46 protein-coding genes and 4 tRNA genes (1 of these 50 running past the window's edge) are annotated in these 57,671 nt (G+C 32.2%); 47 read left to right on the top strand and 3 right to left on the bottom strand.

Annotated features, from left to right (window positions below):
- From B0A78_RS05170 to B0A78_RS05110, 13 genes are all read left to right on the top strand, one after another.
- On the top strand, positions 1-414 hold the 3' portion of the coding sequence (locus tag B0A78_RS05170; protein ID WP_097609439.1) for a nitrous oxide reductase family maturation protein NosD. Its footprint begins 825 nt before the window's first position; the window shows 414 of its 1,239 coding nt (coding positions 826-1,239); its start codon lies beyond the left edge, outside the window; its stop codon occupies positions 412-414.
- Positions 411-1,127: an ABC transporter ATP-binding protein gene (locus B0A78_RS05165; protein WP_088466395.1), complete on the top strand. Its 717-nt coding sequence runs from the start codon at positions 411-413 to the stop codon at positions 1,125-1,127. The genes B0A78_RS05170 and B0A78_RS05165 overlap by 4 nt, the downstream gene beginning before the upstream one ends.
- Before the next feature lie 4 nt (positions 1,128-1,131).
- Positions 1,132-1,899: an ABC transporter permease subunit gene (locus tag B0A78_RS05160; RefSeq protein WP_014166193.1), complete on the top strand. Its 768-nt coding sequence runs from the start codon at positions 1,132-1,134 to the stop codon at positions 1,897-1,899.
- A 28-nt stretch (positions 1,900-1,927) separates the two neighbouring features.
- The gene (locus tag B0A78_RS05155) at positions 1,928-2,371 is read left to right on the top strand and encodes a CopD family protein (protein WP_014166192.1); all 444 of its coding nucleotides are present in this window, start codon (positions 1,928-1,930) and stop codon (positions 2,369-2,371) included.
- Between the two features lie 287 nt (positions 2,372-2,658).
- A complete protein-coding gene (locus B0A78_RS05150; protein ID WP_060382923.1) occupies positions 2,659-3,027 on the top strand; it encodes a hypothetical protein in 369 nt (122 codons plus the stop codon).
- 98 nt (positions 3,028-3,125) lie between these two features.
- Entirely contained in the window at positions 3,126-4,031 is a 906-nt protein-coding gene (locus tag B0A78_RS05145; protein WP_097609438.1) for a hypothetical protein, read from the top strand.
- A 6-nt stretch (positions 4,032-4,037) separates the two neighbouring features.
- The gene (locus B0A78_RS05140; RefSeq protein WP_014166189.1) at positions 4,038-6,026 is read left to right on the top strand and encodes a TonB-dependent receptor; all 1,989 of its coding nucleotides are present in this window, start codon (positions 4,038-4,040) and stop codon (positions 6,024-6,026) included.
- Between the two features lie 23 nt (positions 6,027-6,049).
- Positions 6,050-6,934 (top strand): MbnP family protein, encoded by an 885-nt coding sequence (locus tag B0A78_RS05135; protein WP_097609437.1) that lies wholly within the window; start codon positions 6,050-6,052, stop codon positions 6,932-6,934.
- A 261-nt stretch (positions 6,935-7,195) separates the two neighbouring features.
- Positions 7,196-8,230, top strand: coding sequence for a cytochrome-c peroxidase (locus tag B0A78_RS05130; protein ID WP_097609436.1), 1,035 nt, complete (start codon positions 7,196-7,198; stop codon positions 8,228-8,230).
- Positions 8,231-8,256: 26 nt separating this feature from the next.
- Positions 8,257-8,625, top strand: a complete 369-nt coding sequence (locus B0A78_RS05125; RefSeq protein WP_014166186.1) for a hypothetical protein — start codon at positions 8,257-8,259, stop codon at positions 8,623-8,625.
- Between the two features lie 553 nt (positions 8,626-9,178).
- Positions 9,179-11,320 (top strand): TonB-dependent receptor, encoded by a 2,142-nt coding sequence (locus B0A78_RS05120; RefSeq protein ID WP_077225858.1) that lies wholly within the window; start codon positions 9,179-9,181, stop codon positions 11,318-11,320.
- A gap of 86 nt (positions 11,321-11,406) precedes the next feature.
- Positions 11,407-12,975 carry a PepSY domain-containing protein gene (locus B0A78_RS05115; RefSeq protein ID WP_249030946.1) on the top strand — a complete coding sequence of 523 codons (1,569 nt, stop codon included), beginning with the start codon at positions 11,407-11,409 and terminating at the stop codon, positions 12,973-12,975.
- A gap of 58 nt (positions 12,976-13,033) precedes the next feature.
- Positions 13,034-14,389 carry a glycoside hydrolase family 19 protein gene (locus tag B0A78_RS05110; protein ID WP_014166183.1) on the top strand — a complete coding sequence of 452 codons (1,356 nt, stop codon included), beginning with the start codon at positions 13,034-13,036 and terminating at the stop codon, positions 14,387-14,389.
- Between the two features lie 174 nt (positions 14,390-14,563).
- Here B0A78_RS05110 and lysS read toward each other — a convergent pair whose 3' ends face one another.
- Complete coding sequence (gene lysS / locus B0A78_RS05105; protein WP_065213115.1) at positions 14,564-16,255, bottom strand: lysine--tRNA ligase; 1,692 nt, start codon at positions 16,253-16,255, stop codon at positions 14,564-14,566.
- A gap of 173 nt (positions 16,256-16,428) precedes the next feature.
- Here lysS and B0A78_RS05100 point away from each other — a divergent pair, with 173 nt between their 5' ends.
- From B0A78_RS05100 to lipB, 3 genes are all read left to right on the top strand, one after another.
- On the top strand, positions 16,429-16,626 hold the full coding sequence (locus tag B0A78_RS05100; protein ID WP_065213116.1) for a hypothetical protein: 198 nt from the start codon (positions 16,429-16,431) through the stop codon (positions 16,624-16,626).
- A 140-nt stretch (positions 16,627-16,766) separates the two neighbouring features.
- Complete coding sequence (locus B0A78_RS05095; protein WP_075348551.1) at positions 16,767-17,030, top strand: hypothetical protein; 264 nt, start codon at positions 16,767-16,769, stop codon at positions 17,028-17,030.
- Positions 17,031-17,053: 23 nt separating this feature from the next.
- Entirely contained in the window at positions 17,054-17,752 is a 699-nt protein-coding gene (lipB, locus tag B0A78_RS05090; RefSeq protein WP_014166181.1) for a lipoyl(octanoyl) transferase LipB, read from the top strand.
- Positions 17,753-17,826: 74 nt separating this feature from the next.
- On the opposite strand, the gene B0A78_RS05085 is transcribed toward lipB, so the two are convergent.
- Positions 17,827-18,486 (bottom strand): ribonuclease HII, encoded by a 660-nt coding sequence (locus B0A78_RS05085; protein WP_014166180.1) that lies wholly within the window; start codon positions 18,484-18,486, stop codon positions 17,827-17,829.
- A 198-nt stretch (positions 18,487-18,684) separates the two neighbouring features.
- Between B0A78_RS05085 and B0A78_RS05080 the strand changes: the two genes are divergently transcribed.
- The 27 genes from B0A78_RS05080 (at position 18,685) to B0A78_RS04950 (ending at position 48,021) form a co-directional block, all read left to right on the top strand.
- Positions 18,685-21,672: a SusC/RagA family TonB-linked outer membrane protein gene (locus tag B0A78_RS05080; protein ID WP_077225853.1), complete on the top strand. Its 2,988-nt coding sequence runs from the start codon at positions 18,685-18,687 to the stop codon at positions 21,670-21,672.
- Positions 21,673-21,682: 10 nt separating this feature from the next.
- Complete coding sequence (locus B0A78_RS05075; RefSeq protein ID WP_065213118.1) at positions 21,683-23,098, top strand: RagB/SusD family nutrient uptake outer membrane protein; 1,416 nt, start codon at positions 21,683-21,685, stop codon at positions 23,096-23,098.
- A 74-nt stretch (positions 23,099-23,172) separates the two neighbouring features.
- Positions 23,173-25,089 (top strand): putative porin, encoded by a 1,917-nt coding sequence (locus B0A78_RS05070; RefSeq protein WP_065213119.1) that lies wholly within the window; start codon positions 23,173-23,175, stop codon positions 25,087-25,089.
- Between the two features lie 150 nt (positions 25,090-25,239).
- On the top strand, positions 25,240-26,601 hold the full coding sequence (locus tag B0A78_RS05065; protein WP_065213120.1) for a pyridoxal-phosphate dependent enzyme: 1,362 nt from the start codon (positions 25,240-25,242) through the stop codon (positions 26,599-26,601).
- A gap of 209 nt (positions 26,602-26,810) precedes the next feature.
- Complete coding sequence (locus B0A78_RS05060; protein WP_065213121.1) at positions 26,811-28,085, top strand: DUF2851 family protein; 1,275 nt, start codon at positions 26,811-26,813, stop codon at positions 28,083-28,085.
- A 44-nt stretch (positions 28,086-28,129) separates the two neighbouring features.
- Positions 28,130-28,351 carry a hypothetical protein gene (locus tag B0A78_RS05055; RefSeq protein ID WP_014166174.1) on the top strand — a complete coding sequence of 74 codons (222 nt, stop codon included), beginning with the start codon at positions 28,130-28,132 and terminating at the stop codon, positions 28,349-28,351.
- A 2-nt stretch (positions 28,352-28,353) separates the two neighbouring features.
- Entirely contained in the window at positions 28,354-29,250 is an 897-nt protein-coding gene (locus B0A78_RS05050; protein ID WP_106425337.1) for a ComEA family DNA-binding protein, read from the top strand.
- A 25-nt stretch (positions 29,251-29,275) separates the two neighbouring features.
- Complete coding sequence (locus B0A78_RS05045; RefSeq protein WP_014166172.1) at positions 29,276-30,445, top strand: acyl-CoA dehydrogenase family protein; 1,170 nt, start codon at positions 29,276-29,278, stop codon at positions 30,443-30,445.
- A gap of 308 nt (positions 30,446-30,753) precedes the next feature.
- Positions 30,754-32,094 (top strand): flavin monoamine oxidase family protein, encoded by a 1,341-nt coding sequence (locus B0A78_RS05040; RefSeq protein ID WP_097609434.1) that lies wholly within the window; start codon positions 30,754-30,756, stop codon positions 32,092-32,094.
- Positions 32,095-32,407: 313 nt separating this feature from the next.
- Entirely contained in the window at positions 32,408-32,602 is a 195-nt protein-coding gene (gene rpsU / locus B0A78_RS05035; RefSeq protein WP_014166170.1) for a 30S ribosomal protein S21, read from the top strand.
- 89 nt (positions 32,603-32,691) lie between these two features.
- The gene (locus B0A78_RS05030; protein WP_014166169.1) at positions 32,692-33,585 is read left to right on the top strand and encodes a tyrosine-type recombinase/integrase; all 894 of its coding nucleotides are present in this window, start codon (positions 32,692-32,694) and stop codon (positions 33,583-33,585) included.
- A 37-nt stretch (positions 33,586-33,622) separates the two neighbouring features.
- Positions 33,623-33,925, top strand: coding sequence for a ribosome hibernation-promoting factor, HPF/YfiA family (gene hpf / locus B0A78_RS05025; protein WP_014166168.1), 303 nt, complete (start codon positions 33,623-33,625; stop codon positions 33,923-33,925).
- Positions 33,926-34,024: 99 nt separating this feature from the next.
- Positions 34,025-34,098 (top strand) — tRNA-Thr (locus tag B0A78_RS05020).
- A 68-nt stretch (positions 34,099-34,166) separates the two neighbouring features.
- A tRNA-Tyr gene (locus B0A78_RS05015) sits at positions 34,167-34,247 on the top strand.
- A gap of 78 nt (positions 34,248-34,325) precedes the next feature.
- Positions 34,326-34,397, top strand: a tRNA-Thr gene (locus tag B0A78_RS05010).
- A gap of 54 nt (positions 34,398-34,451) precedes the next feature.
- A complete protein-coding gene (gene tuf, locus B0A78_RS05005) occupies positions 34,452-35,639 on the top strand; it encodes an elongation factor Tu (protein ID WP_014166167.1) in 1,188 nt (395 codons plus the stop codon).
- A gap of 53 nt (positions 35,640-35,692) precedes the next feature.
- A tRNA-Trp gene (locus B0A78_RS05000) sits at positions 35,693-35,764 on the top strand.
- Positions 35,765-35,779: 15 nt separating this feature from the next.
- Positions 35,780-35,977 (top strand): preprotein translocase subunit SecE, encoded by a 198-nt coding sequence (gene secE, locus B0A78_RS04995; protein ID WP_041253503.1) that lies wholly within the window; start codon positions 35,780-35,782, stop codon positions 35,975-35,977.
- A gap of 9 nt (positions 35,978-35,986) precedes the next feature.
- Complete coding sequence (gene nusG / locus B0A78_RS04990; RefSeq protein WP_014166165.1) at positions 35,987-36,538, top strand: transcription termination/antitermination protein NusG; 552 nt, start codon at positions 35,987-35,989, stop codon at positions 36,536-36,538.
- A gap of 63 nt (positions 36,539-36,601) precedes the next feature.
- Positions 36,602-37,042, top strand: coding sequence for a 50S ribosomal protein L11 (gene rplK, locus B0A78_RS04985; protein WP_014166164.1), 441 nt, complete (start codon positions 36,602-36,604; stop codon positions 37,040-37,042).
- A 6-nt stretch (positions 37,043-37,048) separates the two neighbouring features.
- Positions 37,049-37,738, top strand: a complete 690-nt coding sequence (gene rplA, locus B0A78_RS04980; RefSeq protein ID WP_014166163.1) for a 50S ribosomal protein L1 — start codon at positions 37,049-37,051, stop codon at positions 37,736-37,738.
- Between the two features lie 25 nt (positions 37,739-37,763).
- Positions 37,764-38,267 (top strand): 50S ribosomal protein L10, encoded by a 504-nt coding sequence (rplJ, locus tag B0A78_RS04975; RefSeq protein WP_014166162.1) that lies wholly within the window; start codon positions 37,764-37,766, stop codon positions 38,265-38,267.
- Between the two features lie 57 nt (positions 38,268-38,324).
- Positions 38,325-38,690, top strand: a complete 366-nt coding sequence (gene rplL, locus B0A78_RS04970) for a 50S ribosomal protein L7/L12 (RefSeq protein ID WP_014166161.1) — start codon at positions 38,325-38,327, stop codon at positions 38,688-38,690.
- Between the two features lie 260 nt (positions 38,691-38,950).
- Positions 38,951-42,763 carry a DNA-directed RNA polymerase subunit beta gene (gene rpoB / locus B0A78_RS04965; RefSeq protein ID WP_014166160.1) on the top strand — a complete coding sequence of 1,271 codons (3,813 nt, stop codon included), beginning with the start codon at positions 38,951-38,953 and terminating at the stop codon, positions 42,761-42,763.
- A gap of 76 nt (positions 42,764-42,839) precedes the next feature.
- Positions 42,840-47,144 carry a DNA-directed RNA polymerase subunit beta' gene (rpoC, locus tag B0A78_RS04960; protein WP_041253501.1) on the top strand — a complete coding sequence of 1,435 codons (4,305 nt, stop codon included), beginning with the start codon at positions 42,840-42,842 and terminating at the stop codon, positions 47,142-47,144.
- 72 nt (positions 47,145-47,216) lie between these two features.
- The gene (locus tag B0A78_RS04955; RefSeq protein ID WP_097609433.1) at positions 47,217-47,483 is read left to right on the top strand and encodes a hypothetical protein; all 267 of its coding nucleotides are present in this window, start codon (positions 47,217-47,219) and stop codon (positions 47,481-47,483) included.
- Between the two features lie 223 nt (positions 47,484-47,706).
- Positions 47,707-48,021 carry a DUF3467 domain-containing protein gene (locus B0A78_RS04950; RefSeq protein ID WP_014166157.1) on the top strand — a complete coding sequence of 105 codons (315 nt, stop codon included), beginning with the start codon at positions 47,707-47,709 and terminating at the stop codon, positions 48,019-48,021.
- Positions 48,022-48,524: 503 nt separating this feature from the next.
- Here the strand turns inward: B0A78_RS04950 and B0A78_RS04945 are convergent.
- Positions 48,525-50,114 (bottom strand): peptide chain release factor 3, encoded by a 1,590-nt coding sequence (locus B0A78_RS04945; RefSeq protein WP_014166156.1) that lies wholly within the window; start codon positions 50,112-50,114, stop codon positions 48,525-48,527.
- Between the two features lie 123 nt (positions 50,115-50,237).
- Between B0A78_RS04945 and B0A78_RS04940 the strand changes: the two genes are divergently transcribed.
- From B0A78_RS04940 to B0A78_RS04925, 4 genes are all read left to right on the top strand, one after another.
- A complete protein-coding gene (locus tag B0A78_RS04940) occupies positions 50,238-51,932 on the top strand; it encodes a sensor histidine kinase (protein ID WP_077225848.1) in 1,695 nt (564 codons plus the stop codon).
- The gene (locus tag B0A78_RS04935; protein WP_014166154.1) at positions 51,932-52,543 is read left to right on the top strand and encodes a response regulator transcription factor; all 612 of its coding nucleotides are present in this window, start codon (positions 51,932-51,934) and stop codon (positions 52,541-52,543) included. Before B0A78_RS04940 ends, B0A78_RS04935 begins: the two co-directional genes overlap by 1 nt.
- 540 nt (positions 52,544-53,083) lie before the next feature.
- Entirely contained in the window at positions 53,084-54,913 is a 1,830-nt protein-coding gene (locus tag B0A78_RS04930) for a T9SS type A sorting domain-containing protein (RefSeq protein WP_075348550.1), read from the top strand.
- A 797-nt stretch (positions 54,914-55,710) separates the two neighbouring features.
- On the top strand, positions 55,711-57,671 hold a 1,961-nt coding region (locus B0A78_RS04925; protein WP_123907265.1), incomplete at its 3' end, for an SdrD B-like domain-containing protein.

Raw genomic sequence — 57,671 nt, 5'->3', positions numbered from 1 at the left:
TCGGGTATTTATATGGAAGGAACCTCCCGAATTTGGGTAGAAAAAAACCAATTCAAGAACAATGGATGGGGAATGAAAATTCAAGCCAGTTGTATGGATAACATTATAACGGATAATAATTTTATTAAAAACACCTTTGATGTAAGTACGAATGGGAGTTTAGTGATGAATACCTTTACTAAAAATTATTGGGACAAATACGAAGGATACGACATAAATAAAGATGGTTTAGGAGATGTACCTTATCATCCATTAAGTTTATTTGCTGTTTTAACAGAAAACATACCTTCAGCAATGCTATTGTATAGAAGTTTTATGATCGTGCTTTTAGATAAATCCGAAAAAGTTTTACCAACCATTACACCCGATAATTTTGTTGATAATCACCCCAAAACAAAACCTTTGCTTTTATGATTGTAATTGATAATTGTAATAAAAAATTCGAAAAATTAAACGTGCTAAAAAACGTGTCGATCACTTTAGAAAGCGGACAATGTGTTGCACTGATAGGCCCTAACGGTTGCGGAAAAACAACTTTAATCAAATCAATATTAGGAATGGTTATTCCTGATTCGGGAGCCATTTTTGTAAAGAACCAATCTATACAAAAAGATTTTTTGTACAGAAATAATATAGGTTATATGCCACAAATAGGACGATATCCAGAAGGACTAACCATTGGCGAAGTTATAGAAATGATAAAAGAACTAAGAAATTCAAAAGACAAATTAGATGAAGAGTTATTGCATTCTTTTGAAGTTCAAAAAATGTTTGATAAACCAATGGGCACATTATCAGGAGGAACTACACAAAAAGTAAGCGCTGTTTTAGCCTTTTTATTCAATCCTGATATTCTGATATTAGATGAGCCAACCGCAGGTCTAGATCCTTTAGCGGCTGAGATCCTAAAAACAAAAATTAATAAAGAAAAAGCAAAAGGAAAACTCATTATGATTACTTCTCACTTATTAAGTGAGTTAGACGACCTAATTACGCATATTATTTTTATGCAAGAAGGAGAAATACAATTCTATAAAACCATTAATGAACTAAAAAGTCAAACAGCTGAGGAAAAAATAAGCAAAGCCATTGCAAAAATTCTAAAACAAAAACTTTTTACAAATTAGAAAGATGAATTCGTTACTAAAAATAATTACAAAAGATATTTACAAGAATAAAATAATAGTAGCCTATACCATTATTTTATCTATTTTAAGTTGGAGTTCTTTTTTATTAGAAGACAATTCGTCAAAAGGAATACTAACCATCCTAAATGTAATTTTATTTACAGTACCTCTTGTTTCTATTTTATTTGCAACAATCTATTTATACAACAGCGCTGAATTTATAGAACTATTGTTAAGTCAACCTATTAAACGAAAAAAAATTTGGTCTAATTTATACCTAGGAGTATCCCTTTCATTAACCACTGCCTTTTTTATAGGAGCAGGAATTCCGTTGCTTATAAATTTTCCTGATAGTATAGGGATACTAATGTTAATTGTGGGGATCTTACTATCTATCATCTTTATTTCTCTAGCCTTTTTAGGTGTTGTTTTTATTCGAGATAAAGCCAAAGGAATTGGTGTTGCAATCATGATATGGTTATACTTTTCTATTTTGTTTGATGGAATAATTCTTTTTTTATTATTTCAATTTTCTGAGTATCCAATAGAAAATGCAATGGTTGGAATTACAATATTTAGCCCAATAGATTTAGCTCGTATTCAAATTTTATTGCACCTAGATGCTTCTGCCATGATGGGCTATACAGGAGCTATTTTTAAAGACTTTTTTGGAACGACATTAGGCGTAATGTTTTCCTTTTTATTCCTTTGTTTGTGGGCTTTTATACCTTTTGTAATTTCTTTAAGAAAATTCAAAAACAAAGATTTATAAGAACCCATTCAATCTAAAATAATACGATATGACACACCATCTTTTATTGATAATCCACTTATTAGCCGCTAGTGTTTGGGTAGGAGGACATCTTATCTTACTCATTAGATATCTGCCAAAAGCCTTAAAAAACAAAGACGTTGAAATTATTAAAAATTTTGAAAAAAAGTATGAACCTATAGGACTACCCGCTTTATTGATTTTGGTAGGAACAGGCGTATTAATGGCCTATCAATACAATGTTACACTAACAAGCTGGTTTTCTTTTGAATCGAATATTGAAAGAGTGATATCAATCAAATTATGTTTGCTCATGTTAACTTTAGTTCTAGCCATTCATGCGCGGCTATTCATTATTCCTAAGTTAACTTCTAAAAACATTATTTTAATGGCTGTTCACATTTTACTGATAACACTTATTGGTATAAGTATGTTAATTGTAGGAAGCTTTGTTAGGTTTGGAGGATTATAGGTTGTACTTGTGATAGTATAAAATTTTAAAAATAAATAGAATTGTATGAGTTTACAGATATAAAAAATAGAAGATAACGTAAAAAATATTATTTCAAAAACAAATTGTTAAATGATAAATATCATAAGGGTTTAATTAAGATTGGCTTACATTTGTTTTACCTTATAAAAAAAGAATTATCGCATTTAAGTTTTATTAAAAAACCGATTGTGTTTGATCATAAAAAAGAAAACCAAATTTGTTTTTTAGTAAAGCTTATCTAAATTGTATACATTTGTACTTTAATAATGAAAGGGTTATATACCATATTGGCTTTTTTAATACTGTTGCGTCCTGTAATGCCAGTTATTGATTATGTAGTAAATTACAACTACATAGCTGAGGTATTGTGTGTAAATAAAGATAAACCTACGTTAGAATGTAATGGAAAGTGTCACTTAATGAAAGAGTTGGCAAAAGTTTCTGAAACTGAAAAACCCACACCAGATAAAAAAAATAACCTTTCAGAACGATATGAAATACTATTTTGTCAAAGTATTTTCGAGTTTGAATTTATAAAACCTATTGATATACAAATTCACCCATTTAGTAATTATACAAATTGGTATCAACTTCTTACTAAATGTAGTATCCTCAAACCTCCTATTTTTAGATAATTATTTATCGTCCCAATTTTTTTAATCGCGTACAGATGCTATAACATTTTAGCACTGTTCACTTGCGTTTTGCATAAAAAATAATCATTTAAGAAAGTATGAAATTTCTAAAGTATTGGAGTATTGTATTAGTTTATACAATGACTTCTTGTACATTGGAAAAAACAGATTATGAAGCAGAAATAGCAACTGTGGTAACTGAATACGCTGCTTTTAGAGAAGTTACTTCTTTAAAAGTAGGTAATTATAATATTTGTATTGAAGCACTTAACGGAACTTTTTATAAAGGATATAACGAAATTCATGTAAAAGTTTTTGATTTCAATACAAATAAAACAGTAGTTCCTACTTCAGTATCTTTTTTACCAATTATAACATTGGCAAATGATACAAAATCATCTTGTCCTCATCAATATAATATGAAGTACAAACCAGCAGAAGAATATTTTGCAGGGTATTCTGTCTTTACTGATGAAAATAAAGAAGGAACTTGGCAAATAAATATTAAAATGACAATCAATAACCAAGTGATGAGCGGTACCCAAACGATTTCAGTTCTTCCTCAAAAGAATAAAAATCTAGGTATGACCACTTTTACGGGAAATGATGACGAAAAATATTATATAGCTTTGGTCGCCCCACAAAAACCTAAAGTAGCAGAAAATACATTAATTGCAGGAATTTATAAATACAATAAACCTACAATTTCGGAACCCAATGAATATTCTTTTACGGAAGTTAGGAATCATACGTTAAAGTTAGATCCAAGAATGCCAGAACCCTCTATGGGCAATCATTCGTCTCCTAATAATAAAGATTTGACACAAGAACAAGATGGTTTCTATCACGGTATAGTTAACTATACTATGACGGGCAATTGGACGCTCAATATGATATTATTAGACTCAAACGGAAAAGTAATAAAAGGAACCAATGTTCCAGAAGACTTTACTCCTGGAGTTCAAGGATTAAAGAGCTCTCTTTTTATTGATATTCTATTCTAAGACCTTATGAAAAAAATAGGATTACTAATATTTGTTAGTATTTGCTTTTTAACAAATGCACAAAGTATAGAGGTTAATAAGGATTCAGTAAAAGTGATAAAAGAAATTTATTTGAAAAAAATTCAGAAAAAAAAGAAGATCGAAACAGATCTAAAATTGGCTGTTTCAATAGACGAATTTCTAGCATCATCTCATACGATATCTTTTGTCAAAAGAGGCGCGTATGCTTGGGAACCATTATTAAACAATATGAGTAGCGAACGCTCCACAATTACTATTGATGGAATGCACATTTTTGGAGCCTGTACAGATAAAATGGATCCTGTTACCTCCTATCTAGAAGTAAATAATTTAGCTACTATTGATATCAAATCAGGACAACAAGGAGGATTACACGGAGCCACTATTGCAGGAAATATCAATTTAGTTAGAAAAAATAGCTCTTTTACTGAAAAAACAAAAATAGTAGGGAGTTTTCAAGGAGGATTTGAATCCAATAACCACCAGCTTTTTAATTTGGGAAATATAGCTTTTACAAACAACAAATTTGTGTTAGATGGAAGTATCGCTTATAGAGAAGCAGGTAATTATTTTGATGGTAAAAATAGAGAAATAAAACATTCTCAATACTCTAAATTCAACTCCTCATTAGGTTTAGCTTATAAAACAGGATTGCTTTCATCTTTAAAAGCGGATGTCGTTTTTGATATGGCAAAAAATGTAGGATTTCCTGCCTTGCCTATGGATTTATACCTTTCAAGAACCCTAATAACATCAGCCGCTTATAAACAGCTTTTTGATGACAAACGAATCAAAGTATGGGATACGAAAGTCTACTTCAATGCTATTGAACATTATATGGATGATACAACGCGCCCTGAAAATTTGGTTCACATGGATATGCCCGGATGGAGTACAACCTATGGATTGCTCTCTAAAGTAAGCATGAAAATGAATAAACTCTCCTCAGAATTTCAGTTCAATGCGTATACTAATTTATCCATTGCAGAAATGCGAATGTATCCACAGGATCGTAGTAACAGAACAATGTTTGCCTATAGTTGGCCTTGGGTAACTACACAATTTGCAAGTGTAGCTGTACAGAACTCATGGGATTTTTCAACAGAACGTCAGTTGTCTTTTGGCGTTTCTTTAGGAACTCATTACAATTTTTCTAAATACATAGAATTTAATAGAATTTTTTATCCAAATAGTTCTCAAGAAAAAAATCGAATTTTGCCTAGTCTTAATTTAAATTATCAATACAAGAAAAAAGAGTATCATTTTTCTGTAGGCACAGGATATGGCCATAGAGCACCTTCTATTTCAGAAGGATATGGCTATTATATTTACAATAGTTTTGATAGATACGACTATATAGGAAACCCAGATTTAAAAAATGAAATTTCCTATGAAGTAAATGCAAGTGCAGGCTATAAAAATGCTACTGTAGGATTAGAAGCTAAGGTTAACCATTTTTACATTGAAAATTATATTGTGGGCAAAATCCTAAACATAGGAAGTCCTATGAATTACCAATCTATAGGCGTGAAAGGGTACACTTCCTTAGATCATGCAAAACTTTATAATGTAGTAGTTAGCTCCTTTTATAACTTAGGAGAACATATTCGTTGGGAAGGCTCACTAACTTACGCCAGAGGTATAGATAGTAAAGGGATTAATCTCCCGTTCATTAGACCGTTAAGTTATCTAACCTCCCTGCAATACAAACATTGTAATTTTGGCGCAAGAACAGCTATAAATGGTGATTTAGATCAAATACATTACAGCTCTTTATACGGCGAAGATCAAACACCTAAATACCTATTATGGGGAGCCTCAGTAGATTATGCAATTCTCTTTAACGAATACAAAATAACGTTGCAAACAGGAGCAGAAAACATATTAAACGAAAATTATAGCACGTATGCTGATTGGGGAAATATTAATAGAATGGGACGAAATATTTTTATCTCATTAAAACTCAATTTTTAAAAAAATAAACACTTTAATTATTTATGAAAAATTTAAAAAAATATTATTTATTAGCTATATCATCATTCTTATTTTTATCTTGTAGTAAAGAAGAAGATCAAAAAATACTTGAGCCAAACACATTTACTAATGATGTAACATTGGTTTTTGAAAACACCTTCAAAAGTACCCCTATTGTACTTGGAGAACCTACTTCAACCGCTGTAACAACGAACGTTTCAGTAAACAACCAAAAACACCTCTTTAAAGAACTAAAGTATGTAGTTAGTAATATAAGACTGATAAAAGAAGATGGTACAGAAGTGCCTTACAACGTATCAAATCTTGATTTAGGAGCTATTGTAATAGACCAATCAAAGCCTGAAACACTAAGTTATACTTTGTCAAAAATCCCTTATGGTAGTTATAAACAAATTAAATTTGGCTTAGGAGTAAAAAGTGATTTGAATAAAGTAGATCAAACAAAATTTCCTAAATTTTTTGCTAACGCTGGAGAAAATAAAACACAAATGATGTGGGAATGGGGAGCAGGTTATCGTTTTGTGAAAATTGAAGGTTATTATAGCGATGAAAACAAACCTCTTTCAATTCATACAGGAAGTACTGAAAAAAAAGACCCTAACAAAAATTTTGTTCAAGGAGTAGATGCTTATAGAGATATTACCTTGAATCTTCCAGTACAAGCAATTGTGAATAAAATGAACCCTAAAATTATTATAAATGCTGATTTTGATAAGTTATTAAGCGGAACAGAAAAAATAACGCTGATAACGAATGATAAAAATGATAATAATGCAACCCCAAGTGTTCATTCAGCTGTACAAATGATGCGTTTTGTAAACAATATAGGAGGAAATGGTACAACAAATGTTACAGGTATGTTTTCTGTTAGTAAAGTTCAAAATTAAAGATTAATATGAGGGGATCCAAAAGAACACAAACGTTTTGTTTTACTTATAAAGAGAAATAAAATAACGTGAGTAATAGTTTTATACTATAATCAAAAACAAGAAACTATTGTTTTTTTGAGTCCCCTCTTTTTGTCATTTTGATATGACGGTTTGAGTATGCAAATAATATGTTCATTGAGTACCTATCATGAATCAATGTTGATCAAGTAAATACCAAAAATAGAAGCATACGATATTTACCGTTAAAAAAATAAAAAAATGAAATCATATATTTTACTTTTAATATTAGTATCTACCTTATACTCTTGTTCTAAGGACAAAGAAATAGACGTAGAACCAACATTTATTTCTGAATTTAATAATCCAGAAATTCTGATAGAAGCCCCTAAGTATTTTCCTCTATTGAATGGTTTTTTTCTTAAAAACAAACCCACAAAATACGGCGTACAGTTAGGCGAAAAATTGTTCAATGATAAAAGATTAAGTAGTAATAACTCTATTTCATGTGCAAGTTGCCACATTCAAGAAAATGCATTTACAGATAAAAAAACAAAAGCGATCGGAATTTTAGGACGAGTAGGATTACGTAATACACCTCCAATTCAAAATTTAGCCTTTATGAATTTTTATATGTGGGATGGAAACGAATTAGAATTAGAGCACCAACCTATCGTACCCATTATTACGAAAGAAGAAATGGGGTCTTCTATTCTAGAAATAATAACAAAAATACAAGGAGACAAAGAGTACCAAGAACTATTTAAAAAAACGTATGGAGAGGATAAAATAACACAAGAAAAAATATTTAAAAGCATTGCACAATATGAATACACTTTAGTCACTTCTAATAGTAAATATGACCAAGTCATGAAAAAAGACCAAGATTTTACTCCTAATGAAAAAAAAGGATATGAAACGTTTAAACAAAAATGTGCCAATTGCCATGCCACAGAATTATTTACAGATCAATCGTTTCGAAATATAGGGTTTCCTATAAATCCTGATAAAGATGAGGTTGGAAGAGCAAGAGTAACAGGAAAAAAAGAAGACATACAAGCCTTTCGAGTACCCTCTTTAAGAAACATACAATATACAGCTCCTTACGGAAGTTTTGGGCAGTTTGCCTCATTAAAAGAAGTGTTAGATTATTTTGATAAAGGTGTTTTAGATGCAGATAATTTAGATCCTATTCTTAAAAAGAAAAACAACAAAATTGCATTAACAGAAGAAGAAAAAACAAATCTTATTCACTTCATGAATACATTAAGTGATCCAACATTCGTTAAAAAATAATTTTAAAAATCAGTTACAAACCCTAAATGAAATTTACCCTTCTAATCTTAGTTTTATCATTTCTGCTACGTCCCGTAGAACCTATGGTTTCTTATATTATAAACTATGATTATATAAGCAACGTATTGTGTGAAAACAATGATAAACCTGAATTAAAATGCAATGGTAAATGTTATTTACAAAAACAAATGGCTAAAATAGCCGAAGAAGAAAAACCACTTCAAAAAGATACAAAACAAGTAAAAGTAGAACACGAAACCTTGTTTCTTTATCCCGTTTTAGAGAGTTTAATACCCATCAAAATTTTTAATTTCCAAAAAAATCATTTTGTATATACCAACCTATATAACTTTTTAAAAGAAAACCTCATTTTTCACCCACCTTCTTTATTTTAGAGGATTTTCAAAAAAAATATTTTTTAATAAAGCTTCATTTGTATTTCAGAATAGAAGAAGACATATTATTAGCTTTGTCCAATTTTCGTTCCTTTTCTTTAACCAAAGAAAATCTGAACAAAGTTAGACATACACCCTTTTTTTGAACCTTCCTCGTCAGTTAGCATAATAGGTATAATTATCTAAAAATAAAAACCAAGTAATATATTGTTAGAGAATACAAAAAAAACGACCTCTACAAAAGCTATTTATCAAATAAAGATAAAAACAAACAAGGTTATTTCTTTTTAGATAACAAACCTCATAATCTTATGTCTTAGTCTAAAAAAAACATAGTATTCATTTCATATTATGTATTCGACTTTATGATGCAAATAAAAAGAGTAAAGAAGATAAAAAAGACCCCAAAGTTTTTCCACAAATGAAGTTTTACTACATTCAGGACAAAAGAGGAAGAACCTTTTTAGATTCAAAATCATTTTATCTGGAATAAATTTCTAATACGTAATCTGGGGATAAAAAGAATAGTATGCTATAAAACAAAAATCTTCCAATGAAAATAAAAATAAAGATCATTACTCTTTTAGGAGTTATGAGTGTATGTGCACAAAATAAGAAAAATCAAGACACAACAAAAATCAACCAGATAGAAGAAATAGTTGTAACATCTAGTAGAATACACACTAAAAAAACAGAAACACCTGTTGCTATTTCTAAACTCACAGAAAAACAAATTACAGAAACAAAAGCAACAGCTGTGTATGAGTTAGTCAATAAAACAGCAGGCGTTTTAATGACTAATTTAGGAAATGAACAACATAGCATGTCTATCAGACAACCCATGACAACAAATGCTTATTTTTTATATCTAGAAGACGGTTTGCCTATTCGTCCCTTAGGTGTTTTTAACCACAATGCACTATTAGAAATCAATCAATTCAACATTGAAAGCATAGAAGTAGTCAAAGGTCCTGTTTCCTCATTATATGGGCCAGAAGCCGTAGGAGGAGCTGTTAATTTTATTTCAAAAAAACCGTCTGATAAACCACAATTAAAATTAGGATATCAAGGCGATCAATTTCATTTCAACCGCTTTCAAGCAATGGGTTCAGGAACTATAGGTAGGTTAGGATACCACATTGCCAGCTTATCATCCGTTCAAAAAAATGCTTGGATGACCTATTCAGACTATGATAAAAATAATATAAATGGGCGTTTTGATTATACTTTTAATCCCAATCATAAACTTATTGCTACGGTTTTTTATGGAGAATATTATACCCAAATGAGTGGAAGTGTAAATGAACAAGATTTTTATGAGAGAACCTATAAAAGCCAAACTAATTTTGCTTACCGAAAATCAAAAGCATTGCGGACAAAATTAATCTATGAACTAAACTGGAATCAGAATACTATGACTTCTCTAACAACTTTTATGCGAGAGAACCAATTAGGTCAAAATCCATCGTATGCTATTAGACTTTCAGAAGATAAAAAAACTGCTACAGGAGAAATTAATTCTAATAATTTTACCAGTTATGGTATTGTAGCACAACACAATCAAAAGTTTAATTGGCTTAATACAACCCTAGTAGTAGGAGGTTTGTTAGATCGTTCTCCTATTGATTATGAGTCGTATAGAACGGATTTACAACCGATACTAAAACCAGGAACAACAATTGTTTCGCAATACGATTTTATTGCAGAACGACCAGATATTAGATTAAAAGTATACAACGGAACCATCTACAATTACGCAGTTTTTACACAAATAAAAACCGTGCCTATAAAAAATCTCGTTCTTACATTAGGAGGACGATATGATAAAATGAATTTAGAGTATTATAATGATATTAGTAAAAAAAATGGGACAAAAGATTATAATCAATCCACTTTTAAAGCAGGAATTAATTATAATCCATTAAAAACAGCAGGTTTCTATGCTAATTACTCACAAGGTTTTTCGCCTCCTAGTGTTTCTACTATTTTTGAAATCAAAGCAGGTACAGGAGGAAAAACAGGAGTTCCAGCTGAATTTAATTACGATCTAAAGTCTGCATTATTTTATAATTATGAAATAGGAGGTTGGTTATCCCTAATAAATTCCAAATTAAAAATAGATTATTCTTTGTACTATATGAAAGGGGAAAACGAATTAATCAACACCCGTTTAGTAGATAACTCAACAGATTATCGCTCTGCGGGAAAAACATTACACAAAGGAGTAGAATTTGGATTAAATTATGGCATCTCAAAATCTATTAATCTCAGAATAGGAAGTGCTTACTCAGAACATCAATTTGTAGAATTTGAGTTTCCAGAGAAATCTTTAGAAGGAATAAAAAATTTAAATGGGAAAGAAATGCCTTCAGCACCACGTTGGATAGCTAATTCAGAACTTAGTTACCATCCAAAAGAGTTGCCAAATTTTAGGATCTCAGCAGAGTGGCAGTACGTTTCAAGTTTTTTTCAAGATCAAATTAATACAACAAAATACCAAGGATATAACGTAATCAATGGAAGAATAGGCTACAAAATAAAAGGAATAGAAGCCTATTTAAATATAATAAATCTTACAGATCAATTATATGCTTACAATGTATCTAGAGGAAACTCATCAAAATCTTCCGCAAATTATACAGTAGCAGCACCCAGAACTTTTGTTTTTGGTGTGCAATACAACCTATCCTTATAAACTTAATAAAAATGTAAAATTTCTAAAATTCTAATCCCATACATTAATAATACTTTGAGTTTTAACTCATGAAACCCTATACAATAATGATAAAAACAATTATTCAAAAAATAAAGAAAAAAATAAAAAAGCGTATTTATAAAGGACATAAATTACTAGCCTATATAACCTTTATTCCTGTTGTATTGTGGTGTTTTTCAGGAATTACGCATCCATTTATGGCACATTTTTTTAAACCCCAGATAAAAAATGAATGGATTGAACCAAAGGTAATTAACATACCCAAAATACAAGCTTCTCTAAAAGAAATTTTGAGAAAAGAAAAAATTGAAACCTTCAAAAACTTTCGTTTCATTGAAATGAATACTAATTGGTTCTATCAGATAAAATTGATAGATAATTCGCTGGTTTATTTCAATGCCACCAATGGCAAAAAAATAGAAAAAGGAGATGAAAAATATGCACAATATTTAGCACAATATTTTTTAGAGGATTATCAAAGTAAAATTTTAAAAGTCGAATACCTTACAGAATTTGATCATCAATACAAATATATAAATCGCTATTTACCCGTTTATAAAATTACTTTTGATAGAAGTGATAATATGCAAGTATATGTAGAAACAACCTCCAGTAAATTAGCCACCTTTAATCCGCTTTCTAGACAAGTTTTTATATGGTTTTTTGATACCTTCCATAATTGGTCATTTTTAGATGCTATTACGACCAATGAAATACGAATAATCCTTATGATTATTTTGCTAGGAACCATTATCGCATCTGCTTTATCAGGAATTATTATATACGGTTTTTTTTGGAAAATTTTTAAAAAAACACAAATTTCATCGGAAAACAAAACCCGGATTCACCATCGAAAATTAGGAATATGGTTTTCTCTACTGACCATTGGATTTGCGTTTAGTGGTGCATTCCATCTAACAAAAAAGTGGAATCCAAAGCCTGTTCAAGATATGGTATATGAACCCGTTTTGAATAGCAATAAAATAAAAATAAATCCAATAGAAATTGCCGTTAATAAAACAAAACTTCAAAATGTAAGCCTCATACAATTTGAAGATACAATTTATTACCGTTGCCAATTACAAGCTAATTCTAAATCTTTTGACCAAGACAAATCCAAAAAAGAAAAAAAGAAATTAGCTCCTGTAGCAGATGTTGTATATCTAAATGCACAATCTAACACTCTTGCCAAAGGTCTAGATCTGAAATATGCGGAATTTTTAGCCCATTATTTTGAAAACCCTTCAGTAGAAAACGCTCCTTGTTGTGAAAATCAAACCTCAGAAGAAACTAAAACGTGTGGTATTGATAGTGTTGAACTACTAGAAACTAAAGTTCTAACTGATTTTGATAATAAGGAATACGGTTTTGTAAATAAACGATTACCCGTCGTAAAATTAGCATACAATACTCCTGAAAAAACAACATACTTCGTAGAAACAGCAACTTCTAGAATTGCTTCGGTGATACAGAAAACAGATAGAACAGAAGGATACTCATTTGCAATTCTTCATAAATTTTTATGGATGGATTGGGCAGGAAAACCAATACGTGATTTAGTCATGACATTTGCAGCTATTACATTGCTAATATTAACTTTTTTAGGGATTAAATTATTAATTAAAAAAGAATAAATTTTTGTATTACAATCAAGATTGGTTAGTTTTATAAAACTAACCAATCTTTGTATTTATGAATTTTAAATTACTCAAATTCCGTTTTTTAACAATTGTTTTTGCCCCTTTCCAATTGCTGTATTCTCAACAAAAATTGTCAAGTATAGCAGATAAACAAAGTTTGTTAACAAACGTCCAATGGGAATCGTTATTTCCTAATCGAGCAGGATTAGCTTCTGGGCATCCACAAGGATATAGCACAGATTTTTTTTCCTATAATAATTTTATACAAGCCCGTAACGAAATGGCTGATTATTGGGTTAAAATTAGAAAAAAACAAGGTGTATATGGAGAACTCATAACCATAACTAAAAAATCTTCGCAAGTAGTCTATAATTATTCACAAGTAGACCCTTCATGGTATGCTAATACAACAGCTGAAACCGTCATTAATGTTGATTTTGCAGATTTTGTTAATACCTCCAACACCTTAAACAATACCCGAGAATTAGGCGCCTTTTTAGCGAATATATCAAAAGAAACCACAGGCGGATGGCAAACACCAGTAGGAGGAGGAAGTTTAGGAGATTATGCTAAATGGGGATTGTATTTTGTACATGAATTAGGGTATAATACAACTAATTCAGCAGGAGCATACAGTCAAGCCAGTACAGAATACCCCGCCAATCCTACAAAAGGATATTACGGACGAGGACCTATTCAATTGTCATGGAATTATAATTATGGACAATTTAGTAAGTTTTTATACAACGATAAAAATGTGTTATTAGATAATCCTGATTTAGTACAACAAGATGGCGTTTTAGCTTTTAAATCAGCTATTTGGTTTTGGATGATGCCGCAATGGCCTAAACCTTCTTGTCATCAGGTTATGCACGATCTTTGGGTGCCAAGTATAGGAGAATATGCTATGAACAAAATGTATTTAAAAGGATTTGCTCATACGAATAACATTATTAACGGGGGATTAGAATGTAGAGGTTCATCTAGTGCTGCTTTTACTGTAAAAGTAGTTTTACGTTCTGATTTATATAAATATTATTTGGGAATATTAGGTTTAAATCCTAATCAAATAGCTGCGGAAGATTCTGGACAATATACTACTACTTGTTTTCAAGATGCTTCTAACGCCATGCAAGACTATCAGAGTGCAAATGTTTTAGCAACGAAAGGATTTGATCTAGAAAGTTTTTCTTATGGTCCTAATCCCGTTCAAGAAAATCTTAAAATAAAATATAAAAAAACGATAGATCAAATAAATGTCTACGGATTAGATGGGAAAGAAATTCAGAAATTACGTGTTCAAAAGGCAAATTTTGAATTGGATTGTAGCAAATTTGAAAAAGGAGTTTATTTATTACAAGTTATAAGCGAAGGGGAATCGGCAATTTTTAGGATTATAAAAAACTAACCTTCTGGAATAGATAAAAAAACGATTTAAAAGAAATGTTTTAGTATTCAAATTATCACATCGACCATACGGGAAGTCACAGGATTAGTTTTTGCGATTTCTCCTTAGGGTCGATATGATTTACTTTTTTGCCAGCCTATTTGTATAAAATACAGCAATACAAGAAATGTTTAATTATAAAAGAACAACCGTTTTACTTTCGCCCTCAACGACTACTTTCGTCAAGCCCGCTTTTGTTAATTCTTTCATCGAAGCATCCCATTTTTTGCCACTCAAGCCTGATTTTTCTTTTAAAAGAGCTAAAGTTTGATTGTCTTCAACTTTTAGTAATTCAACGATAGTCTTTGCATCATCACTTATAGCTAATGGCTTTACTTCTGGACGCATTTGAGGGAAGAATAATACCTCCTGAATAGACGCATTATTGGTTAAGAACATAATTAAACGATCCATACCTATACCTAATCCCGAAGTAGGAGGCATTCCATATTCTAAAGCTCGTAAAAAATCTTCATCAATAATTCCATTGGCTTCATCATCTCCTTTTTGGGCTAACTCCATTTGCGCGACAAAACGTTCTCGCTGGTCAATAGGATCGTTTAGTTCTGAATAAGCATTGGCTATTTCTTTTCCACAAACCATTAACTCAAAACGTTCCGTTAACTCAGGATTATTGCGGTGTTCTTTAGTTAAAGGAGACATTTCTTTTGGATAATCCGTAATAAAAGTCGGCTGAATGAAATTACCTTCACATTTTTCGCCAAATATTTCATCAATTAATTTTCCTTTACCCATGGTATCATTTACCTCAATGCCCATAGATTTTGCTGCTTCACGTAATTCTTCTTCAGTCTTACCCGTTATATCAAAACCTGTAAATTGTTTGATCGCGTCAGTCATCGTAACACGAGCGTAAGGAGCCTTGAAATTTACTTTATGTTCACCAAAAGTAGCTTCCGTAGTACCATTAACTTGTAATGCACAGTATTCTAATAAATTTTCAGTAAACGCCATCATCCAGTTGTAGTCTTTATACGCTACATAAATTTCCATAGCGGTAAATTCTGGATTATGAGTCCTGTCCATACCTTCATTGCGGAAGTTTTTAGAAAACTCATATACGCCGTCAAATCCACCTACAATTAATCGCTTTAAATACAACTCATTAGCAATACGCATATATAAAGGGATATCTAAACTATTGTGATGTGTAATAAATGGGCGTGCTGCCGCTCCTCCGGGGATAGACTGTAAAACAGGTGTTTCTACTTCCATGTAACCAGCGTTGTTAAAAAATGTACGCATGGCAGTAAAGAGTTTCGTTCTTTTTACAAATACCTCTTTTACTTGTGGATTTACTACCAAATCCACATAACGCATACGGTAACGTAGTTCAGGATCTATGAATTCGTCAAAAACCTTACCTGTTTCGTCTGTTTTAGGCATTGGTAAAGGACGTAACGTTTTACTTAAAAAAGTAAAGTTCGTTACACGAATACATTGTGCGCCTACTTGTGTAGTAAATAATTCACCTTCTATTCCTATAAAATCGCCTAAATCCACTAACTTTCTAAAAACTGTATTGTATAAGGTTTTATCCTCTCCAGAGCAAATAATATCTCGGTTAAAATATGCTTGAATACGTCCTTCGCTATCTTGAATTTCACTAAAACAAGCTTTTCCTTGGTCGCGGTTACTCATCAAACGACCCGCTACTACAACCTTCTTACCTTCTTCAAAAGATTCCTTTATTTGTTTCGAAGTATGATCTACTGGATACAAATTAGCGGGATACGGATTGATACCAAGTTCACGTAACTTGGTCAACTTTTCTCTTCTGATGATTTCTTGTTCTGAAAGTTGCATAACATTATTTTTTTAAAGACAGCAAAGATAACCATAAGTTTAAAAGTTTAAAAGTTTTAAAAGTTTAAAATTCAAGTATTGTATAACTATATTATTTGTTTTTGTGATTTATTTGAAAAATATTGATTTTTTGAGAGTTTTAGAATCTGTATCTTTGGCAAAAAGAAAATGAGATGAAACGTTTTTTATGTTTATTATTGCCCTTGGTTGTGTTAACAAGTTGTGTTTTTACAGAAGAAATAGAAATAAATCAAGACGGATCAGGGAAATATGCTTTTGCTATAGATGGCTCTAGTTTGATAGCTATGATGCCAAAAGATAGTTCAAATTTAGGAAAAACAATTGCTATTTTCTTTGGAAACATTTTTTAAATCCGTAACAGATTTACAACAGTTAATAGAAGGAATGGAAAGCTTTCAAAAATTGACCAAATCCAGTAAAATACAACAAATACAACGAATAGGGAACTTAAGTGTTTTGTTAGAAAACGGAGTTAAAATGAATTATTTGTATGATGGTAAAAAATTCTTTAGAAAAGCCATTACTACCAATCAACCGTTTAAAAAAAATAGATGCCAATTTCTTAGCGAAATATAAAACGATTTTAGAAGCATCTAAATATGTGGTAAAATACCATTTTCCTAAAGCAGTTAAAACCGTATCAAACAAATCCGCGGTATTTTCTAAAGATAGAAAAATAGCAACCATAGAATTTAAATGGGATGAAATAGTGAAATCCCCAGAATGTTTAAATTTAGAAGTCCAATTCAAATAAATTATTTATAATTAAATACAATAATGAGTAGAAAAGTAAAATTCCAAGATTTGGGATGTCAAGATTATAAAAAGACATGGGATTATCAAGAAAGTTTATTTGCTGAAATTGTAGCCCAAAAAATGCTAAAGAGAGACGATTCAAAAGTAGAAACAGATAATTATTTTTTGTTTGTAGAGCATCCTCATGTTTATACTTTAGGAAAAAGTGGAGATTTATCAAATCTATTGTTGTCTGAAAAACAATTAGAAGAAAAAGGAGCCACGTTTTATAAAATAAACAGAGGAGGAGATATAACCTATCATGGACCAGGACAAATTGTAGGTTACCCAATTTTAGATTTAGAAAACTTTTTTACCGATATACATAAATATTTGCGATTACTAGAAGAAGTTATTATTCAAACTTTAGCTGAATATGGCATAGCATCCGAACGAAGTGAAGGAGAAACAGGAGTATGGATAGGAGTAGGAACTCCCTTTGTTAGAAAAATATGCGCTATGGGGGTTCGTGCCTCTCGTTGGGTAACCATGCACGGTTTTGCATTAAATGTAAATGCTGATTTAGGGTATTTTGATCATATTATTCCTTGTGGTATAAAAGGAAAGGCAGTAACCTCTCTTCATGTTGAGTTAGGAAGACCAGTAGATGAAGAAGAAGTAAAAAAGAAAATATTAAAACATTTTAATGATTTGTTTAATACGGATTTAGTATCGTTATAGACTCAGAATAACAAACAAAATCGTGAAACTTTAATTTGTTTTCTACGATTTTGTTTGTCTAAAAAAATAATTATTTATAAGTCCAATACAAACTGTTCAGGGAGTAATTTAAAAGACTTCCTGTGGTATTTTGTGACCCCATATTTAGCAATAGCTTCTCTGTGATCTTTTGTAGGATATCCCTTGTTTTTACTCCAATTATACATTGGAAATTCTTCATGAATTTTATTCATATATTCGTCTCTATGCGTTTTAGCTAAGATAGAAGCAGCAGCTATATTCATGTATTTACTATCCCCTTTTATAATACTTTCGTTAGGGATGGATTTTAAAAAAGCTATTTCTTCAAGCTTTAAGTTGTAGCCAGTTAGGGTTTTGATTCCTAGTTTTCCCAATAAAGGACGGTTTCCATCAATAATGATAAAATCGGGTTTTTGCTTCAACTTCAAAATGCTTTCCTGCATAGCCTTCATAGAAGCATTAAGAATATTGATTTCATCAATTTCTTCATTCAAAATATGCGTTACCGCAAAGCCCAATGCTAAATTTTCAATAGTAGGTCTTAAAACATCCCTCTTTTTTTCAGATAATTGTTTAGAATCGTTTAAAGAATCAATATTAAAATTTTCTGGAAGTATAATAGCGGCTGCTGTAACGGGTCCTGCGAGGCACCCCCTGCCGGCTTCGTCACATCCGACTTCTATTGCGTAATTGCTGAATTTTAAGGATAACATAGTTTGTATAGTAATAAAAAGTGCTTAATTTTTAGGTTTATTGAAAAGAAAATAATAAGTTTTTATAAAAATTATAGAAGCAGCAAAGGTACTTTATAAAGTTTAACATTTATAAAAAATGAATATCTATAGATAATATTTGGGAAATTAAGAAATATTTAAGAAGTTTGCGGGATAACTAACTCAAATAAAATTAATATGAGATCAAAGTTCAAATGGATTTTTACGCTACTGTTAGCGTTAACAATGCAGTTTTCTTTCGCTCAAGAGAAAGCAATAACTGGGGTGGTTACAGACGCAAATGGTCCACTACCAGGGGTAAATGTTGTAGTAAAAGGTACACAACGTGGGGTTTCATCCGGATTTGACGGTAAATATAGTATTAAGGCAAAAGAAGGCGAAACTTTAGTTTTTTCATTTATGGGAATGAGAGAAGTATCTAAAGTGGTGGGTGCTTCTAATGTAATGAATACTGTAATGCAAAGTGATGCAAAACAATTTGGAGATGTTGTTATTGTAGGTTTTGCTAAACAAGAAAAGAAAAAAATGATTCAGTCAGTGGTAACTGTAGGATCTGATAAAATTAAAGATGTTCCTGTTGCTTCAGTTCAAGATGTTCTTCAAGGTCAAACTTCAGGTGTTCAAGTTGTTTCTTCTTCAGGAGTAATTGGTTCTGCACCCGTTGTAAAAGTAAGAGGTGTTGCCTCTATTACGGCAGGAGCTAGGCCTTTGTATGTTGTTGATGGAGTGCCATTGAATGATGTTAATTTAACTTCTGCTCAAGGAGGTCAGGCTTTAAATCCAATTGCAGACCTAAATCCTGCAGATATAGAGAGTATGTCTGTATTAAAAGATGCTGCGGCAACTTCAATTTATGGATCTCGTGGGTCAAATGGAGTTATTCTTATTACTACAAAAATGGGTAAGAGAAATCAAGATGCTAAAGTTGCGGTTGGTTTTACTACTTCCTTTACAAATTATACAGATGCAATGAAAATGATGAACGCGTCTCAGTATAAGGAATATAATGCTAAATTTCCTCAAGCGTTAACAAATTCAGGAGTTTCGATTGATGACATAGGGGAGACTAATTTTGATTGGTTAAATGCTGTTTCGAGAACAGGTGTTTCTATGGGTTCGGATGTTTCAGTTTCAGGAGGTTCTGAAAAAACAACTTATTTTTTAGGAGGGAGCTATGCTAAACAATCGGGCTTTATTGTTGGTAACGGATTAGAGAAATCTGCAGGAAGGCTTAATATTAATACAGAGGCAAATTCTTGGCTAAAAGTTGGAATGAATTTAGGGGTAACTACTTCTAAAATAGATAGAGTTGCTTCTGAAAATTCAGTAAATGCTCCGTTTACATCTGCTTTTTTACAAGAACCTTACGTAACACCCTACGATTCGAATGGTAATTTTCAACGTACAGGTTTTATAGCTAACGTTGTAGCAATAGAAGCTTTAGATATAAATGACTTAATTACGAATCGTATAACAGGTAATGTATTTGCAGATTTTAAATTATTTAAGCCTTTAACCTATAGAGTAGAAATTGGTTTAGATAGATCTTCAATTGAGGAATTTAGACGTGAAAAAGATATTAATCAAGCAGGTGGTTCTGCTTCGGATTATCAAGCTGTTCAGCAGAAGACTGTTTTTACAAATACTTTAAATTTTAATAAAAAGTTAGCTGAAAAAATTAATTTAAATGCCTTAGTAGGTTTTACTGCAGAAAATACTGAAGTAAGAGATATTAGCGTAGCAGGTACAGTTTTTGCTTCTGATGATTTCTTGAATGTTACTTCTGCAGTTATAAAATCAACTACTGATAATACTAACGCTCAATCTAGATTAAATGGTTATTTTTCACGTTTAAATCTTGATTATGATTCAAAATATTTATTAGAGGCTTCTTTTAGAAGAGATGGGTCTTCTAGATTTGGATCTAATAATAGATTTGGTAATTTTTGGGCAATTGGAGCAGCTTGGAATATTGCCAGTGAAAACTTCTTAAAAGAAAGTAAATATATTAGTGAATTAAAATTAAAAGCTAATATGGGAGTTTCTGGTAATGATAGAATTGGAGATTATGTTTGGAGAGAGCGTGTTAATGGTGGCGTTTATCCAAATTATAATGAAACTTCTGGTTTAGCATTATACAGATTTAGTAATCCAAATTTAAAATGGGAAAGATCAGAATCTATTGATTTTGGATTGAATTTAGGTATGTTTAGCGATAGAGTTAAAATTGCTGTTGATGTTTATAGAAAAGTAACTTCAGATTTATTGTTAAATAAATTGTTGTCTACAGCTGATAATGATGGTGTTAGAACTTATTTGATCAATGCTGGTAAAATGGAAAACAGAGGTTTAGATTTAGATTTTAATTTTGATGTTTTAAGAGATTCAAAATTGAAATGGACTACAAATTTAAATTTTAACTTTAATAGAAATAAAATATTAGAACTAAATTCTGATGCTTCTGTGGATGCGCAAGGAAATAAATTTATAGGAGGATCTACTTATCAAAGAGCAATCGAAGGATATTCTGCCAATACTTTTTACTTAGTGCCTTATTTAGGAGTTAATAAAGAAACGGGACATGCTGAATGGTTAGATATAAATGATAATCCAACTACTACTTATTCTACAGCAAATAGAAGAATTGTTGGAGATGCAAACCCTGATTTTACAGGGGGATGGTCTAATAATTTGAAGTATGGTAACTTTGATTTATCTACATTAGTTAACTTTAGTTACGGGAATGATATATTTGTTGACGGATTACGTTTTGTTGATCGTGCAACGTACTCTTACAATCATAGAGAAGTTGTAGGTAATGTGTGGCAAAAATCTGGAGATGATGCATTTACTCCAAATCCTACTTCTCCTACATTCAGAACCGTTCAAAATGCTTCAACTAGACAATTGAAGGATGGTTCTTTTGCTAGATTGAAAAATGTAACTTTTGGGTATAATTTTCCTATGAATAAGTTTAGTAAAAGTTTTATATCATCTGTAAGAATTTATGCAACTGCACAAAATTTATATACATTGAAAAATAAAGAGTTAGAAGGTATTGATCCAGAGGTGTCTAATTCGATTTCTGCTGGTATCCAAGGTGAAACATTTTTTACTGCCCCTCAAACTAAAACGTTTTTGTTTGGTACACGTTTAACTTTTTAAGCTTTTAAATATGAAATATATATATATATCAACACTTTTTCTAACATTTGCAATTGGTTGTCAAACGGATTTAGATGTTAAAGCACAGGATGAATCTTCTCGTGAAGTGGTATTAACTACAGGACTGGGAGTGAAGTCTTATGTAACAGGATTATACGGATTAGCACAACAAGAAGGTGCTTTTGGGGGGGTTCCACAATTGTTAGGAGACTGGCAGTCAGATAATATTGGTTTTAGAGGTACCTTTCCAACGCTACAAGAAATAAGAGATTATACAACTGTACCAACAAATGGGAACGTTGCTTCAATATGGCAAGATCATTATGAGATAATAACTCAGGCTAATACGGTGATTAATAAAGCTTACTCAGCTCCAGATGTTAACTTTTCAAAAGAAGAAAGGGATGAGGCTGTAGGTGAGGCTAAGTTTATGAGAGCTTTAGCTTATTTTCAACTAAATTGCTTATTTGCACAACCAATTCAAACAGCTGGAGTTAACGGTTTGTCTGTTCCATTAATTACTAAGCATATTAACTCTGTAGACGAAATTGGTATAAGAAATACTCCTAGAGCTACTATTGGTCAAGTATATGCTGAAATTGAAGCAGACTTATTAGATGCAATTAGTAAAATTAAAACTTTTAATAGAGCAAGAGCTAATGTAGGAGCTGCTAAGGCTTTATTGGCTCGTGTTTATTTATATCAAGATAAATTTTCCCAAGCAGCAGATTATGCAAATCAAGTTATAGGAATGAACAATGAGTTTGTATTAGCTACAAACTATTTATTTTACGATAATAAGGATTCTTATGAGCACATATTTAATTTAGTTAGTTTGTCTAATGATAGTCAGTCGGGGAGTAATGAAAATGGACCATCAGTTAGTTTCTCAACTCTAACTAATTCAGCTGCTAATGGAGGAAGAGGAGATTGTCCTTTTTCTGCAAATTTGAATGCCGCTTTTGCGAATTCAGGAGATTTACGTTACACATTAAAAAGAAGAGATGTAGAAAAAACAGGAGTTCCTTTTTACACAACGAAATATAATGACGGACTTAATCAGTCGTCAGATTATTCTGTAATTCGTATTTCTGAAATGTATTTGATTAGAGCTGAAGCTAATTTAAGAGCAGGAACAGTAATAGGAGACACTCCAGTTAATGATGTTAATAAAATTAGAAGACGTGCAAATCTTCCTGATTTGACAGTTGTAACATTAGATGATATTATAAATGAAAGACGTTTTGAGTTTTGTTTTGAAGGTCATAGACGAATGGATTTATTACGTAATGGAAAGCAACTAAGATTATCAGGAACTGTGCCAGCACCAGCTGAAACAGCCCCTGGTAAACCAAGAGTGATTTTACCAATTCCTCAAAGAGAATTGGACTTAAATAAGAATTTAGTTCAAAATCCTAGTTACTAATAAAAAAGCCCTCGCTCAGCGAGGGCTTTTTTATCTCTTCTCTTTTCCCTATTTTTGTACTTCATTAAAAACCTATGAAGTATTTTTTTTATTTAATTATTGCTTTAGTTGTTATACCAACATTTGGACAAAATGACTTGTCTGAAATTAAAAACGACACAGTTCGTAAATCCCTACGAGAAGGTCGAAAAGAAAACCCTAAAGCCCCTCATAACTGGTATAAAATTTATAATCTAAAAAGAGACACTACTTTTGTTGATACCTCACTTACAATAAAAAGTGATTATAAGTTTAATCTACTCAGAAAAGATAACTTCGGCTTGTTGCCGTTTGCTAATGATGGTTATGTATATACTGTTCTAAACTATGGTTTTAAAGCACCTAATGCGTTACCCGCTATAGGTTTTAATGCTAAACAATTTAATTATCTGCAATCAGAAGACATCTTCTATTATAATGTACCAACTCCCTTGACAGAATTGTATTTTAAAACTGTTTTAGAACAAGGACAAAGTATAGATGCTTTTATTACATTAAATACTTCTAAAAATCTTAATTTTTCATTAGCCTACAAAGGATTACGATCATTGGGGAAATATCTAAATTCATTATCAAGTACAGGAAACTTTAGATTTACTTCAAGTTATCAAACTCTCGGTAAACGTTATGGATTTAATGTACACTTTACAAGTCAAGATTTTACCAATCAAGAAAATGGAGGAATTCTAAATGATACCGATTTTATTTCTGGGGATCCTCAATTTAGTCAACGTTCAAGATTAGATATAAAACTAAAAGAGGCAAAATCCCTTTTTGAAGGAAAACGTTATTTCGTAGATCAATATTTTCGTTTAAATCGTAGTCAAAAAGCTAATAATATATTATTGGAACATCAGTTTAAGTACGAAATATTTAATTTTAGTTTCGAAAAAACTACTAAAACAGATTATTTTGGTCTAGGCTATGAAAATTCTAACTATTCAGATTTGACTAAATCATCTGTCCTTTATAACAAAATAGGAGCTACTTTTTTTAACACCTCAATAGGCAAGTTTAATGTGTTTATTGAAGACAATCGTTTTCGTTATGGGTATAATCGTTTAGTGATTGAAAACCAGCAAATAAAAGTTCCAGCTCGAAATGATTTTTCAGTTCAAAATATAGGAGGGAAATATTTTTATCTAACAAAAAAGATGAGAGGAGAAGCCCTTTTTTCAAAAGCTTTTTCAAAACACACAAACTCTACTATAGATATATTTACAAAATACACTTTAAATGATAAAAATAGTTTTTCAGCTAGATACACTAATTTAAGCAAATTGCCTGATTTAACCTCCTCCCTTTACCAAAGTGATTTTGTAACATATAATTGGAAAAATTCATTTGATAACGAAAAAATTAATTCATTTCATTTGAATGCCCAAACACAATGGGGAGCAGTTGAAACTCAGTTTGTACTGCTTCATAATCATATTTATTTCAGTAATGATGATTTAACACAAAAAACATTGCTGACAACACCTAAGCAATATAAAGGATCTATAAATTATTTCTCAGTAAAAATACAAAAAGAATTAAAGGTTGGGAAGTGGTCACTCGATAATAGTATTTTATATCAACAAGTAGCCCAAACAGAACAAATTTTAAATGTTCCCAAATTTTTGACACGCAATAGTTTGTATTTTTCAGATCAATATTTTAAAAAAGCTTTATTCTTACAAACAGGGATCACCTTTCAGTATTTTACTAATTATTATGCTAACGGTTATAATCCTTTGATTGGTGATTTTTATACCCAAAATCAAAGTCAGATAGGAAATCATCCTATAATTGATTTTTTTGTTAATGCTAGAGTACGTCAAACAAGAATTTTTTTGAAAGCAGAACATCTTAATACTACTTTCAGAAATAATGATTTTTTTGCAGCACCAGGTCAGCCTTATAAAGACTTTCTAGTGCGTTTTGGATTAGTGTGGGATTTCTTTCAATAATCATGAATTTCTAATACTGAAAATCATTAGATTAAGCTACACTTTCAAATCTCTTGAAATTTGAAATCTGTATTCAGAATATTTATACCTTTGCAAAGAGGTTGGTAAAGAATAGTTTAAAAATAAGAAAAACATTATAAAAATAAAAGTATGCAATACGCAAAGAACATACTAGAAACAATTGGTAATACACCTCTAGTAAAGTTGAATAAAGTAACGGCTGAGATTAACGCATTGGTTCTAGCAAAAGTTGAAACCTTTAATCCAGGTAATTCTGTAAAAGACCGTATGGCTATCAAAATGATTGAAGATGCAGAAGCGGATGGTCGTTTAAAACCTGGAGGAACTATTATTGAAGGGACTTCTGGAAATACAGGAATGGGACTAGCTTTAGGCGCCATTATTAAAGGATATAAACTAATCTGTGTAATTTCAGATAAACAATCAAAAGAAAAATGTGATATACTAAGAGCAGTAGGAGCAAAAGTAGTGGTTTGTCCAACAGATGTTGAACCTACAGATCCTCGTTCGTATTACTCTGTTTCAAAACGTTTAGCAGAAGAAACACCTAATGCGTGGTATGTAAACCAATACGATAACCCAAGTAATGCACTAGCCCATTACGAACAAACAGGACCTGAAATTTGGGAACAAACAGAAGGAAAAATTACACATTTTGTAGTAGGTGTGGGTACAGGAGGAACTATATCAGGAGTTGCTAAATACTTAAAAGAGAAAAATCCAAATGTTAAAATTTGGGGAATTGATACCTATGGTTCTGTATTTAAAAAATACCATGAAACCGGTATTTTTGATGAAAATGAAATATATTCCTATATAACAGAAGGCATTGGAGAAGATATTTTACCCAAAAATGTTGATTTTTCTCTTATAGACGGTTTTACAAAAGTTACAGACAAAGATGCTGCCGTCTATACACGTAAGATAGCCCTAGAAGAAGGGATATTTGTTGGGAATTCAGCAGGTGCAGCCATTAAAGGATTATTACAACTAAAAGACGAATTTAAGCCAGATGATGTAGTAGTCGTTTTATTTCACGATTCAGGAAGTCGTTATGTAGGCAAAATGTTTAATGATGATTGGATGCGCGAACGAGGCTTTCTAGAAGAAGAACTAACCAAAGCAGAAGATTTAATAAAAGACCATATCGAAAAGCCACTTGTTATTGTCCGTACTGAAGAATTAGTTTCACACGCCATAGAAAGAATGCGTAAATATAAAATTTCTCAAATACCAGTTGTTGATGTAAATGGATTTGTTGGATCTGTTGATGAATCAGACCTTTTTCAAAGCTATATAACAGATAAAAAGACTGCTGAAAAACCAATTAAAGAGGTAATGGGAGCGCCATTTCCAATAGTAGCTAAAGGAACCCCTATAGACGAAGTTTCTAAATTAATTACTAAAGATAATCAAGCGGTATTAGTAGATTTAGGAGAAGGAAAACACCATATCATTACAAAATATGATATCATTAATTCGATAAAATAATAAAATATAAAATCAAAAGAATATGTGATATTTAAATTACATAGTTCACATAATAAAATTCAGTTAAACCTAATTAATTCATTTATAATGAGTTTTTTAGGTTTTTTTTGTAAATTTATGATAGAAATAAAGTCAAACCCTATACTGCTAAAAAAAGCTAATATAGTTAAGACTTTTTGTACGCCTTATTAATTTTATACGCCTTTACCATGAAAGAAGAATTTTTACATTATGTATGGAAAAATAAAAAATTTCCTTTACACTCTTTAAAAACCGCACAAGGAGAAAATCTTCAAGTGCTTCATTCAGGAGTTCAACTAAATCAATCAGGTCCTGACTTTTTTAATGTTCAACTGATAATTGATGGTCAAAAATGGGCAGGAAATGTAGAAATACATTTAAAAGCTTCAGATTGGTACCACCATCACCACCACCTAAATGATCAATATGACAATTGTATTTTACATATAGTATGGGAACATGATATATCTGTTTTTAGAAAAGACAATACAGAAATTCCCGTTTTAATACTTCAAAACTATGTTCCAAAAGAATTAATTACTCAATATGAAAAGCTAAAAATAAAAAAGGAATGGATAAATTGTGAGGGAAAATTAAACCAAATCCCTGAATTTATTATTTCTAATTGGGTAGAACGTTTGTATTTTGAACGGTTAGAACTAAAAAATGAATCCATAAAAAAACTACTAGAAGAAACAAACTACGATTGGGAAGCCGTTTTTTTTATAACCCTAACTAAAAACTTTGGGTTAAACGTAAATGGAGAGGCTTTTTTGAGTCTAGCTCGAACGATTCCTTTTTCGATACTTAAAAAAGAAAGTTTTGATCTAAACTATATAGAAGCCCTATTGTTCGGTATGGCAGGACTTCTACCACTCGAGCCTCAAGAAAATTATGAGAAAGATCTAGTAGAATTGTATGAATACATCAAAATCAAATATCGGCTAAAACCAAATCATATAGAACGTTTTGAGTTTTATAGATTACGTCCTGATAATTTTCCAACGATTCGTATTGCTCAAATAGCAATGCTTTATCATATTCAAAAAAATATTTTTACGTTAGCCACAGACGCAACTAGTGTTGAAGATTTTTATAAAATTTTCTCAGTTGGAGTTTCCGATTATTGGGAATCCCATTACAACTTTCAAAAAAAATCGAATCATAAAGAAAAAAAAATATCCAGAATGTTTGTAGAATTATTACTTGTCAATGCTATCTTACCCATTCGGTTTGCTTATACACAATATAAAAATAAGAATGATATAGATCTAGATCTAATGCTAATCGAAAAAATCAGACCTGAAAAAAACAAAATAATAGATTATTTTGAACATTATGGCGTAAAAGCTAAAAATGCAATGCAATCACAAGGCCTAATTCAGTTAAAAAAGAAATACTGTGATGCTAATCGTTGTTTACAATGTGCCATCGGTGTTGAATTTTTGAAGTCTGAAAAATAAATTGTAGATTTACTAAAGTATTTTATCTCATTTTTTATTGCACAATGATATTAAAACTTAAATATTTTTTTGAACGACAAGGGTTTCATATCGCTTCAAGATTAGCTGATCGTTTAGGTATGAGAGCAAATAGTATACGTTTGTTCTTTATTTATATTTCGTTTGTTACTGTAGGACTTTGGTTTGGAGTCTATCTTACGATAGGATTTCTAATGAAATTAAAAGATTTACTCAGAGCTAAAAGAACTTCTGTTTTTGATTTATAATTATGCTTCAATCACTCAAACATTATTTTGAATATACAAGAAATCAACGCATAGCACTGTTGTTCTTGATTGTTTTGAGTGTACTGCTCCAAATGGCATATACCTTTATTGACTTCTCAGAAGATTCCAATCCAACAGCAGAAGAAAAAAAATGGCTTGCTCAACAAACTGTGATAGATTCGTTAAAAAATAAAAACACACAAGAGGAATACAAAATACATCCTTTCAACCCCAATTTTATTACTGATTTCAAAGGTTATAAGCTAGGGATGTCAGTAAAGGAAATCAATCGTTTGTTCGCTTATAGAAAAAGAGGTAAATATGTTAATTCAGCAGAAGAATTTCAGAAAATAACAAAAGTATCAGATTCTTTATTAGGTTCAATATCATCTTATTTTAAATTCCCCGACTGGGTTTCAAAAAAAAAACATTCGGATAATGTGAAATACAGATCATTTACCGAAGCCCAAAAGACGATAAAAAAAACAAATACTTGGGTACAGAAAGATATTAATTTAGCTACGAAAGAGGATTTAATGAAAATATACGGTATAGGAGATGTTATTTCAGATCGGATACTCAAAAGTAGAGAATCTTTGGGAGGCTTTGTATCTATGGATCAAATACAAGAGATATGGGGATTATCTCCTGAAGTTATTACGGAATTAAACAAAAAATTCACATTATTTAAAGTCCCAGAAGTTTTAAAAATAAAAATTAATGAAGCCTCTACCAAAGAACTTTTAAAAATCCCCTACATAAAATATCCTGTAGCCCGCGAAATAATTGGGTTTAGAAGTATGAATAACGGAATTCATTCAGTAGATGATTTACTTGAAATTAAGAATTTTCCAGTTGATAAAGTAAAAATAATTACCTTATATTTGGACTTTAAATAAATAGCAAGAAGAACAATACAACTTTATGAACTCAATTTATTTTACAGAAGACCATCAATTATTCAGAGAGAGTTTTCGCGATTTTTTACAAAAAGAAGTAGTACCTCACATTGAAAAATGGGAAAAAGAAGGAACGATAGAACGTTTTATCTGGAAAAAATTTGGAGACATGGGATTCTTTGGATTAAATTATCCTGAGGCTTACGGTGGGTCAAATCTTGACTTATTCTATACAGTTATATTTTTAGAAGAACTACAAAAAGTAAAATCATCAGGTTTTGCCGCTGCTATGTGGGCTCATGCCTATTTAGCAATGACACACTTAAATGCAGAAGGAGATGAACGTATTAAGCAAGAGTATTTAGCTCCAAGTATTGCAGGTAACAAAATAGGTGCGCTTTGTATTACAGAACCTTTTGGAGGTAGTGATGTGGCAGGTATGCGAACAACAGCAGAACGTAAAGGAAGTAAATTTGTGATTAATGGCTCTAAAACATTTATTACAAATGGAGTCTACGCGGATTATTACGTTGTGGCTGCGAAAACGAATCCAGCTCTGGGAAATAAAGGAATTAGCATATTTTTAATAGATGCTAATACACCAGGTATCTCAGCAACTAAATTAAATAAATTAGGATGGAAAGCGTCTGATACAGCAGAATTAGCATTCGATAATGTAGAAATTCCTTTAGAAAACTTAATGGGAGAAGAAGGAAAGGGATTCCCTTACATAATGCAACATTTTGCATTAGAACGCCTAATAATGGCAATTAATGCACACGCTCGAGCTGAATATGCAATAGATTATACATTAGGATATATGTCAGAACGAGAAGCTTTTGGAAAATCAATTAATAAATTTCAAGCTTTACGTCATACAATGGTAGAACATACAACAGAAGTTGAACATTGTAAAGTCTTTAATTATGCAGCTGTAGCTCGTTTAAACAAAGGAGAATATGTAGTAAAAGAAGCTACTATGGCAAAATTAAAGTCAACTAAAGTAGCGGATTTGGCAATTTATGATTGTTTACAAATGCTAGGGGGATACGGTTATATGGAAGAATATCCCTTAGCCCGTTTGTTAAGAGATAGTCGATTAGGGCCCATTGGAGGCGGAACATCTGAAATCCTAAAAGAAATTTTATCAAAAATGATTATTGATAATAAAGATTATCAACCAGCAGTAAAGTAATACCTAAAAAAGCATAATATGTTTAAGTGAGATACTAAAAAAGTTTTCGCTCCACTAATTATTTTTTCCAAATTACGCATTAGCCTTTCTAAAGAAAGATAAAATCATGAAAAATACATAAAAATTATGCCTTGGTATAAATTTTATATTGAGGATAAAAAAGTAAACGTATTTTCAGATTTAAAGACAGTTTTTCTTACAAATAAATTTTTAATGCGTAATTTTGGTTTAACAGAAAAGGAAGTTTTTTAAGCGACTATCGTTATCAGACTATATCTTTTTTATAAAACCAACTTAACTAAAAATTAATGGACAGACGTAAATTTTTAAAACATTCAACTGCGGTATTCGGTGCTTCGGTTTTGATGCCTTCAATGGTAGTCTCTTGTGTTTCTGAAACACAAGAAAATAATCCAAAAAATGTAAAAGTATTAATCATTGGTGCAGGAGCAGCGGGATTGTTTGCTGGATACACACTAAAGAAAAAAGGAGTAAGTTTCGAAATTTTAGAGGCTTCTTCAAAATATGGTGGACGACTAGGAAAACAATCAGGTTTTGCCGATTTTGATATTGATCAAGGAGCAGAATGGTTGCATTTAGAAGACAGTATAATTGGCAAAATAATTAAAGAAACACAGACCAAAATAACTTTAGATGATACAGAATTAAAATATTGGTATAATAATGAAATTACTTCAACTTTACCTCTACAAACAGATATTTTTAGAAGTGAAACCGAAGTTTTTCAAGATGTCAGTTATTGGGAGCACGCACATCAAAAAGGCCTAGATAATTCATATAATAATATTATAGAAGCTTATGCAGGAGATCAAGGGGCAAGTGCTACCAATATTTCAGTAAAATGGGATAACGAAGAAGCGAAAAAATCAAATAGTCAAGAGAAAAATTATAAATTCGAAAAAACTTATTTTGATGTTTTCGAAAATAACATAATACCCTTTGTTAAACAAGACATAAAATTAAATACAATTGTAAAAAAAATTGATTATTCAGGAAACTCAATTGAAGTAACAGATCTAAATGGAACGGTCTTTATTGCAGACAAAGTAATTGTTACAGTGCCAATTACCATTCTGAAATCAAATGATATCATTTTTAAACCATCTTTGCCTAACGAAAAAACCATGGCTTTTCAAAAAATAGGAATGGAAGCAGGAATGAAGGTGTTTTTAAAATTTAGTGAAAAATTTTATCCAAGTAATTTTGTTTATGGGGGCTCCGTTTGCGCTGCGTACGGTGATGTTACCCTAGGTAAACAGACTAAAGATAATATTTTGTTGGCGTTTGTTATGGGCAAACAAGCTCAAACTCTTTCAGATCTAAATAGTCATGAGGCGATAACCAGTGCATTGTTAATAGAATTAGATTATATGTTTAATGGGAGAGCAAGTGCTAGCTTTGTTAAATCTACTGTTCAAGATTTTACAAAGCATCCATTCATAAAAGGAGCCTATTCTTATAGTTCTGTTGGTATGGGAAATGCTAGGGAAATTTTAGCACAATCTGTAGGTGATAAAATATTTTTTGCAGGAGAAGCAACTAATTTGCAAGGTGACCATCAAACGGTTCATGGAGCTGTAGCTACTGGTGTAGAACAAGCAGAAAAAATAGTATCCTTATTAAAATAAGAACCCAAGAATTAGTAGTTTTTCGATAGGGTAGATAAAAATATCAAGATAAAGATTCTTAATGATGAAAAAATAAGGAGGTATATTTCATAACCTTGATTTATAAAATTCATTTAGAATTAACCATAATATACGATTCAAGGCTAAAAAATACCCCGTAATCAATTTTTACTACCTTATTGTTGAAAATAGAATGAAATGTAGAAGGTGGGTGTAAGGCAAAAATTCTACAAAAATAATTCAAAATTTATGATTTATAATTTAAAATAAATCCTTAGGTTTGCATCCACAAATGAAAGGGGGTGTCAAAACTATGTTAATTATACCAATTAAAGACGGAGAAAATATCGATAGAGCATTAAAGCGCTATAAAAGAAAATTCGATAAAACAGGAGTTGTGCGTCAATTAAGATCACGTCAGCAGTTTACAAAACCTTCTGTATCAAGAAGAGCTGAAGTTCAGAAAGCACAATACATCCAAGGATTAAGAGATGCTGTAGAAAATTAATAGCAAATTATAATCATAATATAAAATCGCTAGTTGTAAAAGTTGTACTTTTAGACTAGCGATTTTTTTATGGATTCAATTGGGGAATTATGAGTGAAAATTTAGTTCGTTTTGAAGATTATTTGTTAAAAGAAAAAAAATATTCATTACATACAGCCAAGGCTTATGTGAAAGATTTGTGGCTTTTTTTTGATTACCTAGTAGAAGTGGAAGGAGGAGGGTTAGAAGAAGTTAGTTATTCTTTGGTTAGAGGATGGATAATAAGTTTGGTTGAGTCAGGAGTGTCTAATCTTACGGTTAATAGAAAAATGGCCTCTTTAAAAGCTTTCTATAAATTTCTATTAAAAATTAAAGTAATTGATGTTTCGCCTATGTTGCAACATAAATATTTAAAAGCCGAAAAGAAAATTCAAGTCCCTTTTTCCGAAAAGGAATTAGAATTAGCATTGAATCAAATAGAATATAATCAAGATTTTGAAGGTCTTCGCGATAAATTAATTATTGATTTGTTTTATACAACAGGTATTAGGCGTTCGGAATTGATTAATCTACAGCTAGTTGATGTTGATTTTGATTTAAAAGTGCTTAAGGTTTTGGGAAAACGCAATAAAGAACGAATTATACCTGTTTTAGATGTGATTTTTTTAGAAATTAAGCAATATTTAGAGAAAAGAAAAGCTTTGCCCCATGTATTTGATGAAGAATATTTATTTCTTCTTGGGAACGGTAAGAAAATGAATGAAACTTTTGTTTACAGGTTAATAAATTGCTATCTTAGTGTTGTCTCGGAAAAAGTGAAAAAGAGTCCTCATATGCTTCGTCATACTTTTGCGACTCACATGTTAAACCGAGGTGCAGATTTAAATTCAATAAAAGAGTTCTTAGGGCATTCTAGTTTAGCGTCTACACAGGTATACACGCAATCTAGCTTAGGGCAAATAAAAGAAGTGTATAAAAATGCGCATCCTAGAGGTCGGAAGTAATTCTTTTTAAATTGTTTAACCTTAAAAAGATTTAATTATGAAGGTAAATGTTCATGCAGTTAATTTCAACATCGACAAAAAATTGGTTTCTTTTACAGATGAAAAAGTAAACAAATTAGAAAAATTTTATGATAAAATTGTCTCTGCGGATGTGTTTATGAGGGTAGAGCAGACCAGTGAAAAAGAAAATAAAGTAGTTGAAGCTAAAATTTTGGTTCCAGGAGATGAATTTGTTGTTAAAAAAACCTGTAAATCATTTGAAGAAGGTGTGGATTTGTCAGTTGATGCTTTGGAACGATTGCTTGTAAAACGTAAGGAAAAACAGAGAGCTCATGCTTAATAGAGAAAAAAATAAAAAAAAGTTTAAAAAAATTTTTGAAATCTAAAATATATCTCTACATTTGCAGTCCGTTAGAAATAGCGGACTTTTTTACTGAATGCCGGTGTAGCTCAGCTGGCTAGAGCAGCTGATTTGTAATCAGCAGGTCGTGGGTTCGAGTCCCTCCATCGGCTCTTTGAAATATTGAAAAAATGTTTTATATTTGCACTCTCAAATCAAGAGTCAAATAAAAAAGTAAGGCGGGGAGATACTCAAGCGGCCAACGAGGACGGACTGTAAATCCGTTGGGAAACCTTCGCAGGTTCGAATCCTGCTCTCCCCACAAAATAAGTTTGAGAGTTTCAAGTTTCAGGTTGCATTCGAAACAGGATACTTTTGATTGAAAACCTAAAACTTTACCGCCGGTGTAGCTCAGGGGTAGAGTGCTTCCTTGGTAAGGAAGAGGTCACGGGTTCAAATCCCGTCATTGGCTCACAAGATTTTTTTGAACACTAATTATTATAACTAAGATTAAAAATTAAGTAAAATGGCAAAAGAAAGTTTTAATCGTTCGAAACCGCACTTAAATATCGGTACTATCGGACACGTAGACCACGGAAAGACTACTTTAACTGCTGCGATCACTAAAGTATTATCTGATGCAGGTTACTGTCAAGCTAAGTCATTCGACCAAATCGATAACGCTCCAGAAGAGAAAGAAAGAGGTATTACTATTAATACATCTCACGTAGAATATGAAACTGCTAACCGTCACTACGCTCACGTAGACTGTCCAGGTCACGCGGATTACGTTAAGAACATGGTTACTGGTGCTGCTCAAATGGACGGTGCTATCTTAGTAGTTGCTGCTACAGATGGTCCAATGCCACAAACTCGTGAGCACATCTTATTAGGTCGTCAGGTAGGTATTCCTCGTATCGTTGTATTCATGAATAAAGTGGATATGGTTGATGATGCTGAGTTATTAGAGTTAGTAGAAATGGAAATCCGTGATTTATTATCTTTCTATGAATACGATGGAGATAATGGTCCAGTTGTTCAAGGTTCTGCTTTAGGTGGATTGAATAATGATCCAAACTGGGTTCCAAAAATTATCGAATTAATGGAGGCTGTTGATGCTTGGATTGAAGAGCCAGTTCGTGATAACGAAAAACCATTCTTGATGCCAGTTGAGGACGTATTTACAATTACAGGTCGTGGTACAGTTGCTACAGGTCGTATCGAAACAGGTGTTGCTAACACTGGAGATCCAGTTGAAATCATCGGTATGGGTGCTGACAAGTTAACTTCTACTATTACTGGGGTTGAGATGTTCCGTAAAATCTTAGATAGAGGTGAAGCTGGAGATAACGTAGGTTTATTATTACGTGGTATTGATAAGGCTGATATCCGTCGTGGTATGGTTATTTGTAAGCCAGGTTCAGTAAAACCACATGCTAAATTTAAAGCAGAGGTTTATATCTTGAAAAAAGAAGAGGGAGGTCGTCACACGCCATTCCATAATAACTACCGTCCTCAGTTCTATGTTCGTACAACTGACGTAACAGGTACAATTTCTTTGCCAGAAGGTGTTGAGATGGTAATGCCAGGTGATAACTTAACAATCAATGTTGAGTTGCTTCAACCAATCGCTTTATCAGTAGGTTTACGTTTCGCTATCCGTGAAGGTGGTAGAACAGTAGGTGCTGGTCAGGTAACTGAAATCGTTGACTAATTATAGTTGATATATAAAAAACCAGCAGTTTATGCTGCTGGTTTCTCTAACAAACGGGCGTAGTACAAGGGTTAGTATAGTGGTCTCCAAAACCATTGATGGGGGTTCGAATCCCTCCGCCCGTGCAAATAAGAAATATAATGAACAAAGTGACTAATTATATATCAGAAGCTTTTGAAGAGTTTAAGTCAAACGTGACTTGGCCAGGATGGGAAGAGGTTCAAAAACTAACAGTAGTTGTGGCCATCTTCTCTGTCATTTTTGCGCTAGCCACTTGGGGTATTGACGAAATTTTTACTAAAACAATTGAGGGTTTCTTTAATTTGTTAAAAGGATAAAATAGAGTTATGGCTGAAACAAGTGTGAAGAAGTGGTATGTTGTAAGGGCTGTAAGTGGTCAAGAAAATAAAGTAAAATCCTACATCGAGCAAGAAATTAATCGTGTGGGAATGGCTGATTATATATCACAGGTATTAGTGCCAACAGAAAAAGTTGTAACGGTACGTGATGGTAAAAAAATTAGTAAAGAAAGAGTTTATTTTCCTGGTTATGTAATGATCGAAGCAAACTTAACAGGAGAAATACCTCATATTATAAAGTCTATTACAGGTGTAATTGGTTTCTTAGGTGAAGTAAAAGGTGGAGATCCTGTGCCTTTACGTCAATCAGAAGTTAATAGAATGTTAGGGAAAGTAGATGAATTGTCAACTACTGTAGATCATGGATCTATACCTTATTCTATTGGTGAAACGATTAAAGTTATTGATGGTCCGTTCAATGGATTTAACGGTACTATTGAAAATATAAATGAAGAAAAACGTAAGCTAGAAGTAATGGTTAAGATTTTCGGAAGAAAAACACCTTTAGAATTAAGCTTTGTTCAAGTAGAGAAAGTATAATATTTATTTATATAATTCACATCAATCGCTTCCAATGATCGATGTGCTTAATTTTTTTTAAAAATGGCTAAAGAAGTTAGTAAAGTAGTTAAACTACAAGTAAAGGGAGGTGCTGCGAACCCGTCGCCACCGGTTGGACCTGCTTTGGGAGCTGCTGGGGTTAACATCATGGAGTTCTGTAAGCAATTTAATGCTAGAACACAAGATAAACCAGGCAAAGTATTACCAGTACAAATTACTGTGTACAAAGACAAATCGTTTGATTTTGTTGTTAAAACTCCACCTGCTGCTATTCAATTATTAGAAGCTGCTAAAATTAAATCAGGGTCTGGACAGCCAAATCGTAAGAAAGTAGCTAGCGTATCTTGGGATCAAATCCGTACAATCGCTGAAGACAAAATGCCTGATTTAAATGCTTTCACAATTGAAAAAGCAATGAGCATGATAGCTGGAACAGCTAGATCTATGGGTATTACTGTAACTGGAGATTCTCCTTTAAACTAAGAGAAAATGGCAAAATTAACGAAAAAGCAAAAAGTTGCAGCTTCAAAAATTGAAAAGAATAAAATGTATTCTTTGAAAGATGCCTCATCTTTGATCAAAGAAGTTGCTTCTGCAAAATTTGATGAATCAGTTGATATCGCTGTTAAGTTAGGTGTAGACCCTCGTAAAGCGAATCAAATGGTGAGAGGTGTGTGTTCATTACCACACGGTACAGGTAAAGATGTAAGAGTATTAGCTTTAGTTACTCCAGATAAAGAAGCTGAAGCAAAAGCTGCTGGTGCTGACCATGTAGGTTTAGATGAGTACTTGCAAAAAATTAAAGACGGTTGGACTGATGTAGATGTTATCATCACTATGCCAGCTGTAATGGGTAAACTAGGTCCATTAGGGCGTATTTTAGGACCTCGTGGTTTGATGCCAAACCCTAAAACAGGTACTGTAACTATGGAAGTAGGTAAAGCAGTAGAAGAAGTGAAATCGGGTAAAATTGACTTTAAAGTTGATAAAACAGGTATTGTTCACGCTGCTATCGGTAAAGTTTCTTTTGACGCTCAAAAAATTCAAGAGAACGCTCACGAAATTATTCAAACATTAATTAAATTAAAACCAACTGCTGCAAAAGGTACTTATATTAAGTCTATTCACTTATCAAGTACTATGAGTCCAGCTATTGCTTTAGATCCTAAAGCAGTGTAATTGGTAGTTAAAAAATTTTAGTATCATGACTAGAGAAGAAAAATCATTAGCGATTCAAGATTTAACTGCACAGTTAGCTGGAACTAATATCGTTTATTTAGCAGATATTTCTGGGTTAAATGCAGAAACTACTTCAAATTTAAGAAAAGCTTGCTATAAAGCAGGTATTAAATTAGAAGTTGTTAAGAATACGTTACTTGCTAAAGCAATGGAAGCTTCTGATAAAGAATTTGGTGATTTACCAACTACTTTAAAAGGAAACACTTCAATCTTAATTGCTGACATTGCTAATGCTCCGGCTAAAGTAATTAAAGAGTTTCGTAAAAAAGGAGATAAACCTTTATTAAAAGGAGCTTATATCAATGAGGAAGTATATATCGGTGATAACGAATTAGAATCGTTAGCGGCTCTTAAATCGAAAGAAGAAGTTATCGGAGATATCATCGGATTATTACAATCTCCAGCTAAACGCATCATTTCTGCTTTGCTTAACAATGCAGAACAAAAAGGTGAAGAAACGGCTGAATAATTAGCGCACTAATTAAATTATATAAATTTTACAAATCATTTAAAAAAGATAGAAAAAATGGCAGATTTGAAACAATTCGCAGAACAATTAGTAAATTTAACAGTTAAAGAAGTAAATGAATTAGCTGCAATCTTAAAAGATGACTACGGAATCGAGCCTGCTGCTGCTGCAGTTGTTATGGCTGGTCCTGCTGCTGAAGCTGCTGCTGAGCAAACAGAATTCACAGTAGTATTAAAAGATGCTGGTGCTTCTAAATTAGGTGTAGTTAAAGCTGTTAAAGAATTAACTGGTTTAGGATTAAAAGAAGCTAAAGATTTAGTAGATGCTGCTCCAACAAACGTTAAAGAAGCTATTTCTAAAGACGAAGCTGAAGGCTTGAAAAAAGCTTTAGAAGAAGCTGGAGCTGTAGTTGAGCTTAAATAATTATACATAGTATAAACTATAGGTTTAGGCCTTGAGTAAAGCACTCAATGGCCTAAACCATTTTTTCGTATAGTAATGTTATTCTTTTCTAGAATGGCTTCCTAGCGAATTTTAACTTAACACGAAGAAAGAAACTAAAGTTTATCAATACACTTGTTTTCAAAAGATGTGTGAGTTATAAATAAAAAAGTATTGATTGTTTTAAATGTTAATCACTAACATAAAAATTACTTTTTTTTTAATCATAATTTTGTCCATAGATGATATTAAATCAGACTGAAAGATTGAATTTTGCCTCGACAAAAAACATTCCGAACTATCCCGATTTCTTGGATGTTCAAGTGAAGTCGTTCAAGGATTTCTTTCAATTAGAAACGAAATCTGATGAAAGAGGCAACGAGGGGTTGTACAACACCTTTATGGAAAACTTTCCAATCACTGATACGCGTAATCAGTTCGTATTAGAGTTCTTAGATTATTTTGTTGATCCTCCTCGTTATACAATTGAAGAATGTATAGACAGAGGTCTTACATACAGTGTGCCACTTAAAGCACGTCTGAAATTATACTGTACTGATCCAGAACACGAAGATTTTGAAACCATCGTTCAGGATGTGTATTTAGGTACTATTCCTTATATGACTCCGAGCGGTACTTTTGTTATTAATGGTGCTGAGCGCGTAGTTGTATCGCAATTACACCGTTCGCCAGGTGTATTCTTTGGTCAGTCTTTCCATGCCAATGGTACAAAATTATACTCTGCTAGAGTAATTCCTTTCAAAGGTTCTTGGATTGAATTTGCTACCGATATCAACAGTGTGATGTACGCTTATATCGATAGAAAGAAAAAATTACCTGTAACTACATTATTCCGAGCTATTGGTTTTGAGCGCGATAAAGATATCTTAGAAATTTTTGACTTAGCGGAGGAAATTAAAGTATCTAAATCAGGTTTAAAGAAATATATCGGTCGTCGTTTAGCTGCGCGTGTTTTAAATACATGGCATGAAGACTTCGTAGATGAGGATACAGGTGAGGTAGTATCTATCGAGCGTAATGAAATTATCTTAGATCGTGATACGCTTTTAGATAAAGACAATGTAGAAGAAATTGTTGATGCTAATGTTAAGTCAATTTTATTACATAAAGAAGATTTAAATACAGCTGATTATTCAATCATTCACAATACTTTACAAAAAGACCCTACCAACTCTGAAAAAGAAGCAGTAGAACACATTTACCGTCAATTGCGTAATGCTGAACCACCTGATGAAGAAACAGCTCGTGGAATTATCGAGAAATTATTCTTCTCTGATCAGCGTTACAACTTAGGGGATGTAGGTCGTTACAGAATGAATAAAAAATTAGGTCTTGATATTCCTATGGATAAGCAGGTGCTTACTAAAGAGGATATCATTACTATCGTTAAATATTTAATCGAGTTAATTAACTCTAAAGCTGAGATTGATGATATTGATCACTTATCAAACCGTCGTGTTCGTACAGTAGGGGAACAACTATCTGCTCAGTTTGGTGTTGGTTTAGCTCGTATGGCTCGTACTATTCGTGAGCGTATGAACGTTCGTGATAACGAGGTGTTTACACCAATTGATTTGATCAACGCGAAGACTTTGTCTTCTGTAATCAACTCATTCTTCGGTACGAACCAGTTATCTCAGTTTATGGACCAAACCAATCCATTAGCAGAGATTACACACAAACGTCGTTTATCCGCTTTAGGTCCTGGAGGTTTATCTAGAGAGCGTGCTGGTTTCGAAGTTCGTGACGTTCACTATACGCATTACGGTCGTTTATGTCCGATTGAAACTCCAGAGGGACCAAACATTGGTCTTATCTCTTCATTAGGGGTATATGCTAAAGTTAACGGAATGGGATTCATCGAAACTCCATACCGTAAAGTAACGAATGGTCAAGTAGATTTAGTCTCAGATCCTATTTACTTAAGTGCAGAAGAAGAAGAAGGTAAGTTAATTGCTCAAGCTAACATCGAAATGGATGATACAGGAGTAATTACTACTGATAAAGTAATTGTTCGTGAAGAAGGGGACTTCCCTGTAGTTGATCCTTCTGCGGTTCATTATACAGACGTTGCTCCTAATCAAATTGCTTCTATTTCAGCTTCATTAATTCCTTTCTTAGAACACGATGATGCAAACCGTGCCTTGATGGGGTCAAATATGATGCGTCAGGCGGTACCTTTATTACGTCCCGAATCTCCTATCGTGGGAACAGGTTTAGAACGTCAAGTAGCGTCTGATTCAAGAGTGTTAATTAATGCAGAAGGAAATGGAGTAGTAGAGTATGTAGATGCTGATAAGATTACTATCAAATACGAAAGAACAGATACTGAAAGAGCAGTAAGTTTTGATTCAGATGAAAAAACGTATCAGTTAATAAAATTCCGTAAAACGAATCAAAGTACTACTATCAACTTAAAACCAATTGTTAGAAAAGGAGATAAAGTTGTTAAAGGACAGGTACTTTGTGAAGGATATGCAACGCAAAATGGGGAGTTAGCTCTTGGTAGAAACTTACAAGTAGCTTTCATGCCTTGGAAAGGGTACAACTTCGAGGATGCGATTGTGATTTCTGAAAAAGTGGTTCGTGATGATATCTTCACATCTATTCATATTGACGACTATTCATTAGAAGTTCGTGATACAAAATTAGGTAATGAAGAGTTAACAAACGATATACCTAACGTTTCTGAAGAGGCTACAAAAGACTTAGATGAAAACGGTATGATTAGAATTGGTGCCGAGGTAAAACCAGGTGATATTCTAATAGGAAAAATTACACCAAAAGGGGAATCTGATCCTACTCCAGAAGAAAAGCTATTAAGAGCAATTTTCGGTGATAAAGCAGGAGATGTAAAAGATGCTTCATTAAAAGCTTCTCCATCTTTACATGGTGTTGTTTTAGATAAAAAATTATTTGCAAGAGTTGTAAAAGACAAGCGCAAGCGCTCTCAAGAAAAAGATGAGTTAGCGGCTCTTGAAATGGAATACGAAACAAAATTTGTTGAACTAAAGGATCGTTTAATTGATAAATTATTCTTGATTGTTGATGGTAAAACCTCTCAAGGGGTAATGAACGATTTAGGTGAAGAAGTATTGCCAAAAGGTAAGAAATACACCAAAAAAATGTTACAAGCTGTTGAGGATTTTGCTCACTTAACAAAAGGGCAATGGGTTGCTGATGACGAAACAAATGAAATGGTTAATGACTTAATTCACAATTATAAGATTAAGTTAAATGACTTACAAGGGGCGTTACGTCGTGAAAAATTTACGATTACTGTTGGGGACGAATTACCATCAGGGATCTTAAAGTTAGCAAAAGTTTATATTGCTAAAAAACGTAAACTTAAAGTAGGTGATAAGATGGCAGGTCGTCACGGTAACAAAGGTATCGTGGCACGTATCGTTCGTCAAGAGGATATGCCATTCCTAGAAGATGGAACACCAGTAGATATCGTATTGAATCCACTAGGGGTACCTTCTCGTATGAACATTGGTCAGATTTATGAAACCGTTTTAGGTTGGGCAGGTAAAAAATTAGGTAGAAAATATGCTACTCCAATTTTTGACGGTGCTTCTCTTGATGAGATCAACGCCTTAACAGATGAGGCTGGAGTGCCAAGATTTGGTCATACCTACCTATATGATGGTGGTACAGGAGAACGTTTCCATCAGCCAGCTACTGTAGGTGTTATCTATATGTTGAAATTAGGACACATGGTTGACGATAAGATGCACGCTCGTTCTATTGGTCCTTATTCATTAATTACGCAACAACCATTAGGAGGTAAAGCTCAGTTTGGGGGTCAGCGTTTTGGAGAGATGGAGGTTTGGGCACTTGAAGCGTATGGAGCATCAAGTACTTTACGAGAAATCTTGACTGTTAAGTCAGATGACGTGATAGGTAGAGCTAAAACTTACGAAGCAATCGTTAAGGGTGAAACTATGCCTGAGCCAGGATTACCAGAATCATTCAATGTATTAATGCACGAATTAAAAGGTCTTGGTTTAGACATCCGTTTAGAAGAATAAGATTAGTTGATGGTTGATGGTTGAAAGTTTTTTTCAGCCAGCAACTAACAACCAACAACTTAAAAATTCAAAAAAGATGACAACAAATAGAAATAAAGATAAAAATACCATCAAACGTTTCAATCAGATCTCGATTGGTTTGGCTTCTCCTGAATCTATTTTAGCGGAATCACGTGGTGAGGTATTAAAACCAGAAACTATCAATTATCGTACGCACAAACCAGAACGTGACGGACTATTCTGTGAACGTATCTTTGGTCCTGTAAAAGACTATGAGTGTGCTTGCGGTAAATATAAAAGAATCCGTTACAAAGGAATCGTTTGCGACCGTTGTGGGGTTGAAGTTACTGAAAAGAAAGTACGTCGTGACCGTGTAGGACACATCAATTTAGTGGTGCCTATCGCTCATATATGGTATTTCCGTTCATTACCAAACAAAATCGGTTATATTTTAGGATTACCATCTAAGAAATTAGATATGATTATCTATTATGAGCGTTATGTAGTAATTCAACCTGGTATTGCTAAAAATGCAGATGGTGAGCCATTACAAGCAATGGATTTCTTAACAGAAGAAGAATACTTAAATATTTTAGATTCTCTTCCGTTAGAAAATTTATATTTAGATGAAAGTGATCCTAATAAATTCATCGCTAAAATGGGGGCTGAGTGTATTATGGATTTATTGGCTCGTGTTGATTTAGATTCATTATCATATCAGTTACGTCATGCAGCTAACAATGAAACATCTAAACAAAGAAAAACAGAAGCGTTAAAACGACTTCAAGTGGTTGAGTCTTTCCGTGAGGCTAATTTAAATCGTGAGAACCTTCCTGAATGGATGATTCTTAAAGTGATTCCAGTGATCCCACCTGAATTACGTCCGTTAGTACCACTAGATGGGGGGCGTTTCGCAACGTCTGACTTGAATGACTTATACCGTCGTGTAATTATCCGTAACAATCGTTTGAAACGATTAATGGAAATCAAAGCACCCGAAGTGATCTTACGTAATGAAAAACGTATGTTACAAGAAGCGGTTGATTCGTTATTCGATAATACAAGAAAAGCTTCTGCAGTTAAAACAGAATCAAACAGACCATTAAAATCATTATCTGACTCGTTAAAAGGTAAACAAGGACGTTTCCGTCAAAACTTACTGGGTAAACGTGTTGACTATTCAGCTCGTTCCGTAATTGTTGTTGGACCTGAGTTAAAAATGTATGAGTGTGGTTTGCCAAAAGATATGGCTGCTGAGCTTTACAAGCCTTTCGTAATTCGTAAATTGATCGAAAGAGGTATTGTAAAAACAGTGAAATCGGCGAAGAAAATCATCGATAAAAAAGAGCCTGTAGTATGGGATATTTTAGAAAATGTAATCAAAGGGCATCCCGTATTGCTTAACCGTGCTCCTACGCTTCACAGACTAGGTATTCAGGCGTTTCAGCCTAAGTTAATTGAAGGGAAAGCAATTCAGTTACACCCGTTGACATGTACAGCATTTAACGCCGATTTCGACGGTGACCAGATGGCGGTTCACCTACCATTAGGACCTGAAGCAATTCTTGAAGCACAACTATTGATGTTAGCGTCACATAACATCTTGAACCCTGCTAATGGTGCACCTATAACAGTACCATCTCAGGACATGGTTCTTGGTTTGTATTATATGACTAAAGAGCGTTTATCTACTCCTGAATTAACAATAAAAGGAGAGGGCTTAACTTTCTATTCTGCTGAAGAAGTACATATAGCTTTAAATGAAGGTAGATTAGAATTAAATGCTCGTATCAAAGTGAGAGCTAAAGACTTCAATGAAAATGGAGAATTAGTATATAAAATTATTCAAACTACTGCGGGTAGAGTATTATTCAACGAAGTAGTACCTGAAGAAGCTGGTTATATCAATGAAGTATTAACTAAAAAATCACTTCGTGATATTATTGGAAAAATTCTAGCAGTTACGAATGTACCTACAACAGCAGCCTTCTTAGATAATATGAAGGATATGGGGTATGGATTTGCATTCAAAGGAGGATTGTCATTCTCTTTAGGGGATATTAAAATTCCAGATCAAAAACAATCATTAATTGCAGAGGCTAGGGAGCAAGTAGAGGTTATCTCTATGAACTATAACATGGGTCTTATCACAAATAATGAGCGTTACAATCAGGTGATTGATATTTGGACTTCAGCAAATGCTCAATTAACGGAGGCGGCTATGAAAAATATCCGTGAGGACCAACAAGGTTTCAACTCGGTATACATGATGCTTGATTCTGGAGCCCGTGGTTCAAAAGAACAGATTCGTCAGTTAACAGGTATGCGTGGTTTGATGGCTAAGCCGAAAAAATCAACCGCTGGTGGTGGTGAAATTATCGAGAACCCGATCTTATCGAACTTTAAAGAAGGTCTTTCAATCTTAGAATACTTCATCTCTACGCACGGTGCTCGTAAAGGGCTTGCGGATACGGCGTTAAAAACGGCGGATGCGGGGTACTTAACGCGTCGTTTACATGATGTTGCTCAAGATGTAATCGTAAATCAAGTAGATTGTGGTACATTAAGAGGAGTTGAAGTAACTGCTTTAAAGAAAAATGAAGATATAGTAGAAAGTCTAGGGGAACGTATCTTAGGACGTGTTGCGTTACAAGATGTAGTAAATCCTTTAACTTCTGAAGTTTTAGTAGCTGCTGGTGAGGAAATCACAGAAGCAATTGTTAGAGAAATTGAAGCTTCTCCAATTGAAGCAGTAGAAGTACGTTCTCCTTTAACTTGTGAAGCAACGAAAGGAATTTGTGCTAAATGTTACGGTCGTAACTTAGCTACAGGTAAAATGACTCAAAAAGGTGAAGCAGTAGGTGTAATTGCAGCACAGTCAATTGGTGAGCCAGGTACACAGTTAACACTTCGTACGTTCCACGTTGGAGGGGTTGCTGGAGGTATTTCAGAAGAATCTAGCATTATTGCTAAATTCCCTGGACGTTTAGAAATCGAAGATTTAAAAACAGTTAAAGGGGAAGATGCAGATGGAGAAGAAGTAGATATCGTAATTTCTCGTTCTACTGAGTTAAAATTAGTAGATGAAAACACAGGTATTTTACTAAGTACTCACAATATTCCTTATGGTTCGAGCATCTTTGTAAAAGATGGTCAAATAGTAGATAAAGGAAATATAATTTGTAAATGGGATCCATATAACGGAGTAATCATCTCGGAATTTACAGGTAAAGTAGGTTACGAAGATTTAGAACAAGGGCAATCTTATTTAGTTGAAATTGATGAACAAACAGGTTTCCAAGAAAAAGTAATTTCTGAAGCAAGAAATAAGAAATTAATTCCAACTTTACATATTTATGGAAAAGATGGCGAGCTAATTCGTTCTTATAACTTACCAGTAGGAGCTCACTTAATGGTTGAAGATGGAGAAAAAATTAAGTCAGGTAAAGTATTAGTAAAAATCCCACGTCGTTCGTCTAAAGCAGGCGATATTACAGGAGGTTTACCAAGAATTACGGAGTTATTAGAAGCTCGTAACCCTTCCAACCCAGCAGTGGTGTCTGAAATTGATGGTGTGGTATCATTCGGTAAGATTAAAAGAGGGAACCGTGAAATCGTAATCGAATCTAAGTTTGGTGAAATAAAGAAATATTTAGTAAAACTTTCTAATCAAATCTTAGTACAAGAAAACGACTTTGTAAGAGCGGGTATGCCATTATCTGATGGAGCAATTACACCAGACGATATTCTAAGAATTAAAGGACCATCAGCTGTGCAACAGTATTTGGTAAATGAAATTCAAGAAGTTTATCGTTTACAAGGGGTAAAAATCAACGATAAACACTTTGAGGTTGTTATCCGTCAAATGATGCGTAAAGTACAAGTAAATGATCCAGGAGATACTTTGTTTTTAGAGGAACAATTAATTCATACAAAAGATTTTATCGAAGAGAATGATAAATTATATGGTATGAAAGTAGTGGAAGATGCAGGTGATTCAGTTAATTTAAAACCGGGTCAAATTGTTACTCCAAGAGAGTTACGTGATGAAAACTCATTGTTAAAACGTGAAGATAAAGATTTAGTTGTAGCTCGTGATGTAATTACAGCAACGGCTACACCAATTCTTCAAGGTATTACAAGAGCTTCGTTACAAACTAAATCATTTATTTCAGCAGCTTCATTCCAAGAAACAACAAAAGTATTAAATGAAGCAGCCGTAGCTGGAAAAATTGATACTTTAGAAGGTCTTAAAGAGAATGTAATTGTAGGTCATAGAATCCCAGCCGGTACAGGTATGAGAGATTATGATAATACAATTGTTGGTTCTAGAGAAGAATATGATGAATTAATGATTACCAAAGAAGAATATAATTTCTAATATTTTAGAAATAAAATTAAAGCTGTCCAAACGGGCAGCTTTTTGCATTTAATCTATAAACGTACAAATAGAATGAAACAAAATAAAAATATAACTTCTGAAATAGAAAGGCAAATTGAAAATGGTTTTTCAGAAAAAGGGATTATTCAAAATTTAATTTCCATGGGGTATTCTAAATCTGAAATTGATGAAGCATTAAAGGGAATAAATATTCCTGAGCCAATTTATCAAAGAGGTTCTTCTGAGGATAATTATGGAGGAATCAGTACAAGACAAATGGTTGCAATAGTAGCAATACTTATTGTTTTTAGAATAATAAGAATTATTTCTAGATTCTAATGAATCCAAATTAAGAGAAACAGGTATTGGAAATAGATGAAATATTTTTTTTAGTATTGTATTTATGAGAAACAACTATAAAATGATTAATAGGTTTTAAAGAAGAATGTAATTTCTAATAATTAGAGTATTCTACAAAATATAAATCCGAACCTTGTGAACTCTTGGATTTTTTTACTATTATTGTTCTAATAATACTACGTAACATTTAAATAAAAATATAATGAGTAATCTTAATCAAGAGCAAGAGGGACAGATAAATATAGAATTAGATGAGACAATTGCTGAAGGAACTTATTCTAACCTAGCCATAATCAATCATTCTGATACCGAGTTTGTAGTCGATTTTATTAATATTATGCCAGGTATGCCAAAAGCAAAAGTAAAGTCAAGAATTGTATTAACTCCTGAACATGCTAAGCGTCTAGCACAAGCTCTAATCGAAAATATTCACAGATTTGAAAAAGCACATGGAGATATTAAGGAGGGAGAGCATCCTCAGATTCCTTTGAATTTTGGTCCAACAGGGAAGGCGTAATGATAATAATTTATATTTGAGATAAAAGATCCGATTTTAAAAAGAGGCTGTCCTAAAAAAAATTTGGAGGCAGATTCAGAAGTAAGCCGAATATAGGTAGTATATAAGGGTTATATGGTAGTTTTTTGATAATTAAATGGTAGTAAATGGTAGTTTTTGTACATTTTATTTCGGGTATAAAAAAAGACTTCATTTGTTGTTAAGCCTTGTGTTTATTGGGGTTTTCGATTTTTTTATATTTAATGTATTTGTATATTTTAATTGTTTGCCCCTAACAGGCAATTGGTACTGAAATTCGCTTAAACGTTGTATTTTTGCCATAGCATTTAAAGAAAAACCCCGTTTTTGACTCTTTTTGAGTTTTTTCGGGGTTTGGTTCTTCTAAAATAAGACTTATTTTATTGATAAGCAAGTGTTTATGTTGTTATGAATGTGCCTTAGTAGACACAATTCTCAGAAAAAGAGTTCCTATTTTAGGATAGTCTTATTCTATATTGGTTTTTCTATTCAAATTCTGACGTAAAATGTAATTTAACACTTGGGTATTTTTGTTGAGTCATTTGAATTGAAAAATCTGAATCCGCTAAGAAAACCATTTGACCATATTTATCTTTTGCTAAGAATTTTTGCTTAATACGCTTAAATTCTGCAAATTCTTCGTTTTTAGGATCATCTGGTTGAATCCAACAGGCTTTAAAAACAGGAAAGTTTTCATAGGTACATTTAGCTCCGTATTCGTGCTCTAATCTATATTGTATGACCTCATACTGAAGAGCTCCTACAGTACCAATTACTTTTCTTCCATTCATTTCAAGTGTAAATAACTGTGCAACCCCCTCATCCATTAATTGGTCAATTCCTTTTTCTAATTGTTTTGCTTTTAAGGGATCAGCGTTGTTTATATAACGAAAATGAAGAGGAGAAAAGCTAGGAATTCCTTTGAAATTCATTTGTTCGCCCTCTGTAAGAGTATCACCAATCTTAAAATTGCCCGTATCATGCAAGCCTACGATATCCCCAGGATATGATATGTCAACAATTTCTTTTTTCTCAGCAAAAAAAGCATTTGGACTAGAAAATTTTAAGTTTTTACCATGACGAACATGTAAATAAGGTTTGTTGCGTTCAAATGTTCCTGAAACAATTTTGATGAATGCCAAACGATCTCTGTGTTTCGGATCCATATTAGCATGTATTTTAAAAACGAATCCTGAAAACTTATTTTCGTCTGGTTTAACTTCTCGAGTATCAGAATGTTTAGGTCTGGGAGAAGGGGCAATTTCAATAAAACAATCGAGGAGTTCGCGAACACCAAAATTATTTAATGCAGAACCAAAGAACACAGGTTGTAAATGGCCTTTTAAGTAGGCTTCACGATCAAAAGAAGGGTATACTTCTTCAATAAGCTCTAATTCTTCTCTTAATTTAAGAGCGGCCTTTTCGCCTATTATCTTTTCTAATTCGGGATTGTTAACATTTTCAAAAGCAATTGTTTCTTCAATGTTTTTTCGGCTATCGCCTTCAAATAAATTAATGTTCTTTTCCCAAATATTATAAATTCCTTGAAAATCATATCCCATGCCAATAGGAAAGCTGAGAGGTGTAACATGAAGACCTAATTTTTTTTCTACTTCATCCATTAAGTCAAAAGCATCCTTCCCTTCACGGTCTAATTTATTAATAAAAACGATCATAGGAATGTTGCGCATACGACAAACCTCTACCAGTTTTTCAGTTTGCTCCTCAACCCCTTTTGCTACGTCTACTACAACGATAACACTATCAACGGCTGTTAAAGTTCTAAATGTATCTTCTGCAAAATCTTTGTGACCAGGTGTGTCAAGAATGTTGATTTTTTTGTTTTTATAATTAAAGGCTAGAACCGAAGTAGCCACGGAAATACCTCTTTGACGTTCAATTTCCATAAAGTCAGAAGTAGCTCCTTTTTTTATTTTATTACTTTTTACAGCTCCCGCTTCTTGAATAGCTCCTCCAAAAAGTAAGAGTTTTTCAGTTAAAGTGGTCTTCCCAGCATCGGGGTGCGATATAATTCCAAAAGTTCTTCGGCGTTGTATTTCAGTGTTGAAACTCATTGTTAAAAGAAAAAATTAAGTATTTTTGCGTTAAATAAATGTAAAAAACTTGCTTTTCTAAAAAAGGTAAATCGTAAATTTTTGTTAAAAAAGCCTGTAAGTCTGCAAAATTAATAAATAAACATGAATAAGCTTCAAAATAAATCTTACTTAAGCCTTATTGTAATACTTTTATTGCAAATACTCTTTTTCTATCTGGTGTTTTTAGAATATAAAGGAGAAAAACAATTATTAGTAATTACACAACAAGATAAAGTTGATAGAGAATTTAAAGATAAAGCACAAAAGCTTTCTGATTTGATTGAAGGAACTCAATCGTATTTTAATAAATATATACTTTTTAGAGAATTACCAGATCTTAAAAAATATAATGAAAGCCTTGTTTTAATGGCTAAACATTTGAATGATCTTATTACAGATCAAAATCAAAGTATAAAACTAAAGGATAAGATAAGAAAGAATGTGACTCTTAATGAAAATTTAATAAATTTAAAGCAAAAAACAGATTCGATAATTAATGACCGATCAACAATTTCTCAACAACTTAACTTAGACGAGTTTTTGAAACCAAGTAATTATAAATTTGAAGATGTCTTAAATAGTGTTGAATTTGAAACGGATAAAAAAGTAGACAGTGTAAAGAAAAAAGGCTTATTTTCAAGATTAGGAAGTGCTTTAAAGGGACAAAATGATGTACAGAAAGAACAAATTAATAGCATACTTCGTCTTAAGTTTGGGAAAAAAGTAGTTTCAGGAGATATAAAACAGCAGTTTAAAAATGTTTTATTAGAGTCACAGAAACATTATAATAAACAATTTGGAGCTATTAGTAGAAGTTTAACGAATATTAAAAAAGGAGAAAAAAACTTAGTTCAAAAAAATCAAGCACTAGTTTCTGCTTACCGTCAGATAAATGATAAATTGAAGCTAATGATAGATGATGTATTAGATGATAATTCAGTAAAAATAGATGAACAAGCTAAAGTAAATAAAAAAGTACGATTCTATTTAATTATAACTGTTATGGTTCTAATAGTACTGATGTTGTTTGTATTATTGAAATATATAACAGACGTATTTAGAGTTAAAAGAAAATTATCAGAAGCAAAAGATCAAATAACAAAAGATTTATTTTTGAAAAATCGTATTATTTCAACATTAACCCATGAAATAAAAACCCCTGTTAGTATTATTAATTTATATGGGGCGTTTATGGGGAATAAAAATAAAGATATCGAATTGCAAGAATTTTTTGACACGGTAGTCTATACTTCTAATACATTAACACATATATCGAATCAAGCATTAGAATTAGTGAAAAATAATGAAGGAGAAACCAAGTTGAAATTGGAACCCGTTAATATGTCAGAAGAAACCACAGCAATTGTTAATTCATTAAAGATTTTTGCTTCTTCAAAAAATATTGATTTAATATTTAAAAATGAATTGCCTGCTAGTTGTATTGTACAATACGATAAAGCTAAGTTCTACCAATTGGTATATAATATAGTTGGTAATGCAGTAAAGTTTGCAAAATCAAAAATAGAAATTATAGCTAAATTGGAAAAAAACGAAGACATACAATCTTTTTCTTTTACAGTGAAAGATGATGGAATAGGGATTTCGAAAGAAGATAAAGAAAAAATATTCGATTTAGAGTATCAGAGTAAAAATAATAAGTCTGTTGATGCTTTAAGTCTCGGATTGGGATTGTATTTGTGTAAAAATATCATAAAAGCAAGTAATGGCACAATTTCTGTTGAAAGCGAATTAAATAAAGGAAGCCAAATTAAGTTTAATCTGAATTTTAATAAATAATGAATATAAAAGGAGAAAAGAAAGTTTTGATTGCAGATGATCATGCAGTAGTATGTCGTGGGATAGAAGTATTGGTGAGACCTGCATTTGAAAAAGCAACATTTTCTTATGCTAATTCAATTCAACAGGTTTTAGAAGCAATAGAACAAAATCAGTATGATGTATTGTTGTTAGATGTAAACTACGCAGATGCTAATTTAACTCAAAAAATTTCTGAAATCAGAGCAAAGTCAGCTCAAGCAAAGATTGTTGTTTTTACAAGTGGATTATCGTTCAAAGAATTTAATATCTTAAAGAAAGAAGTAAATGCTATTCTAACCAAACAGTCAGAAGCATCTGCTTTTATACATACACTCGAAACGGTTTTTAATACAGGAGGCTTTGTAAGTTCACCCTTAAATGAAGAAAAGGTAAAAAGACTTGAAACACTTACGGAAAGAGAACTCGATATATTAGAATGTATGTTAAGTGGCATGGGAAATAAAGAAATGGTTTATCATTTAGATATAAAAGAATCGACCATATCAACTTTACGTAAAAGAATTCTAGGTAAATTGGATTTAACTAATAACGTTGAATTGTTGAATTATTTTACAGAAAATATTTTGTAAAATAGTTTTAGGGTGTTAATCATTCAATTTAAAAGATTATTTTAGGATAAAAACCTATGCTTTAATTTATTTAGGGTAAATTAGATTTTATTTATGGTAAAACGAGTATATATTAGTTTTTTTTATAGATAGTGTTGTCTATGGTTTTACTGAGGGATTGTAAGAAAATAAATAAATTTAGTAAATGAAAAATCCAGTTTAAGTTGATTTTAATTTTGTTTTATTTCCAATAGAATATATTCTGTATAGATTTTTTTATGTAGAAAATTTTCTAGTAAAAAAGAAAAGAAAAAAATAAAAAAAGAATTACTTTTACAATGTAATTTGTTTAAAAAGAATCACATGAAGCTTTTTGTAGACCTTAAAAACGCCCCTCCAGTTCCTTTTAATGCGACTCCTCCTTTAGGTCTGAGTGTTGGGTGTAGTAAAAGTGTCCTTAGTATTATGGCATTTTTTTTATAGTTGTATCATTCCTATAGAAAAAAATAGGATGATATTTAGATTAGATGCTTTGGGTTATAGTGCTTAAATATGTATGTTATGAGAAAAAAAACTATTTTTCTTTTTTATTTTTTATTTTTTTTATCTAGTAAAAACTATTCGCAATTATATGTAGGAGGAGATCCTAATAAATATTTCTTTGTACAAGACGTACTTGTAACAGTTCAAGGAAATGTAAATTTAGCTAGTTCTGAAGGAAATTTCTTTTTGAGAAAGGAAGGACAACTGATGCAAACATCTTCAGGAACTTCTACTAATGTAGGTTTGGGTAATCTTTCTGTTTTTCAAGAAGGAACGGTAAATAATTTTCAATACAACTATTGGTGTTCTCCTGTAGGTGAACCTAGTTCAACAACAGGTAATTCTAAATTTGGAATTAGTAGATTAAAGTTGCCTCTTACTTCGTTAGGAAAGTCAGATGTCGTTATAACTTCAGGACTCGATGGTGTTTCAACAAACGGAGGTTTGACAATTGCTAAAAGATGGATACATACCTATCAAGAGTCTAGTGTATATAGTGGATGGGTATTCAAAGGAGATGCTATTGATATAAAAGCAGGAGAAGGCTTTTCAATGAAAGGTACAATGGGAACCGATAATATGATTCCTATGACAGGGCTAACTCAGAATAATTCAGGAAGTAATCAGCGTTATGATTTTAGAGGAAAACCGAATTCTGGTGATATAAAAGTGCCAATAGCAGACGGAAAACTAACTTTAACAGGTAATCCATATCCTAGCGCAATAGATTTAAACTTATTTCTTAATGATCCTGCGAACGTTCCTTTTTCAGATGGAACCGCGTTGTTTTGGGAACACGATAAAACAGTAAATTCACATTATTTAGGTGAGTACAGGGGAGGATATGGGGTGTATAACGCAACTACAAGTGTTTATACTCCTGCTGTTTTTTATACCTATGATTCTGCGGGTAATAAAGGGGCTATTTACAGTTCCCCTGGGCATGATTATAAAAGGCGTTTTTCACCTATTGGTCAGGGATTTATGGTTCGAGGAAAGGCTAATGGTGAGTTAACTATAAAAAATTCCCACCGTGTATTTGTAAAGGAAAATGTGGTAAATACAACTTCACAATTTGAAAGAAATACCAACAATAAAAATATCAATTCCTTTTATCCTCCAATTCCTAATGTTGCAGGAGTTGATTATACAAAAGAAAGAGTGGCTAATCCAAACATTAAGTTAAAAGTTTCGTTTTGCGAAGGAGTTGCTACTAAAGAATTAGCATTGGTATTAATGAACGGATGTGAGGTAGGCGTTGATAGAGGCGATTCAAAATCACCTTCAATATACAGCAAAGATATAAATTTAACAATTAATCAAGAATCCTTCATTCATGATTGTAGACCATTTAATGAAAATACAAAATATTCTTTAAAATGTGTATCTGATCAAGACTGTGTTTTTAGAATTCAAAAAGCATCAGAAGAAGGAATGGAGAATTCTAAAATATACTTACACAATATAAAAGAGGATCAGTACTATGATTTAAACGGGGATCCCGTTGGGTTTTTTGTAAAAAAAGGGGAAGATTACGAAACTTATGAAATTGTATTTGATAAAAAATCAGAAGTTTTAAATACGGATGAAATAAAGTTGGCTCAAGATTTAATTGTCTATTATAACAAAGAACAAAGATCTATTATTATAGACAATAAACAAGAACACGATTTGCAAGAGGTATGTTTGTTAGACCTCACAGGAAAAAGTATTAAATGTGCCTCTTTACAATCTAATGAAAAATCCAAATATACATTAGCGGTTGATCATATTCAAACTCAAACATATATTGTCAAAATTCAAGATAAACTCAAAAGGATAGTATCTAAAAAAATAATTATTAATTAAGTACTTATAGAAAAAATGAGAAAAGGATTATAAAAACAGTTTCTCATTTTTTGATTTATATGTGTAAGGAGATAGAACTGTTTTTTTTATTCGTATTTATTTCATTAAAAAATTAGACCTTAATACATAATAAATGTATTCCTATCAGGGACTGTAAAGTACAATCAAAAAGAGAACTAACTTATTCAAGTGTTATTGTCTTTTAAAAATAGTCTAAATAAGAGTTTTTTTTGCCCCTAATTTAATAGTTGATGAGAAAATGTTCTAATCTTCGTTCTATTGCTCTTTGTGTAGTGTTTATCAATTAAGGCTTCTTTAAAGTTAGATAAAATCAATATAAAGGATATTAATCAGAAAGTATAATAATTTTAATAACTTCTTAGTATACAGTAAAAAACTTGTTGTATCTTAACTAAGAACCGCTTTAGTGTATAATAATTAAAAAATAGATGATATGATATAAAGAAATAAAATTCGAGTAATTATTTTACAATTCATTTCTAAAAATGAATTATTTTACTAAAAAATGGGGTCATAAATTTGAAGTAATAATCTTATGATTTTATTGATAAGATGTTCGATGATATTAATTTTTTAGTTGATTATGGGTATTATAGGTTGTATTTAACCTTATAAAGAAGGTAAAAGTTTTATTGAAGATCAATATACTTTTAGTTATGTCTTTTTAATCTTAATAATGAGTTTGTTTTAAAACATTAAAGAGATAATATTTTAAATAATATAATATGTGAAAAACATATTTTTAAAACCTTATTCTAAAATTTAAAATTTAATATATGGTCGAAAAAATACCAAAAACATTTAGAATTAAGTTTAGAGGCTTAATTTTTCTAATTTGTCTTACCACATTATTCTTTTTACCTGTTCAAAAGTCATATTCGCAATGTGGAACTGGTTTTCAACAAGGAGGCTTTTTGATGAATGTAAGCAATAATATTTATTCTGTTAATATTAGAACAGGTAAGTCTACTTTTATAACTACTAGTCCTTTTGTAAGTGGAGTAGGATTGGCAGGTATGAATTCTTTTGCTACTGATGCGGCAAATAGAGTAATGTATTATACCGATACTAATAATAATGTATCTAATGCTGCTTTGTATGCTTACAATATAGCTACTAATACGCATGTTGTAGTATCTCCAAATGTCACAGCCCAAGGGATAACATTAGGAACAGCAGGTGTAGGTTCTGGAGGAGCCGCTTTTGATGGAGGGTTTTTATATTTGGCGATAGAACAATCCCTTACAGGGACGGCTAATGCTGATACAGTAATTTATAGATGTACGATGTCAGCTGATGGTTTGACATTAGTTAATGCTATACCTGTAATCCAGATTGACGAAGCGGATTCTATGGGAGATTTTGCTGTTATAGGAAATCTAATAGTTAGAACTTCTAGTGGTCAAGTTTTTGAGTATACAATACCAACAACTTACGTCTTCGGTACCAATACAGCAGCTTCTACTACAGTATCAGGAAGTAATACTTATATATCTCAAATAGCTCAAGATCATCTGAATAATTTATGGCTAGTTGGAGATAGAGTTAGACAATATGATCCAGCTACTCATACTATCTCAGGAACAGAAGTAAATACTACATCTGATGGGATTTCTGATATAGGATCTCCATTTGATGCAGGTGGATGTGTTGCTGCAGATGCTGTTATAGGAGATAGAGTTTACAGAGATTATAATAATAATGGTGTTTTTGATGGTGTAGACGTAGGAATAGCAGGAGTAACAATTAATATTCATGATGATATAAATAAGAATGGAGTTGTTGATGGAACAGATCTTTTATTAACGACTGTTACTACTGGAGTAGGGGGTTTTTATACTGTAAATGGTTTGCTTCCAGGTGATTATATTATAAGAGTAACTGATACAGGAAATGTTATCGGAGGAAGTGCTATCTCAACTACAGGAGGTAATATACAAACAGAAGCATTGTTTATATCAGAGTCAAATTTAACACATGATTTTGGATATTTTACCCCTAATTCAAATTTAGGGATAACAAAAACAGTAAGTAATGCTACACCAAATGTAGGTAGTAATGTAACTTTTACACTAACAGTGACTAATGCAGGACCAAGTACTGCAACGGGAGTTACCGTAAATGATTTACTTCCATCGGGATATACTTTTGTTGGTAGTTTACCTTCTGTAGGAACGTATAATTCAAGTACGGGAGTTTGGACTATTGGTACATTAGCAAATGGAGCTATAGAAACATTAAATATTGTAGCAACGGTTAAAGCTACGGGGAGTTATGCAAATACAGCTACTGTGACAGGAACTGAAGTAGACCCTTCATTAGGTAATAACTCCTCAACGAGTATACCTATTCCTAAAAATGTAATAGATGCAGTAAATGATCCATTGGTTACAGTTGTAAGTCTAAATACACCGGTTGTTGTTCCAGTAAACGTAACAGCTAATGATAAGATAAATGGAGTAGCAGTAACCCCAGTTAATACCAATGTAACTCCTGTTACAAATGGTTCATTAAGTGTAGATGCAAATGGAAACATAACAGTAGCGGCAAACACCCCATCAGGAGTTTATAATGTTACATATCAATTATGTGAAGCAGATTTAGTTACGGGCTTAAATATAACTCCAGCAAACTGCGATACTGCAACTGCCATAGTAGAAGTTAAAAACGACTTAATAGCTAAGAATGATAATTTAGGTACGATTGCTACCTCAGCCACAGCAACTACTGCCGCAGG

The sequence above is a fragment of the Flavobacterium columnare NBRC 100251 = ATCC 23463 genome (assembly GCF_002530675.1).
Taxonomy (GTDB): domain Bacteria; phylum Bacteroidota; class Bacteroidia; order Flavobacteriales; family Flavobacteriaceae; genus Flavobacterium; species Flavobacterium columnare.
The sequence above is the reverse complement of the archived record's forward strand: the minus strand, read 5'-3'. Positions and strand labels throughout refer to the sequence as shown.

Bases quoted from the DNA above. Each gene is read 5' to 3' on its own strand.
- B0A78_RS05085 (WP_014166180.1), bottom strand. From the start codon at position 18,486: ATGTTATCCTTAAAATTCAGCAATTACGCAATAGAAGTCGGATGTGAC.
- rplJ (WP_014166162.1), top strand. From the start codon at position 37,764: ATGACTAGAGAAGAAAAATCATTAGCGATTCAAGATTTAACTGCACAG.
- B0A78_RS05050 (WP_106425337.1), top strand. From the start codon at position 28,354: ATGCTTCAATCACTCAAACATTATTTTGAATATACAAGAAATCAACGC.
- nusG (WP_014166165.1), top strand. From the start codon at position 35,987: ATGGCTGAAACAAGTGTGAAGAAGTGGTATGTTGTAAGGGCTGTAAGT.
- B0A78_RS05135 (WP_097609437.1), top strand. From the start codon at position 6,050: ATGAAAAATTTAAAAAAATATTATTTATTAGCTATATCATCATTCTTA.
- hpf (WP_014166168.1), top strand. From the start codon at position 33,623: ATGAAGGTAAATGTTCATGCAGTTAATTTCAACATCGACAAAAAATTG.
- B0A78_RS05155 (WP_014166192.1), top strand. From the start codon at position 1,928: ATGACACACCATCTTTTATTGATAATCCACTTATTAGCCGCTAGTGTT.
- lipB (WP_014166181.1), top strand. From the start codon at position 17,054: ATGAGTAGAAAAGTAAAATTCCAAGATTTGGGATGTCAAGATTATAAA.
- lysS (WP_065213115.1), bottom strand. From the start codon at position 16,255: ATGCAACTTTCAGAACAAGAAATCATCAGAAGAGAAAAGTTGACCAAG.
- rplK (WP_014166164.1), top strand. From the start codon at position 36,602: ATGGCTAAAGAAGTTAGTAAAGTAGTTAAACTACAAGTAAAGGGAGGT.
- B0A78_RS05055 (WP_014166174.1), top strand. From the start codon at position 28,130: ATGATATTAAAACTTAAATATTTTTTTGAACGACAAGGGTTTCATATC.
- B0A78_RS05065 (WP_065213120.1), top strand. From the start codon at position 25,240: ATGCAATACGCAAAGAACATACTAGAAACAATTGGTAATACACCTCTA.
- B0A78_RS04930 (WP_075348550.1), top strand. From the start codon at position 53,084: ATGAGAAAAAAAACTATTTTTCTTTTTTATTTTTTATTTTTTTTATCT.
- rplL (WP_014166161.1), top strand. From the start codon at position 38,325: ATGGCAGATTTGAAACAATTCGCAGAACAATTAGTAAATTTAACAGTT.
- B0A78_RS05080 (WP_077225853.1), top strand. From the start codon at position 18,685: ATGAGATCAAAGTTCAAATGGATTTTTACGCTACTGTTAGCGTTAACA.
- B0A78_RS05165 (WP_088466395.1), top strand. From the start codon at position 411: ATGATTGTAATTGATAATTGTAATAAAAAATTCGAAAAATTAAACGTG.
- B0A78_RS05070 (WP_065213119.1), top strand. From the start codon at position 23,173: ATGAAGTATTTTTTTTATTTAATTATTGCTTTAGTTGTTATACCAACA.
- B0A78_RS05120 (WP_077225858.1), top strand. From the start codon at position 9,179: ATGAAAATAAAAATAAAGATCATTACTCTTTTAGGAGTTATGAGTGTA.
- B0A78_RS04940 (WP_077225848.1), top strand. From the start codon at position 50,238: ATGAATAAGCTTCAAAATAAATCTTACTTAAGCCTTATTGTAATACTT.
- B0A78_RS04950 (WP_014166157.1), top strand. From the start codon at position 47,707: ATGAGTAATCTTAATCAAGAGCAAGAGGGACAGATAAATATAGAATTA.
- B0A78_RS05045 (WP_014166172.1), top strand. From the start codon at position 29,276: ATGAACTCAATTTATTTTACAGAAGACCATCAATTATTCAGAGAGAGT.
- B0A78_RS04945 (WP_014166156.1), bottom strand. From the start codon at position 50,114: ATGAGTTTCAACACTGAAATACAACGCCGAAGAACTTTTGGAATTATA.
- secE (WP_041253503.1), top strand. From the start codon at position 35,780: ATGAACAAAGTGACTAATTATATATCAGAAGCTTTTGAAGAGTTTAAG.
- B0A78_RS05110 (WP_014166183.1), top strand. From the start codon at position 13,034: ATGAATTTTAAATTACTCAAATTCCGTTTTTTAACAATTGTTTTTGCC.
- rplA (WP_014166163.1), top strand. From the start codon at position 37,049: ATGGCAAAATTAACGAAAAAGCAAAAAGTTGCAGCTTCAAAAATTGAA.
- B0A78_RS05100 (WP_065213116.1), top strand. From the start codon at position 16,429: ATGAAACGTTTTTTATGTTTATTATTGCCCTTGGTTGTGTTAACAAGT.
- B0A78_RS05060 (WP_065213121.1), top strand. From the start codon at position 26,811: ATGAAAGAAGAATTTTTACATTATGTATGGAAAAATAAAAAATTTCCT.
- B0A78_RS05095 (WP_075348551.1), top strand. From the start codon at position 16,767: ATGATGGTAAAAAATTCTTTAGAAAAGCCATTACTACCAATCAACCGT.
- rpoB (WP_014166160.1), top strand. From the start codon at position 38,951: ATGATATTAAATCAGACTGAAAGATTGAATTTTGCCTCGACAAAAAAC.
- rpsU (WP_014166170.1), top strand. From the start codon at position 32,408: ATGTTAATTATACCAATTAAAGACGGAGAAAATATCGATAGAGCATTA.
- B0A78_RS05140 (WP_014166189.1), top strand. From the start codon at position 4,038: ATGAAAAAAATAGGATTACTAATATTTGTTAGTATTTGCTTTTTAACA.
- B0A78_RS05160 (WP_014166193.1), top strand. From the start codon at position 1,132: ATGAATTCGTTACTAAAAATAATTACAAAAGATATTTACAAGAATAAA.
- B0A78_RS05040 (WP_097609434.1), top strand. From the start codon at position 30,754: ATGGACAGACGTAAATTTTTAAAACATTCAACTGCGGTATTCGGTGCT.
- B0A78_RS05125 (WP_014166186.1), top strand. From the start codon at position 8,257: ATGAAATTTACCCTTCTAATCTTAGTTTTATCATTTCTGCTACGTCCC.
- B0A78_RS04935 (WP_014166154.1), top strand. From the start codon at position 51,932: ATGAATATAAAAGGAGAAAAGAAAGTTTTGATTGCAGATGATCATGCA.
- B0A78_RS05115 (WP_249030946.1), top strand. From the start codon at position 11,407: ATGATAAAAACAATTATTCAAAAAATAAAGAAAAAAATAAAAAAGCGT.
- rpoC (WP_041253501.1), top strand. From the start codon at position 42,840: ATGACAACAAATAGAAATAAAGATAAAAATACCATCAAACGTTTCAAT.
- tuf (WP_014166167.1), top strand. From the start codon at position 34,452: ATGGCAAAAGAAAGTTTTAATCGTTCGAAACCGCACTTAAATATCGGT.
- B0A78_RS04955 (WP_097609433.1), top strand. From the start codon at position 47,217: ATGAAACAAAATAAAAATATAACTTCTGAAATAGAAAGGCAAATTGAA.
- B0A78_RS05030 (WP_014166169.1), top strand. From the start codon at position 32,692: ATGAGTGAAAATTTAGTTCGTTTTGAAGATTATTTGTTAAAAGAAAAA.
- B0A78_RS05075 (WP_065213118.1), top strand. From the start codon at position 21,683: ATGAAATATATATATATATCAACACTTTTTCTAACATTTGCAATTGGT.
- B0A78_RS05145 (WP_097609438.1), top strand. From the start codon at position 3,126: ATGAAATTTCTAAAGTATTGGAGTATTGTATTAGTTTATACAATGACT.
- B0A78_RS05150 (WP_060382923.1), top strand. From the start codon at position 2,659: ATGAAAGGGTTATATACCATATTGGCTTTTTTAATACTGTTGCGTCCT.
- B0A78_RS05130 (WP_097609436.1), top strand. From the start codon at position 7,196: ATGAAATCATATATTTTACTTTTAATATTAGTATCTACCTTATACTCT.